50 protein-coding genes and 2 other annotated features are annotated in these 43,716 nt (G+C 30.1%); of the genes, 42 read left to right on the top strand and 8 right to left on the bottom strand.

From position 1 onward, the window contains the following. Positions 1-196 precede the first annotated feature (196 nt). The 3 genes from B5E92_RS08445 to B5E92_RS08435 form a co-directional block, all read right to left on the bottom strand. The gene (locus tag B5E92_RS08445) at positions 197-550 is read right to left on the bottom strand and encodes a diacylglycerol kinase family protein (RefSeq protein WP_087301249.1); all 354 of its coding nucleotides are present in this window, start codon (positions 548-550) and stop codon (positions 197-199) included. Positions 551-693: 143 nt separating this feature from the next. Further along, positions 694-1,215 (bottom strand): hypothetical protein, encoded by a 522-nt coding sequence (locus B5E92_RS08440; protein ID WP_087301246.1) that lies wholly within the window; start codon positions 1,213-1,215, stop codon positions 694-696. Positions 1,216-1,450: 235 nt separating this feature from the next. Further along, positions 1,451-2,455, bottom strand: a complete 1,005-nt coding sequence (locus tag B5E92_RS08435) for a YeiH family protein (protein WP_087301243.1) — start codon at positions 2,453-2,455, stop codon at positions 1,451-1,453. Between the two features lie 110 nt (positions 2,456-2,565). Between B5E92_RS08435 and B5E92_RS08430 the strand changes: the two genes are divergently transcribed. From B5E92_RS08430 to dnaJ, 35 genes are all read left to right on the top strand, one after another. Continuing rightward, positions 2,566-3,459 carry a LysR family transcriptional regulator gene (locus tag B5E92_RS08430; protein WP_087301240.1) on the top strand — a complete coding sequence of 298 codons (894 nt, stop codon included), beginning with the start codon at positions 2,566-2,568 and terminating at the stop codon, positions 3,457-3,459. A 19-nt stretch (positions 3,460-3,478) separates the two neighbouring features. Further along, positions 3,479-3,622, top strand: a complete 144-nt coding sequence (locus tag B5E92_RS15505) for a hypothetical protein (protein WP_158095209.1) — start codon at positions 3,479-3,481, stop codon at positions 3,620-3,622. Positions 3,623-3,645: 23 nt separating this feature from the next. Continuing rightward, entirely contained in the window at positions 3,646-4,569 is a 924-nt protein-coding gene (locus tag B5E92_RS08425; RefSeq protein ID WP_087301237.1) for a hypothetical protein, read from the top strand. Positions 4,570-4,661: 92 nt separating this feature from the next. Beyond that, on the top strand, positions 4,662-5,945 hold the full coding sequence (gene tig / locus B5E92_RS08420) for a trigger factor (protein ID WP_087301234.1): 1,284 nt from the start codon (positions 4,662-4,664) through the stop codon (positions 5,943-5,945). A 56-nt stretch (positions 5,946-6,001) separates the two neighbouring features. Then, positions 6,002-8,323 carry an endopeptidase La gene (gene lon / locus B5E92_RS08415; protein ID WP_087301231.1) on the top strand — a complete coding sequence of 774 codons (2,322 nt, stop codon included), beginning with the start codon at positions 6,002-6,004 and terminating at the stop codon, positions 8,321-8,323. A gap of 58 nt (positions 8,324-8,381) precedes the next feature. Next, positions 8,382-8,981: a ribosome biogenesis GTP-binding protein YihA/YsxC gene (gene yihA / locus B5E92_RS08410; RefSeq protein WP_087301228.1), complete on the top strand. Its 600-nt coding sequence runs from the start codon at positions 8,382-8,384 to the stop codon at positions 8,979-8,981. 88 nt (positions 8,982-9,069) lie between these two features. Next, positions 9,070-9,876 carry a LysM peptidoglycan-binding domain-containing protein gene (locus B5E92_RS08405; RefSeq protein ID WP_087301225.1) on the top strand — a complete coding sequence of 269 codons (807 nt, stop codon included), beginning with the start codon at positions 9,070-9,072 and terminating at the stop codon, positions 9,874-9,876. Then, positions 9,873-10,787, top strand: coding sequence for a hypothetical protein (locus B5E92_RS08400; RefSeq protein ID WP_087301222.1), 915 nt, complete (start codon positions 9,873-9,875; stop codon positions 10,785-10,787). Before B5E92_RS08405 ends, B5E92_RS08400 begins: the two co-directional genes overlap by 4 nt. A gap of 24 nt (positions 10,788-10,811) precedes the next feature. Further along, positions 10,812-11,017: a binding site (T-box leader), on the top strand. A 30-nt stretch (positions 11,018-11,047) separates the two neighbouring features. Next, positions 11,048-11,701 carry a hypothetical protein gene (locus tag B5E92_RS08395; RefSeq protein ID WP_087301219.1) on the top strand — a complete coding sequence of 218 codons (654 nt, stop codon included), beginning with the start codon at positions 11,048-11,050 and terminating at the stop codon, positions 11,699-11,701. Beyond that, positions 11,694-14,315 (top strand): valine--tRNA ligase, encoded by a 2,622-nt coding sequence (locus tag B5E92_RS08390; RefSeq protein ID WP_087301216.1) that lies wholly within the window; start codon positions 11,694-11,696, stop codon positions 14,313-14,315. The genes B5E92_RS08395 and B5E92_RS08390 overlap by 8 nt, the downstream gene beginning before the upstream one ends. A gap of 148 nt (positions 14,316-14,463) precedes the next feature. Then, positions 14,464-14,622: a hypothetical protein gene (locus tag B5E92_RS15655; RefSeq protein WP_204215305.1), complete on the top strand. Its 159-nt coding sequence runs from the start codon at positions 14,464-14,466 to the stop codon at positions 14,620-14,622. Continuing rightward, positions 14,623-14,760 (top strand): hypothetical protein, encoded by a 138-nt coding sequence (locus B5E92_RS15500; protein ID WP_158095208.1) that lies wholly within the window; start codon positions 14,623-14,625, stop codon positions 14,758-14,760. It abuts the gene before it with no gap. Between the two features lie 57 nt (positions 14,761-14,817). Continuing rightward, positions 14,818-15,204 carry an SPOR domain-containing protein gene (locus tag B5E92_RS08385; protein WP_087301213.1) on the top strand — a complete coding sequence of 129 codons (387 nt, stop codon included), beginning with the start codon at positions 14,818-14,820 and terminating at the stop codon, positions 15,202-15,204. Further along, positions 15,201-15,878: a DNA repair protein RadC gene (radC, locus tag B5E92_RS08380; RefSeq protein WP_087301210.1), complete on the top strand. Its 678-nt coding sequence runs from the start codon at positions 15,201-15,203 to the stop codon at positions 15,876-15,878. The genes B5E92_RS08385 and radC overlap by 4 nt, the downstream gene beginning before the upstream one ends. A gap of 57 nt (positions 15,879-15,935) precedes the next feature. Then, a complete protein-coding gene (gene mreC / locus B5E92_RS08375; protein WP_087301207.1) occupies positions 15,936-16,781 on the top strand; it encodes a rod shape-determining protein MreC in 846 nt (281 codons plus the stop codon). After that, positions 16,774-17,307: a rod shape-determining protein MreD gene (locus B5E92_RS08370; protein ID WP_087301204.1), complete on the top strand. Its 534-nt coding sequence runs from the start codon at positions 16,774-16,776 to the stop codon at positions 17,305-17,307. Before mreC ends, B5E92_RS08370 begins: the two co-directional genes overlap by 8 nt. Continuing rightward, on the top strand, positions 17,282-17,857 hold the full coding sequence (locus B5E92_RS08365) for a septum site-determining protein MinC (RefSeq protein ID WP_087301202.1): 576 nt from the start codon (positions 17,282-17,284) through the stop codon (positions 17,855-17,857). The genes B5E92_RS08370 and B5E92_RS08365 overlap by 26 nt, the downstream gene beginning before the upstream one ends. Further along, positions 17,850-18,629 (top strand): septum site-determining protein MinD, encoded by a 780-nt coding sequence (minD, locus tag B5E92_RS08360; protein ID WP_087301199.1) that lies wholly within the window; start codon positions 17,850-17,852, stop codon positions 18,627-18,629. Before B5E92_RS08365 ends, minD begins: the two co-directional genes overlap by 8 nt. A 48-nt stretch (positions 18,630-18,677) precedes the next feature. Then, on the top strand, positions 18,678-19,253 hold the full coding sequence (locus B5E92_RS08355; protein ID WP_087301196.1) for a M23 family metallopeptidase: 576 nt from the start codon (positions 18,678-18,680) through the stop codon (positions 19,251-19,253). Next, on the top strand, positions 19,228-19,971 hold the full coding sequence (locus B5E92_RS08350; RefSeq protein WP_087301193.1) for a site-2 protease family protein: 744 nt from the start codon (positions 19,228-19,230) through the stop codon (positions 19,969-19,971). Before B5E92_RS08355 ends, B5E92_RS08350 begins: the two co-directional genes overlap by 26 nt. A gap of 40 nt (positions 19,972-20,011) precedes the next feature. Next, positions 20,012-20,080, top strand: a sequence feature (ribosomal protein L21 leader region). Positions 20,081-20,103: 23 nt separating this feature from the next. Then, a complete protein-coding gene (gene rplU / locus B5E92_RS08345; protein WP_087301189.1) occupies positions 20,104-20,412 on the top strand; it encodes a 50S ribosomal protein L21 in 309 nt (102 codons plus the stop codon). After that, on the top strand, positions 20,412-20,735 hold the full coding sequence (locus B5E92_RS08340) for a ribosomal-processing cysteine protease Prp (protein WP_087301186.1): 324 nt from the start codon (positions 20,412-20,414) through the stop codon (positions 20,733-20,735). Before rplU ends, B5E92_RS08340 begins: the two co-directional genes overlap by 1 nt. A 3-nt stretch (positions 20,736-20,738) precedes the next feature. After that, a complete protein-coding gene (rpmA, locus tag B5E92_RS08335) occupies positions 20,739-21,023 on the top strand; it encodes a 50S ribosomal protein L27 (protein WP_087301182.1) in 285 nt (94 codons plus the stop codon). 85 nt (positions 21,024-21,108) lie between these two features. Further along, complete coding sequence (gene obgE, locus B5E92_RS08330; RefSeq protein ID WP_087301179.1) at positions 21,109-22,392, top strand: GTPase ObgE; 1,284 nt, start codon at positions 21,109-21,111, stop codon at positions 22,390-22,392. 123 nt (positions 22,393-22,515) lie between these two features. Then, positions 22,516-23,076 (top strand): Holliday junction branch migration protein RuvA, encoded by a 561-nt coding sequence (gene ruvA / locus B5E92_RS08325; protein ID WP_087301176.1) that lies wholly within the window; start codon positions 22,516-22,518, stop codon positions 23,074-23,076. Positions 23,077-23,087: 11 nt separating this feature from the next. After that, positions 23,088-24,080, top strand: a complete 993-nt coding sequence (gene ruvB, locus B5E92_RS08320; protein WP_087301173.1) for a Holliday junction branch migration DNA helicase RuvB — start codon at positions 23,088-23,090, stop codon at positions 24,078-24,080. Positions 24,081-24,190: 110 nt separating this feature from the next. Continuing rightward, on the top strand, positions 24,191-24,652 hold the full coding sequence (locus B5E92_RS08315; protein WP_087301170.1) for a ComEA family DNA-binding protein: 462 nt from the start codon (positions 24,191-24,193) through the stop codon (positions 24,650-24,652). Beyond that, entirely contained in the window at positions 24,643-26,637 is a 1,995-nt protein-coding gene (locus tag B5E92_RS08310; protein WP_087301166.1) for a DNA internalization-related competence protein ComEC/Rec2, read from the top strand. The genes B5E92_RS08315 and B5E92_RS08310 overlap by 10 nt, the downstream gene beginning before the upstream one ends. Positions 26,638-26,683: 46 nt before the next feature. Then, positions 26,684-27,631, top strand: coding sequence for a DNA polymerase III subunit delta (gene holA / locus B5E92_RS08305; protein WP_087301163.1), 948 nt, complete (start codon positions 26,684-26,686; stop codon positions 27,629-27,631). A gap of 8 nt (positions 27,632-27,639) precedes the next feature. After that, on the top strand, positions 27,640-28,854 hold the full coding sequence (locus B5E92_RS08300) for an L-serine ammonia-lyase, iron-sulfur-dependent, subunit alpha (protein WP_087301160.1): 1,215 nt from the start codon (positions 27,640-27,642) through the stop codon (positions 28,852-28,854). After that, a complete protein-coding gene (gene hemW / locus B5E92_RS08295) occupies positions 28,844-29,938 on the top strand; it encodes a radical SAM family heme chaperone HemW (RefSeq protein ID WP_087301157.1) in 1,095 nt (364 codons plus the stop codon). Before B5E92_RS08300 ends, hemW begins: the two co-directional genes overlap by 11 nt. A gap of 160 nt (positions 29,939-30,098) precedes the next feature. Continuing rightward, positions 30,099-31,151, top strand: coding sequence for a heat-inducible transcriptional repressor HrcA (gene hrcA / locus B5E92_RS08290; protein ID WP_087301154.1), 1,053 nt, complete (start codon positions 30,099-30,101; stop codon positions 31,149-31,151). Between the two features lie 11 nt (positions 31,152-31,162). Beyond that, positions 31,163-31,717: a nucleotide exchange factor GrpE gene (gene grpE, locus B5E92_RS08285; RefSeq protein WP_087301151.1), complete on the top strand. Its 555-nt coding sequence runs from the start codon at positions 31,163-31,165 to the stop codon at positions 31,715-31,717. A gap of 16 nt (positions 31,718-31,733) precedes the next feature. After that, positions 31,734-33,554 (top strand): molecular chaperone DnaK, encoded by a 1,821-nt coding sequence (dnaK, locus tag B5E92_RS08280; protein ID WP_087301148.1) that lies wholly within the window; start codon positions 31,734-31,736, stop codon positions 33,552-33,554. Positions 33,555-33,609: 55 nt separating this feature from the next. Next, positions 33,610-34,734 carry a molecular chaperone DnaJ gene (dnaJ, locus tag B5E92_RS08275; RefSeq protein ID WP_087301145.1) on the top strand — a complete coding sequence of 375 codons (1,125 nt, stop codon included), beginning with the start codon at positions 33,610-33,612 and terminating at the stop codon, positions 34,732-34,734. A 124-nt stretch (positions 34,735-34,858) separates the two neighbouring features. Here dnaJ and rpmB read toward each other — a convergent pair whose 3' ends face one another. Further along, positions 34,859-35,044 (bottom strand): 50S ribosomal protein L28, encoded by a 186-nt coding sequence (rpmB, locus tag B5E92_RS08270; protein ID WP_087301142.1) that lies wholly within the window; start codon positions 35,042-35,044, stop codon positions 34,859-34,861. Positions 35,045-35,281: 237 nt separating this feature from the next. Here rpmB and B5E92_RS08265 point away from each other — a divergent pair, with 237 nt between their 5' ends. Together B5E92_RS08265 and B5E92_RS08260 are read left to right on the top strand one after the other, a co-directional pair. Continuing rightward, positions 35,282-35,638, top strand: a complete 357-nt coding sequence (locus tag B5E92_RS08265; protein ID WP_087301139.1) for an Asp23/Gls24 family envelope stress response protein — start codon at positions 35,282-35,284, stop codon at positions 35,636-35,638. 12 nt (positions 35,639-35,650) lie between these two features. After that, complete coding sequence (locus tag B5E92_RS08260; RefSeq protein ID WP_087301137.1) at positions 35,651-37,312, top strand: DAK2 domain-containing protein; 1,662 nt, start codon at positions 35,651-35,653, stop codon at positions 37,310-37,312. Between the two features lie 120 nt (positions 37,313-37,432). On the opposite strand, the gene B5E92_RS08255 is transcribed toward B5E92_RS08260, so the two are convergent. From B5E92_RS08255 to B5E92_RS08240, 4 genes are read right to left on the bottom strand one after another with little or no spacing between them, the layout of a single operon-like run. Continuing rightward, positions 37,433-37,981 (bottom strand): site-specific integrase, encoded by a 549-nt coding sequence (locus B5E92_RS08255; protein ID WP_255376209.1) that lies wholly within the window; start codon positions 37,979-37,981, stop codon positions 37,433-37,435. Between the two features lie 22 nt (positions 37,982-38,003). Continuing rightward, a complete protein-coding gene (locus B5E92_RS08250; protein ID WP_087301131.1) occupies positions 38,004-38,642 on the bottom strand; it encodes a hypothetical protein in 639 nt (212 codons plus the stop codon). Continuing rightward, complete coding sequence (locus tag B5E92_RS08245; protein WP_087301129.1) at positions 38,639-38,995, bottom strand: helix-turn-helix domain-containing protein; 357 nt, start codon at positions 38,993-38,995, stop codon at positions 38,639-38,641. The genes B5E92_RS08250 and B5E92_RS08245 overlap by 4 nt, the downstream gene beginning before the upstream one ends. Continuing rightward, positions 38,985-39,359: a helix-turn-helix domain-containing protein gene (locus B5E92_RS08240; RefSeq protein ID WP_087301126.1), complete on the bottom strand. Its 375-nt coding sequence runs from the start codon at positions 39,357-39,359 to the stop codon at positions 38,985-38,987. The genes B5E92_RS08245 and B5E92_RS08240 overlap by 11 nt, the downstream gene beginning before the upstream one ends. A gap of 259 nt (positions 39,360-39,618) precedes the next feature. Here B5E92_RS08240 and B5E92_RS08235 point away from each other — a divergent pair, with 259 nt between their 5' ends. The 5 genes from B5E92_RS08235 (at position 39,619) to B5E92_RS08215 (ending at position 43,447) form a co-directional block, all read left to right on the top strand. Continuing rightward, positions 39,619-40,488 carry a ParB/RepB/Spo0J family partition protein gene (locus tag B5E92_RS08235; protein WP_087301123.1) on the top strand — a complete coding sequence of 290 codons (870 nt, stop codon included), beginning with the start codon at positions 39,619-39,621 and terminating at the stop codon, positions 40,486-40,488. 52 nt (positions 40,489-40,540) lie between these two features. Then, entirely contained in the window at positions 40,541-41,473 is a 933-nt protein-coding gene (locus tag B5E92_RS08230) for a hypothetical protein (RefSeq protein WP_087301121.1), read from the top strand. A 106-nt stretch (positions 41,474-41,579) separates the two neighbouring features. Continuing rightward, positions 41,580-42,446 carry a ParA family protein gene (locus B5E92_RS08225; RefSeq protein WP_087301118.1) on the top strand — a complete coding sequence of 289 codons (867 nt, stop codon included), beginning with the start codon at positions 41,580-41,582 and terminating at the stop codon, positions 42,444-42,446. A gap of 12 nt (positions 42,447-42,458) precedes the next feature. Beyond that, on the top strand, positions 42,459-43,142 hold the full coding sequence (locus B5E92_RS08220; RefSeq protein ID WP_087301116.1) for a ParB/RepB/Spo0J family partition protein: 684 nt from the start codon (positions 42,459-42,461) through the stop codon (positions 43,140-43,142). A gap of 14 nt (positions 43,143-43,156) precedes the next feature. Further along, positions 43,157-43,447, top strand: coding sequence for a single-stranded DNA-binding protein (locus B5E92_RS08215; protein ID WP_087301113.1), 291 nt, complete (start codon positions 43,157-43,159; stop codon positions 43,445-43,447). Positions 43,448-43,716: the final 269 nt, after the last annotated feature.

The following is a 43,716-nucleotide window of genomic DNA, read 5'->3' as shown; positions in this document are numbered from 1 at the left end:
TTATTCATATTTATTTAATATCACAGGTCCATCTTATCGAATCAAAGATAAATTAAATCCTAAAAAAACTGAGAACACTTAATTGCAACAAATTGGTCAAATTATCTTGACTTTTATATTTAGTGTGTCCGCTTGACAGGGACCAGATCAAACATTAAGAGTTTATTGTCTTATTGAAATCTAAAAAATATTATTTTTAAAATAACTTAGGAACAAAGATAATAAGTCCAATAACCACTGAAGCGATAGCGCTGATCAATACAGAACCAGCGGCAACATCTTTTGCGTATTTAGCGAGTTCATGATAGTTAGGAGAACAAAGGTCAACAACTGCTTCGATAGCGGTATTTACTAGTTCTAAAGAAATAACTAGAGCAAACAGTAAGATACAAATTAACCATTCTGTTGTTGATAGATGAAAAATAAAGCCACAGATAATAACTAAAATCATAACTGAAATATGAATTTTAATGTTTCTTTCTTTTTTGATACAGCTAATGATGCCAGAAATGGCATAGTTTAAACTTTTGTAAAATGGATCTTTATGCATAAAATTAGCTCCTTAATCATTTTTATTTTTAATAAAGATATTCAATATCGTGTTAGATTGATTAAAAGGTTAATAATATTATATAATATTGTTTTATTGCTTTCAATGAGCCGTATTGGTATAAAAAATATCTAAATGAGTATTTAGGCATTTTTGATAACTTTTTTATTATTAAATAATTTATTATAGATTAATCTAGTTATTGGTCCGGCTGCAAACAGATTCCATAGCAAAGCCATTGGGAAATTTTTTATTACAGTGCCCACCCAAATGGCTGGTAATAGGTATAATGAATTTTCAGCCAGGACAATATTAAAAATGATTGAAGCAACTAAAGACATAGTAGGACACATTATTAAAACTGTACAACATGAAGTAATTATACTTATAAAAAAAGGATTATCGCTTTCGGGTCTTACAATTTTTTTGGCTAAATATAAACCAATTGGATTTCCCCATAAATTAGAAATTATAAATACAATTATCATCATAAAACTGCTCTCTTTTAAAGCGTTTAAAAACACAGCGTTTGTCATATTACTAAAACTACCTGGTATTAAATTATAACCGGCATTAATGGCGTTGTTATATACCTCCATTCCATAAGTCATCGTAATTGACATTAAAATCCCAAAGATAAGCTTTTGTCCTTTTGTTTTTGGCATTACATAATCTCCTTTCGACAATAAAATTAGAAAAAGGCGTTAATCTTTGAATTTAATTTCATAGACTACGCCTTTTCGACTTATTTCTATTTAAAAGATTATTGCCAATTTCTAGCTAGATTTTATCAAAATCAATTTTTGTTGTCAAAATAAAAATAGCAGATAACTTTATTTCTTGATATAAAAAAAGATTTAACTAACTTGGTTAATAGCTAAATCTTTTCTTGATTAATAATTATAAAATTCCTAATAATGCTTGCATTGAAAGACAAACAGCGGTAATAGAAACCCAACAGCAAAATCCCATGAAAATTGGTTTAGCACCACTTTTGATTAGTTTAACGATATTAGTATTTAATCCAATGGCGGCCATTGCCATGATAATAAAGAATTTACTTAATTCTTTTAATGGAGCAGTAACTGTTCCTGGTAGATTAAATACAGTTGTAATGACTGATGCTAATACGAAAAATAAGATAAAAAACGGGAATATTTTTTTGATATCAAATGTGCTTTCACTTTTATCAGCGTCACGAGTTCTTTTTATTGCTAATACTAAAGTAATTGGGATAATTGCTAATGTTCTTGTAAGTTTTACGATTGTCGCTTGATCTAATGTATTGCTGCCATGAATACCATCCCAAGCAGCAGCAGTAGCTGTTACTGATGAAGTATCATTAACAGCACTTCCAGCGAAAATTCCAAATCCTTCGTTAGATAAACCTAATATCCCACCTAATGTTGGGAAAATTAAAGCTGCTAAAATGTTAAATAAGAAAATAACTGAAATTGACTGAGCAATTTCTTCATCATCGGCTTCGATGACTGGTGCAGTTGCTGCAATCGCTGAACCACCACAAATAGAAGAACCAACACCAATCAATGTTGAGATCTTTGATGGCATTTTTAAGACTTTACATAAAACGTATGCTACAACAAGAGAAGTTGTAATTGTTGATAAAATTATTGGCAGTGAAGAGCTACCAGTTTTGACTATATCACCTAAATTCATTCCAAACCCTAATAAAATTACTGCATATTGCAGTATTTTTTTAGATGTGAAAGTAATACCGCTTTGAACTTTACTTTTATCTTTAATGGCAAATGTAATGATCATTCCCATTAAAATTGCAAATACTGGTCCACCAACTAACGGGAATTGTTTTCCTAAAAAGTAAGCGGGTAAGGCTATTGTTAGACATAAAAGTACCCCTAACGTGTTGTTTTTTATTTTTGACATAATGTTCCTCCCTTTGACAGCGTTATTATAGCTAAAAAATATAATAAAATAAAATTATAATTATTTATTTAACGATAAAAATATGTTATAGTTAATATCGGGTGATTGGAATGCTTGATTTTCGTATTGATACTTTTTTAGCTGTCTGTAAATTTATGAATTTTACTAAAGCTAGTCAATATTTAAATATTACACAGCCTGCTGTTTCTGGACACATCCGATATTTAGAAGAATATTATCAAGTTAAACTGTTTGTTTATTCGGGTAAAAAAATGTATCTAACTAAAGAGGGCAAGATTTTACTTGAAGTTGCTACAACATTAAAACATGATGATATTTTTTTAAAAAACAAGTTAAAAAATCGTTCTAATAAACAAGAATTGATTTTTGGATCAACTTTATCAGTTGGTGAATATATCATGCCTAAAATTATCAATAGCTTGTTACAAGAAAATTGTAATCTGGCTATTAAAATGCAAGTAGCTAATACTAGTGAACTTTTAAAAGGTATTAATGAAGGAAATTTAGATTTTGCAATAGTTGAAGGTTATTTTAATAAAAATGAATATGATTATCGGACTTTTTGCCATGAAAATTATATTTGTGTTGGTCCGAGTAATTTAAAGATTGATTCAGTAGTGGATATAAATGAGTTGTTTAAATACAATCTAATTATTCGAGAAACCGGTTCAGGATCACGTGAAATTATTGAGCGCTGGCTAAAAGAGAGAAATATGAATTTACGAGATTTTGAAAATATAATTGAAATTGGTAATATTAATATGATCAAACATCTTGTTGCTAATTTACAAGGAGTTACTTTTATTTATCAAATGGCGGTAATCGATGAATTTAAGCAAGGCAAATTAAAAGAAATAAAAATTAATGATATGCAAATTAGTCATGAGATTAATTTTATTTGGCGTAAAAATAGTGTTTTTAGTGAATACTACCAGCAATTATTTGCACTATTTCAATTGCAAAATACTAAAGTATTGCTATAATAGATGAATAAAAGGAGTGATGAACATGCCTTTAACTGATGATGATTTTTTAAAGGATAGTAAACTAGAGCTTTATAATGAAGTGATTGAAAGTTTACAAGAGCAAGAAGAAAAAGTAGAAGAGATTGACTATCAGTTAGATTTATCAGAAGATGATGAATAAATTTTACATGACAAGGAGAAAAAATGATCGAAGAATATATTGCTAATAATCAGTTTCAAGATGCCTTAGATTTGTTAAATGATATGAGCGATGAAACAACACGTTATCAGCGTTTGGTTTGCCTATATGGTTTAGGTGAATATCAACAGGCTAAAGCAGAGGGAATGTTAGCTAAAGCTAAAGCAACAAATACTTATTATGATGTTGTTAGCATCTATGTTGCAACATTAAAAGAACTAGAAGAGTATGAAGATGCTATTAATATTATGATCGAAGAATTATCTATGCCTTACATTCCTTTTGAATATGAAACTGTATTTAATGCTGCTTATGATGAATTGTTGTTAGCTAAGCACGAGGCTAATGAAGGAATGGAACGATATAATCGTGCTTTTAGTATTGAAGATATGGAGAATATCTTATCTCGAGATCAAATTAATGAAGATTTACTTTATATGGCAATTGAACAGATGGAAGGAATGAATATTCGTCGTTTAATGCCGGTAATTCGTAATTTTTTAAAAAATGAACAGAAACCAGCATTTGCTAAAAGTTTATTGATAGAATTAATGATTGATCAAGAAATTGATGAAGATCTAGAATTAGTAAAAAATGGTATCAACTATGATAATAATCCTAGTTTTGCCCCATTGGTATTAAACCAGGAGGTTGGTGAAGGAATTTTAAAATTACTATCAGAAGCGATAGAAGATGAAAATCCTTCATTGTTTGCTTTATGTGAACAGTTTTTAAGTTATTATTTATATTTAGTTTATCCTAAATATATTGATGACTATGATTATCGACCAATAGCGGGGGCTATTCATTATCATTTAGCTTCAATGCAATATATCGATATCGAAATGGAAGATATTGAATTTTTATATAATTGTGACAAAGAGGATGTCTTAGAAAAGCTAAATGAAATTAAAGAAATAGAGTATTAATGAAAAAAATTGAGTGATTAATTGTTCAAATAAGTTGAATTAATGATATTGTTAGTATATAATACGTGATGAAACTAAAGAAGGAGAATAGTATGAAAATCAGTAATAAAAAATTAGAAAAAGCAATTGTTGAATTAACAGTAGCGTTTGAAAGTGATGAATGGAAATCAACTCAAGATAAAGCGCTTAATAAATTAGCTAAAAGTGTAAAAATTGACGGATTTAGACCAGGAAAAGCTCCTGTTGCGTTGATTAAATCAAGAATATCAAAAGCTAGTATTTTACAAGAAGCTTCTGATATGATTTTACAAGATAAATTTGTTCAAATTTTAACTGATGCTCAAGTTGAACCAGTGGCTCAACCAACTTTATCTGTTAATAAAATTAGTGAAGATGAATTAGAAGTAGTTATCAATGTACCTGTTAAACCTGAAGTAGAATTAGGAGAATATAAAGGTTTAGAAGTTAAAAAAGGTCGTGTAGCTGTAACTAAAAAAGAAATTGAAGAACAATTATCTAACTATCAAAGTCAATTTGCAGAATTGTCAGTTAAAGAAGATGGAAAAGTTGCTAAAGGTGATACTGCAGTAATTGATTATGAAGGATTTATTGATGGTGAAGCTTTTGATGGTGGAAAAGGTGAAAACTATCCATTAGAAATCGGAAGCGGTTCTTTCATTCCAGGATTTGAAGATCAATTAATTGGAATGACAACTGATAATGAACAAGAAATTAAAGTAACTTTCCCAGAAGATTATGGAGCACCTAATTTAGCTGGTAAAGAAGCTACATTTAAAGTAACTGTTCATGAAATCAAAGAAAAACATTTACCAGAAATCGATGATGAATTAGCAAAAGATGTTAACATCGATGGTGTAGAAACTTTAGAACAATTAAAAGCACATATTAAATCACAAATTAAAGCTCGTAAAGAAAATGAATCTGAAAACAAATTCATGGATGACATTTATAAAGCTTTAATTGCTTCATCTAAAGTTGAAGATAGTGATGCTTTATTAAAACAAGAACAAGATATGATGTTACAAGAAATTGAACAAAATTTACAAAGACAAGGTTTAAACTTCGAAGTTTATGAACAATTCACTGGAAAATCTAAAGAAGATGTTTTAGAAGATATTAAACCTCAAGCAGAAGAAAGAGTTAAATTAAATTTAATTTTAGAAGCAATTATTAAAGAAGAAGAATTAGCTGTAACTGATGAAGAACGTGAAGCTGAATTACAAAAAATTGCTGATATGTATCAAAGAGAATTAGATGATGTTAAGAAAATTTTCGAAGGAAATATGAGCCATGTTGAAAATGATATCTTAACTCGTAAAGCTATTGATTTAGTAAAAGACAATTTAAAGAAATAAAAAGACGCTCATAACATGCGTCTTTTTAGTAAAATTAGAAAATAGGAGGGAAAAAAATGGAAGAACAAACTGTATTAACATTGCCAGTAGTTTGTACTCGGGGTATGGTTGTATTCCCAGAAAACCATCTAACATTAGATGTTGGACGCCCAGTAAGTTTAAAAGCACTTCAATTAAGTACTAATGAGCATGACAACAATATCATTTTTGTTTCGCAAATTAATCCTTTAGAGGATAATCCTTCTTTTGATGATGTGTACCATATTGGTACTCTTTGTAAAATTGAACGTAAAGTAAGACGTGATAGCTCTGGAACAATTAAATTAACTGTTCGCGGTGCTAAAAGAGTTGAGCTTACAAATTTTGAATTACATCAAGGTAGCCTTTATTCAACTGTAAAAATCATTGAAGATGAATTTGGTGATCGTAATGAAGAGGTTGCCTTAGTGCGTAAAGCAACTTCATATTTTGAACAAGCTAAACGCTCTATGCCAAATATGCCTTTAGATTCAATTAATCGATTAACAAGTGGTGTTTCTGCAAGTGTTTTAGCAGATACAATTGCGCAATATTTACCAATTGATTTGAAGCAAAAACAAAAAATCTTAGAAACATTTAATATTAATGAAAGATTATTACAAGTTATTAGTTCAATTGAATCAGAAAAAGTTATTGGTGAAATTGAAGAAACAATTAATCGTAAAGTACGTGAAAGTATTGATGAAAACCAACGTGAATACTATTTACGTGAAAAATTAAGAGCGATTAAAGAAGAATTAGGGGACAGTGTTCCTAAAGAAGACGACGCTGAAACAATTCGTGAAGAATTAAATAACAATCCTTATCCTCAACATGTTAAGGATAAAATCGAAGAAGAGTTACGTCGTTTTGAAACAATGCCTGCAGCTTCATCAGAAGCTAACGTTGTTAGAACATATATTGACTGGATGATGAAAACTCCTTGGTATCAAGAAACTAAAGATGTTGAAGATATCCAGGCAATTGAAGATGTTTTAAATGAAGATCATTATGGTCTAGAAAAAGTTAAAGAAAGAATTGTTGAATACTTAGCAGTTAAACAAATGACTAAGTCTTTAAAAGCACCAATTATTTGTTTAGCTGGTCCACCAGGTGTTGGTAAAACTTCAATTGCTAAAAGTATTGCTCGTGCCTTAGATCGTAAATTTATTAAAGCTTCATTAGGTGGAGTTCGTGATGAAGCTGAAGTACGTGGTCATCGTCGAACTTATTTAGGATCAATGCCAGGTAGAATCATTCAAGGAATGAAAAAAGCCGGTGTTGTTAATCCAGTATTTTTATTAGATGAAATTGACAAAATGTCAAGTGACTACAAAGGTGATCCTACTAGTGCAATGCTAGAAGTATTAGATCCTGAACAAAACAGTTTATTTTCTGATAACTATTTAGAAGAACCATATGATTTATCAAAAGTATTGTTCATTGCTACAGCAAATGATTTAGGTAATATTCCTGGTCCATTACGTGATCGTTTGGAAATTATTGAATTATCATCATACACTGAACAAGAAAAACAAATGATTGCAAAAAATCACTTAGTTAAAAAACAATTAAAAGCACATGGTTTAAATGAATCACAATTAGTTTTTGAAGATGATGCATTAATGTATATTATTCGTCACTATACTCGTGAAGCTGGTGTGCGTGATTTAGAAAGATTAATTGCAAAAATTTGTCGTAAAGCAGTATTAACAGTTTTAAAAGAGAAAAAAGAAACTTTAGTAGTAACTGTTGATAATTTAGAAGAATTATTAGGAAAAGCACCATTTGAACATACTAAAAAATTAGATCATAGCCAAGTAGGAGTTGTTACTGGTTTAGCTTATACTCAATTTGGTGGTGATATTTTACCAATCGAAGTTAATCATTTCCAAGGTTCTGGTAAGTTTATTATTACAGGACAACTTGGTGATGTCATGAAAGAATCAGCATCAATTGCTTTAGACTATATGAAAGCTAATAAAGAAAAATATGGTCTTGAGAATATTGCTTTTGATAAAGAAGATATTCATATTCATGTTCCTGAAGGAGCAGTTAAAAAAGATGGACCAAGTGCTGGGGTAACTTTAACAACAGCTATTTATTCAGCATTTAAAGATAAACCGGTTCGTAACGATGTTGCTATGACAGGTGAAATTACTTTACGTGGTAATGTCTTACCAATTGGTGGTTTAAAAGAAAAATCAATTTCAGCACATCGTTCAGGAATTAAAACAATTATCATTCCTAAAGATAATGCTAAGGATATTGATGATATTCCAAAATCAGTACAAGATGATCTAGAAATTATTTTAGCTGATCATATTGATACAGTTTTGGATCATGCACTTGTAAAATAAGGGTTAAAAAATTAACCCTTTTTTTCTTGACTATGTTACAATAAAAGAGGTGATAAAAATGGTAAAAATTAAAAAAGCACAATATGTTTTATCGGCAGCCTGGAAAAGTCAATGGCCTCAAGAAAGCTATCCAGAAATGTGTTTAGCGGGACGTAGTAATGTTGGTAAAAGCAGTTTTATTAATACGATGTTGAATCGTAATGGATTAGCTAAGGTTTCTAGTACCCCTGGTAAAACTAGAACTTTGAATTTTTATAATGTAAATGATGCATTATATTTTGTAGACGTTCCTGGATATGGTTATGCTAAAGTTAATGATAATATGACTAAACAGTTTGGTAAAACAATGGATGAGTATATTAGTGATCGTAATACTTTGAAAGGTTTTATTTTATTAGTTGATTATCGTCATAAACCAACTAAAGACGATGTTATGATGTATGAGTTTGTTAAACATCATAATGTGCCAGTGATGGTTGTTGCTACCAAAGAAGATAAGTTAAAGCGTAATGATTTAAAGAAAAATGAAAAGATTATTAAAGAAACATTAGGATTACATCCTGAAGATAAATTTGTTCGTTTTTCTAGTTTAAAGAAAAAAGGTATCGAAGAAGCCTGGCAATTTATTTATCAGCTATGTGATATTGATTTTGAATAGACCTATATAGGTCTTTTTTATTTGTTTTGATAAATATCTTATTTCATATTTTAGTGTTTTTTGCATATAGTTTCTATGGGAGGTAAATATGCAAAAGATATTTTTTGAAAAGCTGATTGATTTGAATCATCAACTAAATGAATTAGTATCATTATCGGTTGATGAATCTATTAATTATAAGATTGAAAGCGTTGGTGTTAGAGCAATTGGTAGTTTGATTGTTAATGGGGAGTATAATGAAAGTCAAAAGTTTAATGAAAATATTGATTTAGATATTTTGGCTACTTTTGATAAGATTGTTGATCAAAGAGATTTTAATATTAAAGTAGAAGATTTTGATTATCAGATTGTTGATGGAAACATAAAGATTAAAATTGAAGTTGGTATTCATGGAGTTATTGATGGCGAAGATCGGTTTGTCAAAGATGAAAATATTCCAGAAGTTAACGATGATCCAATCAAAGAAATTGAAAGTTTGATACGTGATAGTGATTTTGAATCTCAGGAAAAAGAAGTTGTTGAGGAAGCTGCAGGTAATCAAGAGCCGGAATTAGAGTTAACTAAAGAAGTCTATGAACCGGCAGTTATGCCAAATAAAGAGGATACTGTAAGTAATAATGCTAGTAAAACTACTGAAATTACGCCAAAAGAAAAGATGGTTGTTAATGAAATAAATGAGCAATTACAAGAAAAAGTATATCCAAGTAAATCACGGCCGATTTTTCAAGATAGTGAAGAAAGTGCTGGTACTTATTATTTATATATTGTAAAAGATAATGATAGTTATAGCAGCGTAGCAAAAAGATATGATATTGATGAAAAAATTATTCGTGATTATAACCAGGATAAGGTCTTAGAAGCTGGCAATGTTTTAATTATTCCATATGTTCCATGAACGAAATAATAAAAAATTCTTATTCGTTACATGTTATCGGTTATATTAAAGTAACAAAAAAAGTATTTAAGGTAAAATGTCAGGAAGGTTTTTTTAGCTTAAAATTTGTTGATGATACTAGTTTAACAGTAGTAATTGATCATATTGAAAGTTTGCATTTAAAGTGTTTTGTACCAATTATTCGTAATTGTAATAAACAGATTTTAACTAATTATCAGGATAAAAAGTTTTATATGTGTCCATGGTTGAATGATGATAATGTAATTATAAAAGAGTTGAAATTAAAGTTTTATTATGAGTGTTTGTCTTATTTGCATGCAACAACATTTTTTAATTATAGTGTTGCTAAGAACTATTTTAAATGTCAGATTGAAGAGATTAATGGTATAATTCATGAAAGAATGGTTTATTATAATGAAATCATGAATAATTTTGAAGTATTAGCTTATCGTAGTCCTACTGGCTGGATGTTTGTTTTGAATTATCATCGAATTGAATGGTGTTTGAATAAAGCTAAGGAATTATTACAAGAATATGAAAATTATGTTTGTAATTTAGATACAATAAGATTATGTTTGACATATAATAATTTTAGTTATAGTCATATTTTAATGAAAGAAAATTGTTTAATTTCAATTGATCAAATAAAGATTAATTTATGTATCTATGATATTTATAATATGTATCAAAAAATACCGGAATTAATTTTTGATTTTGATGTAATATTAGATAGTTATTTTTGTAAGATCAAATTATTAAAAGAAGAACGATTGTTGTTGCAATGTTTGTTGCATGTAATTCCAATTATTGAATTAGGAAATGATGAGGTAAATAATATTATTTTAATGTCACGGTTATTATATTATCTAGATTCAATTTCTTCTTTAAATAAAAAGCTTTCAATTGACTAGAACAAATGAATTTGTTAGAATGTATCTATAGCGATGATTAGGAGGAGTAAATCCGGAAGCTTTATAGAGAATCTCAGTCAGGTGGAAATGAGACAAGATAATGGATTGAAGGTAGCCTAGGAGCATGTTTATTGAACTTAAGTAGATAGACACGTATAACTGCGTTAAAGTTTCGAGGCATATTAGTATATATGCAAAGTAAGGTGGTACCACGAGCATTCGTCCTTATGACGATGCTTTTTTATTTTAAGGAGGAAATTATGGAGTATTCAATTATTTGGCTGTTATTTTTTATTGGTTGTGCATTTATCTTTTTTTCTTATGGGAAAAAAATGCGTAAATATCAAAAAATACGTAAAGAACAACAACTTCAATTTGAAAATAACCGAGAAAAATATCGTCACTTTACAAGTGAATTATTTGATGAAACACCTGATGAAGAAATGACACATGCAGTATTGTTTCATATTATGGGTAAAGAAGATAAAATCTATGAAGGTGATGAAATCGGTAGTTTAATCGATATTTTAACACATAGTGAATTGCTTATTTATACAATTTATCAAGTTGAACTATCGCTTGAAGGTGGTCGCGGATCATTACATACATTTTTTATCAAAGAACCATATTGTACATATCGTCCATATGTTAAAGAAGCATTCGAAGCAGTTGATTGCCATGAAATTGCTGAATTAATGGTAGCGGCTGATAAATTAGCAACAGCAATTGAAAATGATGAAGAAATTGATATTGATGATGGTAGTGATTATGGAAATTATAATTTCTCTGATTTTACAAACGCACTAGCATCAGCATTAAAAACATCTGGAATTTTATTAAAAGCTGCTAAATTTATTCGTGAACACAAAGATGAATTTATTGATGCAGAAGATAAGGAGGAAAATGATGAGTAAACAACTTGAACCTAAATATAATCATCATAAAGTAGAAGCTGGAAAATATCGTCACTGGCTTGATAAAAAATATTTTGAAGCTGGTGATGTTAATAAAAAACCTTATTCAATAGTTATTCCACCACCAAATGTAACTGGGAAATTACACTTAGGACATGCTTGGGATACAACTTTACAAGATATGATTATTCGCTATAAAAGAATGCAAGGCTATGATGCTTTATGGCTTCCAGGAATGGATCATGCTGGAATTGCCACTCAAGCTAAAGTAGAAGCTAGAATGCGTGAAGATGGTATTTCTCGTTATGATTTAGGACGTCAAGGTTTCTTAGATAAAGCCTGGTCTTGGAAAGAAGAATATGCTTCAATCATTCGTAGTCAATGGGAAAAACTTGGTTTATCTTTGGATTATTCAAAAGAACGTTTTACTTTAGATGAAGGATTAAGCGAAGCAGTAAAAGAAGTCTTCGTTAAATTATACAACGAGGGATTAATTTATCAAGGTGAACGAATTATTAACTGGGATCCAGTTCAAAGAACAGCATTAAGTAATATTGAAGTTATTCATAAAGAAATTGAAGGACATATGTATTACTTTAAATATCAAATTGTTGATAGTGATGAACAATTAGTAATTGCTACTACTCGTCCAGAAACAATGTTTGCCGATCAAGCAATCTTTGTTCATCCAGATGATGAACGTTACACTCATTTAGTAGGTAAAAAAGCTATCAACCCAGCTAATGGTGAAGCTTTACCTATTATGGCTGATAGTTATATTGACATGTCTTTTGGTACAGCGGTTATGAAATGTACACCAGCTCATGATCCAAATGACTTTGCCCTTGCTAAAAAATATAATCTAGCAATGCCAATTTGTATGAATGATGATGGAACAATGAATGAGCTAGCTCATAAATATCAAGGAATGGACCGCTTTGAATGTCGTAAAGCTTTAGTAGCTGATTTTGAAAAAGCTGGTGTTGTTGATCATATTGAAAAACATTTACATCAAGTAGGACATTCTGAAAGAAGTAATGCTATTGTTGAACCATATTTATCAAAACAATGGTTTGTTAAAATGAAACCATTAGCTAAAGCAGCTTTAGAAAATCAATTAAAAGATTCTAAAGTAAAATTTGTTCCTGAACGTTTTGAAAAAACATTTACACAATGGATGGAAAATATTGAAGACTGGTGTATTTCACGTCAGTTATGGTGGGGGCATCGGGTACCAGCCTGGTATCATAAAGAAACTGGCGAAGTATATGTAGGTAAAACTGCTCCAGAAGACATTGAAAACTGGAAACAAGATGAAGATGTTTTGGATACTTGGTTTTCAAGTGCACTATGGCCTTTTTCAACTTTAGGATGGCCAAATGAAGATAGCGAGTTATTTAAACGTTATTTCCCAACTAACACTTTAGTTACTGGTTATGATATTATTTTCTTCTGGGTAAGTAGAATGATTTTCCAATCATTACACTTTACAAAACAACGCCCATTTGAACATGTTTTGATCCATGGTTTAATTCGTGATGAACAAGGTCGTAAGATGTCTAAGTCTTTAGGTAATGGTGTTGATCCAATGGATGTAATTGAAGAATACGGTGCTGACACATTACGTTTCTTCTTAACAACTAATTCTGCTCCAGGTATGGATTTACGTTATAGTCCTGAAAAACTGGAAGCGGCTTGGAATTTCATAAATAAAATATGGAATAGTGCTCGTTTTGTTTTAATGAATATTGATGATGATATGAAATACGAGGACTTATCATTTGATAATTTAAACTTATGTGATAAATGGATCTTGAATCGTTTAAATGAAGTTATCAAAGAAGTTGATACTAACATGGATAAATTTGAATTTGTTAATGTTGGTAATGAGTTATATAAATTTGTATGGGATGATTTCTGTTCATGGTATATTGAATTAACTAAAGTACATTTAAATAGTGAAAATGAAACTGAAAAACAAGCTAGCTTAAATACTTTAGTTTATGTATTAAATGCTATTGTTAAAATGTTACATCCATTTATGCCATTTGTAACTGAAGAAATCTTCCAAACTATGCCTCATTTAGAAGAATCTATTTGTATTGCTTCTTGGCCAGAAGTAAATGAAGATTTTAGTGATGCAACTATTAACGATCAGTTTGCATATTTAATTGATATTGTTAAAGGCATTCGTGAAATCAGAAGCCAATATACAATTAAAAATGCTCGTGAAATCGCATATATTATTGAAACAAAAGATAGCCAAATTGAACAATTGATGGATCAATGTTTACCATATATTAAAAAATTATGTAATGCAATCTGTTCTGGTTATAATCTTGAAGCTAATGGTGAAGTTGCTAATATTACAATCAAAGGTGGAAATAGTTTATTAGTTGAATTAGGTGATTATATTGATAAAGAAGCTGAAAAAGAAAAATTACTTGTTCAATTAAAGAAACTTGAAGGTGAAATTAAACGCTGCCAAGGAATGTTAGCTAATGAAAAATTTGTTTCAAAAGCACCAAAAGAAAAAGTTGAGTTAGAACGAAATAAATTAGTTGATTATCAATCAAAATATGATGCAGTAAAAAAACAATTAGAACAAATGTAGATTAAAAGCGGTAGTTACTATTTTAGTAACTATCGCTTTTTTACATAATTCATTTTTTTAAAGAAAAAATGAAGGGTATAGGAGTATATATTAATAAAGGTTTAGTGGAAGGTGTGGCCTTTAAATTAGAAACAGGAGGAAAGGACTAATGAATGAATTACAACAAGATTTACAAATGGAAGTAAATGGCGGTGGCGTTGCCGGAATTATTTTCTTTGTCGTGATTGGAACAGCAGTTTATAAGATGTATAAATCAAGTGCCGGAAGAATTTCGATTCCTAGAATCATTTCAATTGAGTGGCGCTAAATGAAAGAATTAACAACTAAACAACAACGTCAAATTAGTGGTGGTTCGTCACTTGTATATGTTGTTACATCGATAATTATTGCTGCTGGTACAGGTTTATTTAGAGTTATGAGAAGTCACTTTTTTGCACGACGCTAATTTAATTTAAAGTATATTTACTTTTTGCCAGCATATATTTAACTTGGAGGGGTGAAGATGAAGATTATTCGAGTTACAGCTGTGCTGGCAATTTTATTATCATTATGCTTTGCGGGGATATATTTAAAATTTTTTTCAACAATAAATAGTCATATTGATGCTTACATAGTTCAAGTTGGAATTTATAAGCAGGAAGAAAATGCTAATGAAATGGTTGCTAAATTGACCCAGTTGCAAAAACCAAATTACAAGTATCAAAAAGATAATAATTATATAATAATTACAGGCGTATTTTTAACTGAGGAGGAAGCAAAAAATATGGGTAATGATATTAGTGCTAATGGTATTACTTGTGTTATTAAACAAGAAAAATTTACATCTGATTTTAAAGAAAAAATAGAGCAACAGGATTACGAAGCAATTATTAAAGAATTAGGTTCATGAAACTTAGCAATTATCCTTTAGAAGAAAGGCCTCGTGAAAAAGCATTTTATCATGGTATTGAAACTTTATCGAATGTTGAATTATTAGCATTAGTTTTAAGAACAGGTAATAAACAAGAATCAGTTATTGAATTAGCCCAGCGGCTTATTAATGAAATAGGCGGATTTGCTTATTTAAAAGATGTTAATTATAATTTGCTTACACAAATTAAAGGTATTAAACAAGCAAAAGCAATTGAGGTTTTAGCGATCGTAGAACTTGCAAAACGACTACAAAAACAACCCGCTAATTTTGCAGTTATTAAAGAACCATTAGATGGCTATGAGTATGTAAAAAATAAACTGATGTTTGAACAACAGGAAAAAGTATTAGTTTTATGTTTGAATTCACGTTTAGAAGTAATTAAGGAAAAGACCGTTTTTATTGGTTCTAATAATATTTCAATTATTAGTAGTCGGGAATTGTTTAAAGAAGCTTTAATATGTGGAAGTAGTCGAATTGTAATTATCCACAATCATCCATCTGGCAATCCAGAACCATCAGTTGAAGATATTGAAGCTACTAAAAAAATTTTTAGTATTGCAAAAAAATTAGATATTGAAGTAGTGGATCATTTAATTATTGGTCGAAATAAATTTTATAGTTTTCAAATAAATAAAGTTATAGAAGTTTAAAGTTAATTGATTATTTCTAATTAATGCCTTATAATGTTATAAATGTGAGGTGATATTTTGAATAATCGTAAAAAACAAAAAAACAAACGAATCATTTTTATTATTACAGTATCAATAATTGTGTTTTCTACTATTTCGTTGGTTATTTCAAGATCTCAAGGTGCTTTTGAGCGAATGATAAGTGATTCGATTGCTGCAGTTGAATATTATGTAATAAAAAAACCGATTGAGTTTGTAACAGATATATTTAATGAGTATAATGAGTTGAAAAATGTTTATGAAGAAAATAGAATTTTAAAAGCTAGATTATCAGCTTATGCAAGTGTTGAAGTTAATACTGATGTTTTATCTAATGAAATCGAAGAATTAAAAGAAATGTTGAATATTGAACATTTACCGACAGAATACAATATTAAAACAACTTCTATTATTCGAGAAAGTAATAGCTGGAATAATGAAATTACTATTGATTTAGGTAGTATGGCTGATGTTGAAGAAGATATGGTTGTAATTTCTTCTAAAGGGATGATTGGAAAAGTAATTTCAGTTACTGAAGTAACTGCTAGAGTTCAATTATTAACAGCTGAAAATCCTAATTCATCTTTACCGGTACAGATTATGAATGGTCAAGAAAATGTTTATGGTTTGTTGAATGGTTATGATGTAGAAAATGAGTGTTTTAATGTAACTTTATTTAGTGATGTTGATAAATTTGAAGATAATGCTCAAGTAATTACATCTGGTCTTGGTGGTAAAGCACCTAAAGGAATTTATATTGGAACAGTTACTGGTTCGAGTGTATCTGAAGATGGAACTTCAACAACAGTTCAAGTTAAACCAGCTGCTGATTTTAATGATCTATCGTATGTTGCAGTAGTATTTAGGAGCGATAGTAATGAATAAACAGTTATATCGTTATTATTTAGTAATGGCAATCAGTTTTGTAATAGATAGTGTTATTAGTTATTATTTACCTTTTAATTTTGATAAATTAGGGATAACGATTATTCCATGTATTGGAATTATGATTTTTACTTTATTAAATAATACTATTTCTGATGAACATCGCTATATTTTTGCAACGGTTACCGGATTATATTATGCAGTTGTTTATGCTAATAGTTTATTAATATATGTTTTACTTTATTGTTTATATGCATTTTTTGGTAAAAAATATACTAAATTAGCTGCTTATACTTTATTAGAAATGTTTATCGCTGTAATTGTGACAATAATCGTCCAGGAGTGCGTGATATACTGGTTGATGTGGATAACTAATGTGACGCAATTATCAGTAGTGACATTCATTACCAATCGTTTATTGCCAACAGTAGGAGTTAATTTATTATTGATTGCGCCAGTTTATTTTATCCATAAGAAATTAGGATTCGAGGGTAAAGTCAATGCATATCAAAGTAAAAGGAGTTAATAATCATCTAGTTTTTGTTTTTGATGATAGTCAGGAATTTAATACTTTATTAAATGAATTAGAAAGTCTTTTGGAGTCACCACTTTTAAAAAGTGATGGCTATTATCCAAAGGCTTTTTTTGATTTTAAAAGTCGAATTTTAACGGTTCATGAGTTATTGAGGTTACTGACATTATTATTTGAAAAACAGGTTTTATTATTTGATGGAATTAATATGGCTAAAGTAGAAAAGAAAAATAAGATACGGGTTCTTAACAAGACAGTTCATGCCGGTGAAGTACTAGAATTAGACCAGGATACTTTAATTATTGGTCAAATTAATCCCGGAGCCATTGTTCGTTTTAAAGGAAAATTGTATGTTATGGGCCGTGTTAGTGGATTAGTAGAGGGCTTGAATGCTAAATCAAAGATTAGTGGCCAGTATTTTAAAGATGCACACATTAGAATAAATGGAGTATCCCGACATAATTATACAAGTTATGAATTAACGATGCTTTATTATAAAGATAGTCAAATATTCTTAGATAAGGGGGATATGATTTATGTCTAGAGTTATTGTGGTTACTTCAGGTAAAGGTGGTGTTGGTAAAAGCAGTATTAGTGTTAATCTGGCTAGTGCATTAGCTTTTTCAAAATTTAAAGTCTGTTTGATTGATGGTGATTTTGGTTTGAAAAATCTTGATGTGATGATGGGTTTAGAAAATCGTGTTGTATATGATTTAAATGATGTTGTTGAAGGTCGCTGTACTATTGAACAGGTTTTAGTTAAAGATAAAAGAATTGATGGTTTAAGTTTGTTACCATCTTGTAAATCATTATCATTTGAAGATTTAGATACTAAAATAATGAATGCTTTGATTGAAAGATTAAATAAGGATTATGATTTTATAATTGTTGATAGTCCAGCTGGGGTTGAAAAAGGTTTTGAGTATTCGGCTTCATTAGCTAGTGAGGCAATTGTTGTTGTTAATCTTGATGTATCTTCATTGCGTGATGCTGATCGGGTAGTTGGTTTATTGATGAAAAAAGGTATTAATACAATCAATATGATTATCAATAAAGTCAATTTAGATGATATTGAAAGTGCTCGTTCACTAACTATTGATGATGCTAAAGAGATTTTATCATTACCGCTACTTGGAATTGTCTATGAAAGTCATGATATGATTGAGGCTAATAATCGTGGGGTACCAATCTTTTTAAATAGTCAGCATTTATTACATATTTGTTTTACTAATATTTCTAAGCGACTATTAGGTCAACAGGTACCATATGCAAAATATAAAAAGAAAAGTTTATTACGTCGCTTTTTTTATTCATAATAGTGAATTTTAAGCTGTTTTATTTCATATACTTTATTAGGTGATGTAATGGACGATTTAGATGAAGTGCGAAAACGAATACAAAAAAGGCGTGGCGTCAAGAAACCATTAAATGATGATAATTTTAAATGTTTTTATAATTTTATGGTTAAATTTATGGTTGTAATTGTTGTTGCTTTAGTATCGTTATCATATGTTAAATTAAACCCTAATAGCAGCATAAAAGAAATGGTTTTAAATGATGCTAATTATAAAGCAGTTACTAGCTGGATTTCGGATACTTTATTTTCTTTTTTGCCAGATGAAGATGTTTCTGTTTCAAGTGCAGTAACTTATCAAAATATTAGTGGTGATTATTTTAAAAATAATAGTAATGAGGTATTAAGTATAACTGATGGACGAGTAATAGAAACCGGGATCGATGATGGTTCTGGCAGTTATGTAACTGTTTTAGGAAAAGATGAAGTTGAAATAACTTATGGAAATATTGATAATGTGATGGTTGCTTTATATGATGAAGTTGCCCAAGGAATGATATTAGGCAGTTATCAAGAACAGTTGATTTTAAAATTTGAATATTTAGGTGAGGAAATAACTTATGAAGAGTATCAAAGGATGGAATGATTGGTATCTCCATCCTTTTACTTTGATATATTTATTAGCTGCCTGTTTAAATAATAATTTAAGACAATATTTAAGTGCGTTAATAATCGTATGTATTCATGAATATGGTCATTATTATTTTGCTAAGAAATTTAATTTTAAAATAGAAAAAGTTGAAATTATGCCTTTTGGGGCTTTTTTAAGTTTAGAAGATTATGGAATGCATCATATTGTAGAAGAACTAGTAATGTTATTAGGGGGACTAGTTACTCATTTTGTTTTATATATATTTATTAGCTGTTTTTTTACTAGTGATTATTTACTGGCGGTAAATCGATTAGTGTTGATTTTTAATTTGTTGCCTATTTATCCTTTAGATGGTTCAAAAATTTTATTATTGCTTTTATCATTAGTTGTTGATTATTATCAGGCTATTAAGATTCAAATTAAAGTATCGATTATGTCTTTATCGTTATTAATTGTTTTGTATCATCAACTCGGGTATTTAATTATTTATGGTTATTTAATATATGTTAATTATCAATATATTAAAGAATTTCGTTATATGGTCATTCGTTTATATTTAAACCGGCTTGAAAGTAATCCGTATAAAAAAATTAAACTAAATTATAAATATCGTTTTTATCGACCATATAATAATTATTATTTAATTGATGATCATTATTATAATGAAAAACAGGTTTTATATGAATTGATAAAAAACCTAAAAAACAGTTGACTTAACGAGGTTAAAATTATATAATTCACTTGTTGTAGACCTCTAGCTACAACCGCACATAAGAGGTATTAAAGCATAGCTGCCTTGGTTGGCGAGTCTTAGATATTAAAAATATTATAGGAGGTGCGAAATATGTACGCAATTATTGAAACAGGTGGAAAACAATTAAAAGTTGAAGCTGGTGATACTATTTTTGTAGAAAAATTAGATGTTGAAGCTGGAGAAAAATTTGTTTTTGATAAAGTTTTAGCAATCGGTGATAAAACAATCAAATTAGGAGCTCCTTATGTTGAAGGTGCAACTGTAGAAGCAACTGTTGAAAAACAAGGTAAAGAAAAGAAAGTTGTTGTTTACAAATATAAACCTAAAAAACATTATCACAAAAAACAAGGTCATAGACAACCTTATACAAAATTAGTAATCAATACAATTAATGGTTAATGATTAAAGTAACAGTAAAAAAGAAAGATAATTATATCGTTGATCTTAAAATAAGTGGTCATGCTAATAGTGATGAATATGGTAAAGATTTAGTATGTGCCGGTGTTTCTACAGCTAGTATTGGTACATTAAATATGCTAGTGAAAAAAGATTTTTTAAATCGTAATTTAGGAACAATTGAGGTTGATGAAGGTTATATAAATGTAGTTGTTAATCAAGTGGATGATATTTGCCAAGTGGTGCTAGAGACACTTGTTGTAATATTGGAAACAATGGTTGAAAGCTATAGTCAGTATATTAAAATATCTATTATGGAGGTGTAAGATATGATGTTCAAATTAGATTTACAATTATTCGCTTCTAAAAAAGGGGTTGGGTCAACAAAGAATGGTCGTGACTCTAAATCTAAAAGATTAGGAGCTAAATTATCTGATGGGCAATTCTGTACAGCCGGATCTATTATTTATAGACAAAGAGGAACTAAAATTCATCCTGGTACAAACGTAGGAAAAGGTGGAGATGACACTTTATTTGCTACTGTTGATGGAATCGTAAAATTCGAAAGACTAGGACGTAACCGTAAACAAGTTTCAGTTTATCCTGCTGCATAATTAAAATCCCTGAAAAGGGATTTTTTGTTGTATAATTATTAAATAATTTGTAGCATAATATAATTAAAGGAAAAGAGGTGGCTAGATGCAGTTTATTGATAAAGCAAAAATTAGAGTTGAAGCTGGAAAAGGCGGTGATGGAACAGTTGCCTTTCGTCGTGAAGCCCATGTCCCTAAAGGAGGGCCAGCTGGTGGCGATGGTGGAAAAGGTGGCAGTGTTGTTTTTGTCGCTACTACTTCACTTTCAACATTATTGGATTTAAAATATAATCGTTTATATAAAGCACCTGCCGGGCAAAATGGAATGCCTAAAAAAATGCATGGTAAAGACGCGATTGATACAATTATTAAAGTACCGGTAGGAACAGTAATTATTAACGAGGCTACTGGTAAGATAATGGCTGATTTAACAGAAGATAAGCAAAGAGTTGTAATTGCTAAAGGTGGCCGCGGTGGTCGTGGAAATGCTCGTTTTGCAACTTCAAGAAATCCAGCACCACAAATTTGTGAACGTGGTGAACCTGGTGAAAATTTTGATTTAATTTGCGAATTAAAATTATTAGCCGATGTTGGATTAGTAGGTTTTCCATCAGTAGGGAAATCAACATTATTATCAGTAGTTACTAGAGCTCGTCCTGAAATTGCTGATTATCATTTTACAACTATCGTACCTAATCTAGGAGTTGTTCAAGTTAAAGATGGTCGTAGTTTTGTTATGGCTGATTTACCTGGTTTAATTAAAGGAGCAGCACAAGGAAAAGGATTAGGACATCAGTTTTTACGTCATATTGAGCGTTGTCGTGTTATTGTTCATATAATTGATATGGGTGCTGTTGATGGTCGTGATCCATATGAAGACTATGTAACAATTAATAAAGAATTGGGTGAGTACCAATATCGTTTATTAGAACGACCTCAAATTATTGTTGCCAATAAAATGGATGAAGAAGGTGCTGAAGAAAATTTAGCGCGTTTTAAAGAAAAAGTTGGCGAAGATGTTAAAGTGTTCCCAATCAGTGCTATTATTCATGAAGGTGTTGATCAAGTATTATATGCGGTTGCTGATGCTCTAGCAAATGCACCAGTCTACACTCTTGAAGATGAAGAAGAAAATACTGTTGTTTATACAATGAATGAAGAAGAAACTAAACCATTTGAATTACATAATTTAGGTAATGGTAATTGGTCAATTACTGGTAAGAAAATTGAACGAATGGTGGCAATGACTTCACTAGTTAGTGATGATTCATTAAAACGTTTCTTAATTAAAATGCGTAATATGGGAATTGATGAAGCTTTACGTCAAGCCGGAGCTCAAGATGGCGATAATGTAAAAATTGGAGATTTTGAGTTTGAATATTACGAATAACCAGCTAGTAATTCTAGTTGGTTTTTTTTAATGACGGTGTTATAATTGGTCGTGTGATTTTGATACAAATTTGAGATAAAAAATAAGCTTTGTTATAGTATAATATTTATAAAGGAGTTAGCGATGTATAGCTATATAGTTGGGAAAATTGTTGAAATAAATGTTGATCATATTGTAGTAGAAAATAATGGGATTGGTTATTTAATATATGTAAGTAATCCTTATGAATTTACCAAAGAGGAAGTTAAAATATATTTATATCAGCATGTCAAAGAAGATGGCATCTTTTTATATGGGTTTAAAACCAGTGAAGAAAAAGAAATGTTTTTAAAATTGATTTTAGTTAAAGGAATCGGTTGTAAAACGGCAATGGGAATTTTAGCTACTGGTGATGTTAATAGTATTATTAATGCTATTGAAACTAGCAATGTATCATATTTAAAAAAGATTCCAGGTATTGGTCCTAAAGCAGCGCAACAAATTATTTTAGATTTACAAGGGAAATTTAAAAATAGAGTATTGGAAACTTTGGTTAATAACGAAGATATTGAAGAAGCTAAAGAAGTGTTGATGGCTTTAGGTTATCGTAAAAGTGAAGTTGATCGAGTGTTAAAAATCATTAAAAATGAAAAATTAGATACTAATGGTTATGTAAAAAGAGCTTTAAGTTTATTAGTTAAATAAGGAGGATGGAAATGTCACGAAATGAGGTTCTTGATGTTAATATAGTTGAAGATGAAGAAAGTACTTTACGTCCTTCTTCGTTTGATGAATATGTTGGTCAAACAGATTTAAAAGAAAATTTAAAAGTTTTTGTTGGTGCTGCTAAGTTAAGGAATGAATCATTGGATCATGTTTTACTATATGGGCCTCCAGGATTAGGAAAAACGACGATGTCAATGATTATCGCTAATGAAATGGAAAAGAATATTAAAATTACAACTGGACCTAGTATTGAAAAAACCGGTGATTTAGTAGCTATTTTAACAGCTTTAGAGCCTGGTGATGTTTTATTTATTGATGAAATTCATCGTTTAAATAAAGTAGTTGAAGAAATTCTTTATCCAGCAATGGAAGATTTTTGTGTTGATGTAGTAATTGGTAAAGAGGCTTCAACTCGTTCTGTTCGTATTGATTTGCCACCATTTACTCTAGTAGGAGCAACAACTAGAGCTGGTGACTTATCAGCACCATTGCGTGATCGTTTTGGAATTATTTCTAAATTGGAATATTATGACGAAAAAGATTTAAAAACTATCATTGATCGAACTAGTCGTATCTATCATATGCCAATGGATGATGATGCTAAATCGGCTTTAGCGATGCGTTCACGAGGAACACCGAGAATTGCTAATCGACTATTTCGACGGGTAAGGGACTTTGCTCAGTTTAATGGTGAAGATATCATAACTAAGGAAAGAACAATCGATGCTTTAGATCGTTTAAAAGTCGATACTTTAGGGTTGGATGAAGTGGATCATAAATATTTATTAGGTATTATTCAGCGTTTTAAAGGAGGACCAGTTGGATTAGAATCATTAGCAGCTTCAATTGGTGAAGAACCCCAAACTCTTGAAGATGTTTATGAACCATATTTATTGCAGATTGGTTTGATTAAAAGAACACCCCGCGGTAGAATTGCTACTGCTGAGGCCTACCATCATTTAAATATTCCTTTTGATAAGTAGACTGCTTTGCAGTCTTTTTTATTATCCTTTAAAACAAAAATTATTAGGTAAGCTAAAAAGATTTGTAGTTAGATTATAATAATTGTCTTGTAATAAAGGAGGCGATATGGATGAAAAAACATGAGATAATTGGCTTATTGATTGTATTATTAATATCTACTGTATATTCATTTGTCTTACCTGAAGAAAATGTTGCAAAAATTGTTTTAGAGCCTGAAATTACAATTATTGTTGAAGGGTGTTATAATGAAACATTAATTTTTAATCAAACACCGACAATAGGGGATGTATTGGAAAAATTAAAGATTGAAAATGTATACGGATTTGACCAGACAGTTGTGTTAGAAAGTCAATCCGTTTTTTATATTCCTGATGCTAGTTTAGAATTAATATCGTTAAATAATGCAACAATAGATGAGTTGATGACAATTAAAGGAATTGGACCAAAAACTGCTCAAAAGATTATTGATTATCGAAATCAAACACCCTTTAAAACAATTGAAGATATTCAAAATGTATCAGGAATAGGTGAAAAGACCTATTTGCGTATTCGAGAATTATTATGTTTATAAAATATAGTATTTCTTATTATGCCCTATTTTGTTTGCTAGTAATAATAACAATTTTAGTGCATCCAGTTTTTATAATTTTTGTATTAGGATATAGTGTATTTATTGTTTATCGTCTAAACTGGGTTAATTTAATTTTAATGATAGTTTTTACAATCGCTTTTGTAATGATCATGCATTATCCACAAAGTTGTAGTGATCCTTATTTACAAGGTACTATAATTAGTCAAGATGATAGTAGTGTTGTAATCCAAACTGCTGCTACTAAAGTAAAAGTATATGGTAATTTTACTGGTTTTGCTGTAGGCGATGAACTAGAAATTAAAGTATCATATTTTGATATTAGAGAACCAACAAATGATAATGCCTTTAATTATAAACATTATTTATATAGTCGAGGGATTACTAATAATGCCGTTTTAACAAATATTATTTCTAGTCAAAAGCATGAAACGTTGTTACAAAAATTACAAAGTCGTTTTGCAGGTGAGGATTTAGTTAATAGTTATGCTTCGATGTTTATTATTGGAGTTAAAGATGAATTGATCAATGATTATTATCAGCAATTAACTAATTTATCAGTTGTTCATTTATTTGCTTTATCAGGATTACATATCCATATGTTAAAAGGAATAATAAAAAAGCCATTAGGCTTTTTATTACCAGAGAGATTTTTAGAATATTTTTGTTTAGTAATAATTGGTTTTTATATTTATATTATTCCTTTTAATGTTTCTTTTTTACGAGCGTATTTAGTAATGGTTTTAAATACGCTTTTTAAAAAATATTTAAATCGTTTAGATAGTTTAGGGATAGTTGCATTAATAATGATTTATATGAATCCATATATTATTTTTAACTTATCATTTATCTTTTCTTATTTTATGTATTTATTAATTATATTTATTAATCGCCACAAATATCTTAACTTATTACTATATATAGGTAGCATTCCAATTATTCTGACAATTCAATATCGTATTAATTTATTATCGTTTATCTTGGGGGTTATCTTAACCCCATTAGTTAGTTTATTATATCAATTATTATGGCTATATACATTGTTTGGCAGCTTTTTTAAGCCGGTTACATCTTTAGTTATAACAATGTTGAATAATATAATTGTTTTTTGCGAAGATTTTTCAATTTTTATTAATTTTATGAAACCATCGTTATTTTTCTTGTTAGCTTTTTATTTTATTTATTTTAAATTATTATTTAAAGTAAATATTAAACAAAAAATTTATCATGAAATAATGTTACTACTAAGTTTAATGATTGCATTTTACTTTAAACCATATTATCAAATTTATGGGCAAGTAGTTATGATCGATGTTGGTCAAGGAGATTGTTTTTTAATCCAACAGCCATTTAAACTTGGCAATATTTTAATTGATACTGGTGGTTTGAAAAATACTGATTTGGCTGAAGTTACCCTAGTACCATATTTGCGTTCTATTGGCGTGTTTGAATTAGACTATGTTTTTATTTCTCATGATGATTTTGATCATAGTGGTGCTTATGATTCATTAAGTGAAAAGATTAAAATTAAAGAAACAATTACAACATATCAAGAAAAGATGACTATTGGTAATGTTGAAATAGAAATGTTAAAAACACCATTAAGTGATGATAGCAATGATTCATCTTTGGTATTCGTTGCAACGATTAACAAATTAAAATATTTGTTTACTGGAGATATTTCAACTACGGTAGAAAAGCAGTTAGTTGAAACATATCCGGATTTAAAAGTGGATGTTTTAAAAGTATCTCATCATGGCAGTAATACAGCTACAAGTGCCTTGTTTTTAGAAAAAATAAAGCCTAGAATTGCTTTGATTAGCTGTGGCAAAGGGAATTTATATGGTCATCCCCATGATGATGTTATTCAAAGGTTGCATGATTATGGTGTTAAGGTTTATCGTAGTGATCAAATGGGAATGGTAAAGATTGTATATTATGGTAATGATAATTATATTTTTCAATGACTTTATTATCTAAATGGGCTATAATTGGATTACTGGAGGGATTTAGATGATTTGTTTAATATATGGTGAAGAACGTTTTTTAATGGAACAAAAACTGGCATCTTTAAAAAAGGAATATAATTGTAATGATGAAAACATGAATATTTCTGTTTTTCGTGGTGATGAAGATCGAATGAAAGATGTTTATGAAGATTTGATTACCCCTCCTTTTTTTACTGATAATAAGATGGTTATTTTAAAAAATCCAGTCTTTTTAACAACCAAAAAGGTTAAAAAGGATGATGAACAGTTAAAATATTTTGAAAAATGTTTAACGGATAATCAGGAAACTATTTTTGTAATTTATTATAATGGTGATGATTTTGATAAAAGAAAGAAAGTTGTTAAACAGCTTTTAGGTAGTGTTGAAGTTTTTAAGTATGATAAAGTTAATCACTATCGAATATCTGATAGTACTCGTAAAGCAATAAAACGTCGTGATGCAACGATTGATGATGATGCTTTAGAACTGTTATTAAAACGGGTTGATGATAGTTTAGAAAAAGTGGCCAATGAAGTTGAAAAATTATGTTTGTATAGTAAACATATAACCTATGATATTGTTGATACATTAGTAAGTAAACCGTTGGATGAAAATGTTTTCGATTTAACAAGTGCTATTTTACAAAAAGATCGTCAAAAAATGTTCATGATTTATCATGATTTGATGATTTTAAATGAAGAGCCTATAAAACTAATTGTCTTGATAGCTAATCAAATGCGATTGATTTATCAAGTGAAATTATTGGTTCGAAAAGGGTATAATGATAAAGAAATTGGAAAGATATTAAGTATTAATCATTATCGATTGAAATATCTACGACAAGAAGGACAAGACTATGATCTTAATGAATTATTAGAATGTATTGATCAATTATCAAAACTTGATGTTGAAATTAAAACAGGGAAAATCGATAAAAAAGTTGGACTAGAATTATTTATGATTAGAATTTAGGAGGATATATGGAGTCGTTACGTGAATTATTTAAAATAGGGGTGGGCCCTTCTTCTTCGCATACAATGGGGCCACAAAGAGCAGCATTAAAAATTAAGGAAACATATCCTGATGCCGATCATTTTGAAGTGTATTTACATGGTTCATTAGCTTTAACAGGAAAGGGACATCTTACTGATTATATTATCGAAGAAACTTTAGGTAAAGATAAAGTTAAAATTCATTTTGTAAGTGAGGCCTTACCTAAACATCCAAATGGAATGATTTTTGTAATTTATCAAGATGGTAAAGAAATCGATCGGATTACGGTATATTCAGTTGGTGGTGGTACTTTAATGTATGATAATGCTAAAATTGCGCCACCTAAACAAGTTTATCCACATCATAATTTAAAAGAAATTCTTGATTATTGTGAAAAACAGGGAATTAATCTTTATCATTACACTCTTGAGTTTGAAGATGAAGATTTTAAAGCATATTTATATGAAGTAATTGATGCGATGTTTAAATGTGTTGAATCAGGCTTAGCAGCAACAGGAATTATTCCAGGACGATTAAAATTAAAAAGAGTAGCTAAATCAATGTATCAACAAGCTATTAATACGCGACGTTCAGGTGAACGAGATCGGTTACTTGTTAGTAGCTATGCTTATGCTGTTAGTGAAGAAAATGCTTGTGGTCATCAAATAGTAACAGCACCAACTTGTGGTGCTAGCGGGGTATTACCAGCTGTATTGTATTATTGTTATAAACAGTTAGGATTACCAAAAAAAGAAATTATCAAAGCTTTAGCGGTAGCAGGAATATTTGGGAATGTTATTAAAACAAATGCAACGATTTCTGGGGCTGATGGTGGCTGCCAGGCTGAAATTGGTAGTGCTTGTGCTATGGCAGCAGCTGCTTATGGCTGGATCTTAGAACTTAATAATAGTTTGATTCAATATGCAGGAGAAATGGGCTTAGAACATAACTTAGGTTTGACATGTGATCCTATTGGTGGTTATGTCCAAATTCCATGTATTGAACGAAATGGTTTTGGCGCTTTAAGAGCTATGGATGCGGCAATGTACGCTAAGCAATTAGGATATTTAAGAAAAAATAAAGTTTCTTTTGATGCAGTAGTAAGAGTAATGAAAGAAACAGGAAAAGATTTAAATAGTGCTTATAAAGAAACTTCTTTAGGTGGTTTAGCTAAAGAATTTGGTTTTGAAGATGAAGACTAATTCTTTATATATCCATATTCCTTTTTGTCAGGATATTTGTGCATACTGCGATTTTTGTAAAGTATTTTATCAAGAAAAAATAGTAGATGAGTATCTTAAGGTTTTAAAAGAAGAATTGGATGGTCTTGTAGTTAAGGAACCGCTAAAGACCATTTATATTGGTGGAGGGACACCTAGTTCTTTAAATTACCAGCAGTTATCTTTTTTAATGGCGATGATCAAACCTTATCTAAGTGATTCTTTACAGGAGGTTTGTATTGAAGTTAATCCTGAAAGTATAGATGATAAGAAAATGAAAATTTTAAAAGATGGCGGGATCACTCGCTTGAGTATCGGTGTTGAATCATTTAATGAGAAAATATTAAAGGCAATTAATCGTCATCATAATAAACAGCAAGTTTATAATGTAATAAAGATGGCTCATGAGTTCAACATTGATAATGTTTCCATTGATTTAATGTATGGACTACCAAAACAGACTTATCAGGATATAAAAGCAGATTTACTGGAAGTTTCTAAATTAAATATTCAGCATATTTCTTATTATGCATTAATTTTAGAAGATCATACTGTTTTAAAAAATCAGGATTATCATTTATTGGATGAAGAAACAGAGTTACAAATCAATCGCATGATTGATAATGAACTTGCAGCGCTTGGTTTTTATAAATATGAAATTAGTAATTTTGCAAGACCAGGTTATCAATCAATTCATAACTTAGCTTATTGGCATTATGATAATTATTATGGGATTGGAATAGGTGCTAGTGGTAAGGTTGATGATTGTTTATATGAACATAATCGGAATTTAAATGCTTATTTAAAAAGGAAAAATATTATTGATAAAACTACTTATTCTAAAGAAGATACAATGTTTAATCATTTGATGATGTCACTTAGATTAACAGCTGGATTGGATCTAAATGAATTTAAAAGAAGATATGGTGTTACTGTTATGGATGTTTATCCTGATGCGCTTTTAAAGCATTTGAAGTTAAAAACGTTGGTTATTGAAAATGACCATTTAAAATGTAATGAGGAATCGATATATTTATTAAATAATATTTTGATCGATTTTTTATAAAAGAGGCAGCTTGATAGCTTGTATTCATTAATATTTTTGATGAATATAGGATATTTAGCTGTTTTTTTATTTTTTAGCACAAAGATGTTGACAGTGCTAAAAAAAGATGTATAATGTATTTAGCACAAAGGAAAGATGAGTGCTAAGGGTGGTGAAACTAATGCTAACAGCAAGGCAATTATTAATATTTAAATGTATTGTTGATGAGTTTATTGAAACTGCAGAACCAGTAGGCTCAAAGACATTGATGAATAAATACCAATTGCCATATTCAAGTGCAACCATTCGAAATGAGATGAGTAATCTTGAAGAATACGGGTATATTGAAAAAACTCATACTTCTTCAGGACGAGTTCCTTCGATTGAAGGTTATCGTTTTTATGTTGATAATCTAGCAAAGCATGATTTAGATGAAGGTGTAAAAAACCAGGTGGCTCAGATTTTTAGTGATCGTCATCGCAGCTTGAATGAAATTATTCAAGATAGCTGTGAGATGTTAAGTGATTTAACTCATTTAACATCAGTGGTTTTAGGACCTGATTCTAGCTTTGATACATTACAGCAAATAAGTGTTGTGCCATTAAATGAAAATCGAGTAACTGCGATTATTATTACTAATCAAGGACATGTTGAAAATAAAATTTTCGATATTAACCGTGAGCATAAGATGGAAGACTTATTAAGCTGTGTTGGCGTTATGAATGATTTGTTGATTGGAACTCCAATCGATCAGATTGCATTTCGTTTAGAAAGAGATGTAAAACCGATTTTGTCAGTTAAAATCAAGGAACATGAAGAATTATTCAATGCTTTTCTTGAAGCGTTTGTTCGTTTTGCTTCTAGCAACGTTTACTTTTCAGGAAAAGAGAATATGTTGTACCAGCCAGAGTATAACGATGTTAATAAGTTGAGAAGAATCGTTAGTGCATTTGAAAACTCTCAAGTATGGAATTTCTTACAGCCTTTATCCAATGAAGAAGGGGTTACGGTAAGAATTGGTTCTGATTCACCAATAAATGAAATTGAAGATGTTTCTGTTATTTCTGCTTCATTTAAGACCGGAGAAAGAACCAAGGGATCTATTTCAGTAATTGGGCCGACAAGGATGCCATATGAAAAAGTAGTTTCCTTAGTAGAGTATATTTCAAAGAATATTGAAGAAGCTTTCTTTGAAGAATTTGATGAGACAGATGATGATTCAAACGATGAATAGAGGTGAATATAATGAGCGATAAAGAAAATAATGTAGTAGACGAAACAGCAGAAGAAACTACTGAAGAAGTAGTTGAAGAAACAGAAAATATTGATGAAGATAAAGAAAAATCGGCTGAACAGCAAATTAATGATTTGATGGAAGAAGTAAATGCTTGGAAAACAGATTATTATAAAGTATTTGCAGATATGGAAAATCTTAAAAAGAGATTGCAAAATGAACATGCAAATGCCATGAAATTTATGATGCAATCATTTATTGAACAGTTATTACCGGTTGTTGATAATTTTGAAAGATCATTAGCAATCGTTAATCCAAGTGATGAAATCAAGAACTTTTTAAAGGGTTATGAAATGATCTATTCTCAATTGATGGAAGTTTTAAAAGCTCAAGGAGTTACAGTGATCAAAGCTGAAGGTGAAGAATTTGATCCTAATTTCCATCAAGCTGTAATGACAGTTAAAGATGAGAATTTTAAACCAAATATGGTTGTTGAAGAATTACAAAAAGGATATATGTTAAAAGATCGCGTTATTCGTGCATCTTTAGTAAAAGTTAGTGAGTAATAGGAGGAATGTTATTATGAGTAAGATTATTGGTATTGACTTAGGTACTACAAATTCATGTGTCAGTGTTATGGAAAATGGTGAAGCAAAAGTTATTGCTAATCCAGAAGGAAATCGTACAACTCCATCTGTTGTATCATTTAAAAATGGTGAAATTATTGTTGGTGAAGCTGCAAAACGTCAAGCAGTTACTAACCCAGATACAGTTATGTCAATTAAAAGACATATGGGAACTAGCCATAAAGAACATGTAAATGGTAAAGATTATACACCACAAGAAATTTCAGCAATGATTTTACAAAACTTAAAAGCTACTGCTGAAGCATATTTAGGTGAAACAGTTACTAAAGCTGTAATTACTGTTCCAGCATATTTCAACGATGCGCAACGTCAAGCAACTAAAGATGCTGGTAAAATCGCAGGATTAGAAGTAGAACGTATTATTAACGAACCAACTGCTGCTGCTTTAGCATTCGGTCTTGATAAATTAGATAAAGAACAAAAAGTATTAGTATATGATTTAGGTGGTGGTACTTTCGACGTATCAATCCTAGATTTAGCTGATGGTACTTTTGAAGTATTAGCAACTGCTGGTGACAACCGTTTAGGTGGAGATGATTTTGACCAAAAAATCATGAACTGGGTAGTTGAAGAATTCAAAAAAGAACAAGGAATTGATTTATCTGCTGATAATATGGCAATGCAAAGAATTAAAGAAGCTGCTGAAAAAGCTAAAAAAGACTTATCAGGAACTATGCAAACACAAATTTCATTACCATTCATTTCAGCTGGAGCTAGTGGACCATTACATTTGGAATTAACATTAACAAGAGCTAAATTTGATGAATTAACTCGTGATTTAGTTGAAAGAACTGAAGGACCAGTTCGTCAAGCATTATCAGATGCTGGTATGCAACCAACTGAAATTCATCAAGTATTATTAGTTGGTGGTTCAACTCGTATTCCTGCAGTTCAAGAATCAGTAAAAAGATTATTAGGAAAAGAACCTAATAAATCAGTAAACCCTGATGAAGTTGTATCTATGGGTGCAGCAATTCAAGGTGGTGTTATCGCTGGTGATGTTAAAGACGTATTATTATTAGACGTTACTCCATTATCATTAGGTATCGAAACTATGGGTGGTGTAATGACAGTATTAATCGAAAGAAATACAACTATTCCAACTACTAAATCACAAATTTTCTCAACAGCTGCTGATAATCAACCTGCTGTAGATATCAACGTATTACAAGGTGAAAGATCAATGGCTAGAGATAATAAACAATTAGGTTTATTTAAATTAGATGGAATTGAACCAGCACCTCGTGGTGTACCACAAATCGAAGTTACTTTCAGCATTGACGTTAACGGTATCGTAAATGTTAAAGCTAAAGATTTAAAAACTCAAAAAGAACAATCAATCGTTATCCAAAACTCTAGTGGATTAAGTGATGAAGAAATCGATCGTATGGTTAAAGAAGCTGAAGCTAATAAAGCTGAAGATGAGAAAAAACGTAAAGAAATCGAAACTAGAAATAAAGCTGAACAAATGATCAATGAAATTGATAAAGCTTTAGCTGAACAAGGTGATAAGATTGATGCTACACAAAAAGAATCAGCTCAAAAATTAAGAGATGAATTAAAGACTGCATTAGATAACAATGATATGGCTACATTAGAAGCTAAAATGTCTGAATTAGAACAAATGGCACAACAAATGGCTTCATATGCATATCAACAACAAAACAATAATGCTGGTGCAAATACTAACACATCTGGTACAACAAATAACCAAGATGACAATGTTGTTGATGCAGATTTTGAAGAAAAGAATTAATTTAAAGCCAAGGCTTTGCCGCCTTGGTTTTAACTAGTATAAAGAGGGTGAATATATGGCTGAAAAAAGAGATTATTATGAAGTCTTAGGAATAAGTAGACAAGCTTCAGCTGATGAAATCAAGCGAGCTTATCGTAAAAAAGCAAAACAATATCATCCCGATGTCAATAAAGAGCCCGGTGCTGAAGAAAAATTCAAAGAAGTTCAAGAAGCATATGAAGTATTATCTGATCCAAATAAAAAAGCAACATATGATCGTTTTGGTCATGCTGCTTTTGAACAAGGTGCTGGAAATGGCGGTGCTGGTGGATTTGGCGGATTTGGATTTGAAGATGTCGATTTAGGTGATATTTTTGGTTCGTTTTTTGGCGGTGGTGCAAGAAGCCGTCAACGAAACAATGGACCACGACGTGGTGAAGACCGCTTAATGCGTTTAAATATTGATTTTATGGAAGCAGTAAAAGGTGTTAAAAAAGATATTAAAATAACTTATGATGCACCTTGTAGCCACTGTAATGGAAGTGGCGCAAAAAATCCAAATGATGTTCAAACATGTTCTCGCTGTGGTGGTCGCGGAACTATCCAGCAACAACAAAGATCTCCTTTTGGAACATTTGTAACAGAAACAACTTGTCCTGATTGTAATGGTACTGGTAAGGTTGTTAAAGAAAAATGTCCTCATTGTCATGGACGTGGTTATGAGACTAAAACAGTTACTGTTCAATTGGATATTCCTGCAGGTATTAATTCTAACCAGCAATTACGTGTCGCTGGCAAAGGTGGCCGTGGTGTAAACGGTGGTCCTAACGGTGATTTATTTGTTGAAATTCAAGTAGGAAGTCATCCACATTTTAAACGTGATGGTCGTAACATTCATATTACTGTTCCGGTTTCTAATGTTGATGCAACTTTAGGGTGTGAAGTTGATGTTCCAACTGTTCAAGGGGATGTAACAGTTAAAATCCCAGCTGGAACACAATCTGGAACTATTTTAAGATTAAAAGGTAAGGGTGTAAAAGATCTTCATAGTAGTAATTATGGGGATGAAATGGTACGAATTGAAGTTAAGATTCCTACTAAGTTATCTTCAGAAGAAAAAGAATTATATCAAAAGCTTTCAAAATTATCTAAGAAAAAAGAATCAATTTTTGATGCATTTAAACGTCAATTTAAAAAATAAATTAAATTTTAATATATAAAAAAGAAAGATATGCTTTAATAAAAAAACATACCTTTCTTTTTTTAGTTATTACTTTTTGTATTTTGGATAAAATAAAAATAGTACTTGCGTACTATTTATATTACTAAGCTGATTTTCTTAAAGTTCTTAATTCTCTAGCAGAAATTCTTACTTTTGTAGGTTTACCATCTACTAAAATAGTGGCTTTTTGTAAATTAACATTCCATTTTCTTCTACTTGCATTTAATGCATGTGAACGTGTATTTCCAGACATTGGTCCTTTACCACTGATTTGACATTTTCTTGACATGGGTTCTCCTCCTTATCTTTAGTAGTGTTTTTTACGTACTGCAATATATTATCATCTTTGCTCGTAAAAAGCAATTACTTTTTATAAAAAAGTATTAATTTCTCGATAAAAAATAAATCTTGAAAAATTTTAATAGTTTGCTAGAATAAAATCTAGCTCTAAGAATTGTCAAGAGTTATTATTTAAGATATAATTGTTAGAGATAGTATTTTTAAACGAATACAAGGAGGCATATAGATGATTGAAAAAAATAATAATATGGGAACTGTCAACATTTCTTTAGATGTTGTAGCTACTATTGCCGGTGGTGCCGCAATCGAATGCTATGGAGTAGTAGGAATGGCTAGCCAAAAAAGACTTAAAGATGGTTACTATGATCTTTTAAGAAAAGAAAACTATTCGAAAGGTATTGTTGCCCATAATGGAGAAAGTGGTCTAATTTTAGATCTTTATGTTATATTGGGATATGGAATCAAAATTACAGAAGTATTGCATGAGGTGCAAAAAAAGGTAAAATATGTAGTTGAGTCTACTTTAGATGTAAATGTAGAAGCAGTTAATGTCTACGTTCAAGGTATACGAGAAGTAGAGTAGAGGAGATAGAAGATGAAAGAAGTAACAGGTGAATTATTTAAAGAGATGGTTTTATGTGGTGCCAATACATTGCATAATAATTATCCAGAAATCGATGCATTAAATGTCTTTCCAGTTCCTGATGGTGATACTGGTACTAATATGTCATTAACTTTTTCTGCTGGGGCAAAAGAAGTAGATAATTTTGATTCTAATAATATTGGAGATATTTCTAAAAAGTTGTCAAAAGGGTTATTAATGGGTGCCCGTGGAAATTCTGGGGTAATTTTATCACAGATTTTTAGAGGTATTTCAATGACTTTACAAGGTCATGAAAGTGCCGATGCTATGTTATGGGCTGAAGCATTGCAAAACGGCGCTAAAGTAGCGTATAAAGCGGTTATGAGACCTGTAGAGGGAACAATACTAACAGTTATTAGAGAAGCTAGTGAAGCAACAATGAAATATGCTAAGCCAGGCATGGAAATTGAAGATGTTTTCTCTTATTTTGTAAAAGAAGCTGAATTAGCTTTAGAAAGAACACCAGAGTTATTACCAGTCTTAAAAGAAGTTGGAGTAGTAGATAGTGGTGGTGCTGGATTATTACTTGTATTTACAGGATTTATGGCTGCTCTAGCTGGTGAAAGAGTTGATTATGTTGAGATTAAATCATCATCAGATACAGCTATGAGTGCTGTTGCTAGTGTTGAAAGTGGCGAAGATGGTTATGGTTATTGTACAGAATTTATTATTAGACTAGAACCTTCATTAGTAACTAAATTTAAAGAAGATCAACTAAAAAAAGAATTAGAACTTTTACCAGGTAATAGTATCGTAGTTGTTCAAGATGAAGAAATTGTTAAAGTCCATGTTCATACTATGAAACCAGGAAATGCTTTAAATATTGCTCAACGTTTTGGAGAATTCGTAAAAATCAAAATTGAAAATATGCAAGAGCAAAATGATGCAATTCAAGGTAGTGCAGGATCAATTGTAGGTGTTGATGATAGCAAAGCTAATGATAAAGGACCTGCTAAAGAAACTGCAGTTATTTCAGTATGTGCAGGTGATGGTTTACGTGATTCTTTCTTAGAGTTACATTGTGATTATGTTGTTAGTGGTGGCCAAACTATGAATCCTTCTGCTGAAGACATGGTTCAAGCAGTTAGAAAAGTTAATGCTAAAAATGTAATTATTTTACCTAATAATTCAAATATTGTAATGACTGCTCAACAAACAGCAACAATTTTAGAGGATGAAGTAAATGTAATAGTAATTCCAACTAAAACTATTCCACAAGGATTATCAGCATGTATTATGTACAATCCAGAAGCTACTCTTGATGAAAATGTTGCTGATATGACAGAAGCTGTTGGCAATGTTAAAACAGGACAAGTAACATTTGCAATTAAAGATACTGTAATTGATGGTGTTGAAATTAAAGCAAATGATTATATGGCTTTGGTTGAAAAGAATATAATAGATTGTAAAGATAATAAATTAAAAGCATTAAAAGTTGTATTAGAAAATATGATTGATAATGATTCTGAAATTATTACACTAATTTGTGGTGAAGATGTAAATGACGAAGATGTTGAAGAAATCGAAAGCTTCGTTGAAGATAATTTTGATGTTGAATTAGAAGTAATCGATGGAAAACAGCCAGTATATTCGTTTATTGTAGGTGTTGAATAAATTCAATTCTCAAAAAGTGCCGATATAATCAGCACTTTTTTAATTGATATTCAAATTTTACGCTTATTTTACGCTTATTTACGCACAAATTTGGAAATATTAAGTAAAAAAGCCTGTTTTTTATTGGTCATCTTCAAGATTGAATTCGATTAGTTGAGCTATCTGATGTTCCTTGGATTTTAAGACATCAGCATATATATTAGCTGTTGTTTGAATATCATTATGGCCTAGATGAGAAGAGACTACTTTTATATCTACATCGTTCATAAGTAACAATGTTGCATTAGCATGTCTTAAGAAGTGAACTGTTATATATTCATAATCAGTTCCTTTTTTTACTGCGTTTAATCTTTTATTGATATTATTTCTATGTATATAATCTCCTAATGGAGTAGAGAAAACTATATTAGGATTAATATATTGTTCTTTTAAAAATTGTTTTCTTTCATTTTGTTCTTGTTGGACCATTTTAAGAATGTTAAAAACGGTGTTAGACATTCCTAGTATTCGATAGCTGTTATTTGTTTTTGGTGGTCCAATAATTGGATCCTTTCCGACAAAATTAATAGTTTTGTTGATATTAATTTCTTTATTTTTAAAATCAATATCATTCCAAGTTAAAGCTAAAGTTTCTCCAATACGCATTCCTGTATAAATTTGAAATTGGATAACTGCATTATGAACTGAAAAATCATTTGTTTTTTTTTATGATATCTTTAATTTGATTAATTTCTAATGGCCTTTTCTTGATTGATTTATTAATGCTAGGCTTTATTGCATGATTACATGGATTTTCTTTAATCCATCCTTGAGAAATAGAAAATTCAAATAATCTATTTAATGCTGAAAAAACTGTTTGAACATAGGAATCTTTATAATACTGTTTTGGACGTAAAGGTTTCCCGGTTTTTCTATCTCTAACAATGGCAACATCATTTAAAAAGATAGTTATGCGACTGGTAGAAATATCACCAATACGGTAGTTCCCTAATTCAGGTAAAATCTTATTTTGGACTAAACTATCAAGTGAGTATATGGTTGATTCTCTTAATTTATTTGGAGCATAGTATTTCTTATACCACGACCATACTTCAGATAGTTTTTTATCAATACCAGTACTTTGTTTCATTTGAAATTGATTTTGAAATTCTAATTCCATTTCTTTTGCAATCTGTCTAGCTTTGCGTATTCCCATACCTTTAGGTTGTTTAAATGATTTATATTTACGATTTTGAACATATTGACCTCGTCGATCAATTTTATAACCTTCAAATACAGTTATATAAAATGAAATAGTACCATCTTTATTCTTTTTTTCACGAATACTCATTTTGAATTTCCTTTCTTAATAGTATTTAAATATTTTTTTAAATCAACCAGTGCTATATTATGTTGTTTTAATGATTTTAGTATTTGAATAGATTTTTTATCAAGTAATAATATTGATTCTACATATTCATCATGATTGATATAAAAATCTTGTTTTAATAAAAAATCTAACGAGACATTATATAGTTTAGGAAGCGTGTAAAGAACTTTATTACTTGGAGTACGTGTACCTTTTTCGTAATGGCTTAAAGCTTGTTTTGTCATAAATCCACTCGCTTTAGCTGCTTCTACTTGGGTATATCCAGCATATAATCTAGCATATTTAAATCTGTTATTTATGTGTTTACGTTTCATATAAATAATCCTTATAGTGCCTTTGTATAAAGAAATTTATACGTTTTATTTTGTTATAATCTATAATACTATTTAATAGTGACAGTAATTCATCATCGATACCTAAAACTTTATCCATATAATCATTATGATTTTTATAATCATCTAAACAGAGCAGGTAATCAGTAGATACTTTTAGTACTTCATGCATTCGTATTATTGTATCAACATTAGGTAATCGTTTTGATTTTTCATATGACATTATAGTTGCTTTACCACCTTTGAATCCAAGTAGTGATGACAATTGTGGTTGAGTAAGTTTCATTGTTCTTCGACATTCTTTAAAGCGATTGGGTAAGTTTTTATCTTTGTAATATGTAACCATTTTTTCTCCTTTCTTAGATGTATCAAAGTATAGCAGTCTGTTGACATAATCATTATAAGAATGAAAAAAATTATTACAAAGGTACGATTTTTCAGCACAGTTTGTTTTTCTTTATATAGTTCATGTATGTTTTATGAAAGTATATTTTCGTGAATTATTATGATTAAAAGTTTAATAACTTTTTTAAAATTAAATATAAAATTTTGCGGATATCTTATGAATTTAAGGTATCCGCTTTTTTATTAGGCAGGTGAACTATATGGAGTATATATATAAGGTGGTGAATCTACAACAGTTAGATGAATTTCCAAATCATCCATATCAGGTAAGAATAGATGAAGATTTAAGAAATCTTCAAAAAAGCATCATGGAAAGAGGAGTTGATGAACCATTGATTGTTAGAAAGATTAATGACAGGTATCAAATCATATCTGGACATCGAAGAATGAAGGCCTGCCAATTGGCTGAGATTAACGATGTACCCGTCAGGATAGTTGATCTTAATGATGACGAAGCTGTAATCATGATGATTGACAGCAATTTGCATAGAAGAAAATTATTGAAAAGTGAGTTAGCATTTGCCTATCGAATGAAATATGAAGCTTTAAAACATCAAGGAAAAGTAATTGATGAAGCTTCGTATCCAGTAGATACGAAGTATAATACTGATTCAGCTCAAAGAATTGCAAATGAAAAAGGTACTAGTAGAGCACAAATATTTCGCTATATACGTTTGACTTATTTAAATAAAGAACTACTTAATCTGGTTGATGAAGAAAGAATTGCTTTTCGACCAGCAGTAGAACTTTCATTTTTAAATGGTAAACAACAGGAAATGCTTTTAAAAGTTATAGAAGAACTTGATGCAACACCTAGTTTATCTCAGGCTAAATTCTTTAAAGAACTGGCACAAGATGATGAGCTGGATGAAGAAACCATCTATGATGAATTATTGCAGGAAAAGCCAAATCAAAAGGAAAAATTAAAATTGGAAGCCAGTAAATTAAGCCAGTATTTTCCTAGAGGTGTGACACCTCTGGAAATGCAGGAAGCTATCTTTTATTTGTTGGAAGAACACAGTGATGAACTGGAACAGTATATGGCCACTTCATATGAACTGAAGATATAAAAAACAAGTAAGAAAAGCTTAGTTGTCTATTTACCAGCGGGAGAGAGGAAAAATGATAAGTAATAATGTTTATTTAAGATTCGATACTTTTGATGATGAAAAAAGTGTATTGAATTTTATTAAGGAAGAAAACAATTTTAAAGCTAATTCTAAAACATGGAAGAAAGATATCTACAAGTTATTGAGATACAAAAAGAAGCATTTAAGGAATTTTGGTAAAGATAATCAGTATCGTAATATTTTTGGCTATTATCTGAAGATCATGATTCCCGATACTTTTGATAAAAGAGTTGATGAGTTTGTGAGAAAAACTATGTTAGAAATTGATAAACGATTTTTAAAAGACTTGTATGTTTATAAAATAATTACAGAAGGTAAAGGAATGTATGTTGAGATTATCTGTTTTACAAGATATGTGTATAAAAGAGCAAAGAGATGTCTAAAGAAATATCAGCGTGATTATTACTATGATCAAAAGACAAAAAAATTATGCAAGAAGAATCATCCTGATGCTGTATTAAAAGCTAAAAAGGGTGATCTTATGCTGGATAGCAATGGTCATGAAATATATGAAGCTGTTGAGGTCAAAACAGTTGAAGATAGAATCTTTGTTTATAAAACAATTCAGCAATTAACACGAAGATTAAAGAATGCTGTGGCAACTGTCATTAAAGATGATCAGTATCATGAGCTGATTGTTAATATTGTTTCAAGAATTACCATTGTTAAAGATGATAGTTTGGCGGTTAAAAAATATAAACAACAAAGAAATATAGTTATCAGGAAAATCAATGAAATTATTCGATCTTTTGTTGAGCATATGAAATTGGGAAATCTTTTAACCATTTCGAAAATAGAAGAAGTCAATGAAGAATGGTGCAAAAAAGTTGATGAGATGGTTCATGAAAAAAGCTGTTGTTTTGATGATATGAAAGATTATCTTTATAAATGGTGGCAACAGAATATTATTGAAGTCATGTTCTAGTCGGTAAATTTACCGGGTAGAAAATTTGTACATTTGTTTATAAAGTGAAAAAGAAACAAAATAAAAACAGAAAGGTTCCAGTAAAGCTGGATTAAGGGAAAAGAAAATGAAAATTATAAGTGTAATCAATCAAAAAGGTGGCGTTGGAAAAACGCAGACAAGTATTAATTTAGCAGTAAGCTTAAGCAGAAAGGGATATCGTGTACTGCTTATAGATGGAGATGCACAGGGCAATGCAACAAGCTATTTTGACAAAAAAGTAAATGATATCAATCTATCAAAATTTATAGAAAAAGAGTTTGATAATCAAGAACCATTAAAATGGCTTGAGGAGGCATTAGGTGATGCATTCTATGAATATGATATCAATGATGTTCTTTTAGGACAGTGTCAGATCAAAGAAGCAATATATACTACTGATTATGAAAATCTGTCTATTATACCATCTACAGAAACAAGACTGATCAATACAGATCAGCTTATAAAAGCTGCCAATAAAATGCAGCATAATCGTCTAAAGAAAGCGTTAAGGGATGTAAGAAAAGAATTTGATTATGTTGTCATTGATAATGCGCCAACATTTAATACAATCACTCTAAATACTTTATTTACTAGTGATGAAGTCATCATTCCTTTAAAAATTGGAAGATTTGAACTTGCAGGTTTTATCAAAACAATGAATGAACTGGAAAATCTAATGAATGACTTTGAATGCTTTTATCAGATCTATGTGCTTTTTAATATGATTCCTAGAGGTAAGAGACCTCTTTATAGTGCTTTCATTGAAAAAATCAGAAAAATATTTAGTTCAACAGATAAATTATATGAAATTAAAGTTTTAAATACCACAATAGGCTATCAGGATGCTGTTGCTTCTAAGTCAGCTATGTCCTGTCAGCTGTTAGTTGATACCAAGAGTAAGATTGCTGATGACTACAAAAGATTTGCAGAAGAAATATTAGAAAAAGAATAGTAGGTGATACATATGAGTTTAACAGATTTACAGAATATGCAACCTAAGATGAATCATCTGCTCGGTCTTAGAAAAATTGATATTGAAGATATAAAAGAAAATGATCATAACATTTTTGAACAAAGAGATATCGATGAACTGAAAGAAAATATCAAAAAAGATGGACTATTAAAACCGTTGGAGGTTTATCAGAATGGTGATCATTATATTTTGATAGGTGGACATCGTCGTTATAACGCTTTGTTGCAGCTGTATATGGATGATTTAATCGAACCAGAGATTAACTGTATTGTCTATCCCAAACCGGATTGTGAAAATAATGAATTGATTCAGATCATTGCTTCAAATGCTCAAAGAAACATGAGCAAAGCAGAACTGGTTGAAATAACAAGAATACTGTTAAAAGTTTTAGAGAGTGAGCCGGACAGAAAACCAAAGGGCATGGAAACCAGAGTCTGGATAGGCGGATATTTAGGGGTATGTGGTAAGACAGCGCAGGAATATATCAATTTAGCAAGAGGAAAAAAGAAAGCTTCAAAAAAAGAAAGAGATACATCTTTTGAATACGTTGAAACGTTACTTAGAGAGAAGTATTCAACTAAAGTAAAGGTGACTAAAAATAGATTGACACTTATTTACAATGGAGTGGATGATCTTAATAGAATACTTGAAATCATGAATTGTATAGAAAAATAAAATGGAGGACTTATATGTTTAAAGTAATTTTATGTGGAAAAATCTGTAGTGAATTGACTATCAAAGAAGTTGGAGACAGAAAGGTATGTAATTTTACATTGGCATGTAAAAATGCATTTGATAAATATGAATCACATGTACGATGTTCAATATGGGGTTCGTTTGTTGATGAACTGGTAAAGAAAGATTACACAGATAAAACAGTACTGATCGAAGGAGAAGGAACGAATAAGCTGTTGGAAAACAATGATGGAAATCGTCATTATATTTTTAATGTCAAATGTTCAAGAATTGAAGTTGTATGATAAAATGAGGTTTTCGCCCTGAAAAGACAAATAAACAATAGACGATAGTCGGCGAAACCTCTCTCCTTTTTAGTTTATGAAAGGCAGGTAACTAAAGTGAATATTAAAGAAAGAAGAAAAGAAACAAAGGCATATGATCTGGTTACATTGGTGTTAATGTCAATATAAAATTTACCAAAAGTGTTAGTTTAATTTTCACCAGTTCTGGTTGTTATGATCATCATCCTCAATCATGGATATCTTATCCTTTGTTCGATATGACCTTCCTG

It is taken from the genome of Erysipelatoclostridium sp. An15 (assembly GCF_002160675.1).
GTDB lineage: Bacteria > Bacillota_I > Bacilli_A > Erysipelotrichales > Coprobacillaceae > Thomasclavelia > Thomasclavelia merdavium.
Note: the sequence above shows the minus strand (reverse complement) of the source record. Positions and strands in the feature narration are given on the sequence as shown.

Excerpts from the sequence above, each read along its gene's own strand:
- B5E92_RS08445 (WP_087301249.1), bottom strand. The coding sequence starts at position 550 with ATGCATAAAGATCCATTTTACAAAAGTTTAAACTATGCCATTTCTGGC.
- B5E92_RS08440 (WP_087301246.1), bottom strand. The coding sequence starts at position 1,215 with ATGCCAAAAACAAAAGGACAAAAGCTTATCTTTGGGATTTTAATGTCA.
- B5E92_RS08435 (WP_087301243.1), bottom strand. The coding sequence starts at position 2,455 with ATGTCAAAAATAAAAAACAACACGTTAGGGGTACTTTTATGTCTAACA.
- B5E92_RS08430 (WP_087301240.1), top strand. The coding sequence starts at position 2,566 with ATGCTTGATTTTCGTATTGATACTTTTTTAGCTGTCTGTAAATTTATG.
- B5E92_RS15505 (WP_158095209.1), top strand. The coding sequence starts at position 3,479 with ATGAACATGCCTTTAACTGATGATGATTTTTTAAAGGATAGTAAACTA.
- B5E92_RS08425 (WP_087301237.1), top strand. The coding sequence starts at position 3,646 with ATGATCGAAGAATATATTGCTAATAATCAGTTTCAAGATGCCTTAGAT.
- tig (WP_087301234.1), top strand. The coding sequence starts at position 4,662 with ATGAAAATCAGTAATAAAAAATTAGAAAAAGCAATTGTTGAATTAACA.
- lon (WP_087301231.1), top strand. The coding sequence starts at position 6,002 with ATGGAAGAACAAACTGTATTAACATTGCCAGTAGTTTGTACTCGGGGT.
- yihA (WP_087301228.1), top strand. The coding sequence starts at position 8,382 with ATGGTAAAAATTAAAAAAGCACAATATGTTTTATCGGCAGCCTGGAAA.
- B5E92_RS08405 (WP_087301225.1), top strand. The coding sequence starts at position 9,070 with ATGCAAAAGATATTTTTTGAAAAGCTGATTGATTTGAATCATCAACTA.
- B5E92_RS08400 (WP_087301222.1), top strand. The coding sequence starts at position 9,873 with ATGAACGAAATAATAAAAAATTCTTATTCGTTACATGTTATCGGTTAT.
- B5E92_RS08395 (WP_087301219.1), top strand. The coding sequence starts at position 11,048 with ATGGAGTATTCAATTATTTGGCTGTTATTTTTTATTGGTTGTGCATTT.
- B5E92_RS08390 (WP_087301216.1), top strand. The coding sequence starts at position 11,694 with ATGAGTAAACAACTTGAACCTAAATATAATCATCATAAAGTAGAAGCT.
- B5E92_RS15655 (WP_204215305.1), top strand. The coding sequence starts at position 14,464 with ATGAATGAATTACAACAAGATTTACAAATGGAAGTAAATGGCGGTGGC.
- B5E92_RS15500 (WP_158095208.1), top strand. The coding sequence starts at position 14,623 with ATGAAAGAATTAACAACTAAACAACAACGTCAAATTAGTGGTGGTTCG.
- B5E92_RS08385 (WP_087301213.1), top strand. The coding sequence starts at position 14,818 with ATGAAGATTATTCGAGTTACAGCTGTGCTGGCAATTTTATTATCATTA.
- radC (WP_087301210.1), top strand. The coding sequence starts at position 15,201 with ATGAAACTTAGCAATTATCCTTTAGAAGAAAGGCCTCGTGAAAAAGCA.
- B5E92_RS08370 (WP_087301204.1), top strand. The coding sequence starts at position 16,774 with ATGAATAAACAGTTATATCGTTATTATTTAGTAATGGCAATCAGTTTT.
- B5E92_RS08365 (WP_087301202.1), top strand. The coding sequence starts at position 17,282 with ATGCATATCAAAGTAAAAGGAGTTAATAATCATCTAGTTTTTGTTTTT.
- minD (WP_087301199.1), top strand. The coding sequence starts at position 17,850 with ATGTCTAGAGTTATTGTGGTTACTTCAGGTAAAGGTGGTGTTGGTAAA.
- B5E92_RS08355 (WP_087301196.1), top strand. The coding sequence starts at position 18,678 with ATGGACGATTTAGATGAAGTGCGAAAACGAATACAAAAAAGGCGTGGC.
- B5E92_RS08350 (WP_087301193.1), top strand. The coding sequence starts at position 19,228 with ATGAAGAGTATCAAAGGATGGAATGATTGGTATCTCCATCCTTTTACT.
- rplU (WP_087301189.1), top strand. The coding sequence starts at position 20,104 with ATGTACGCAATTATTGAAACAGGTGGAAAACAATTAAAAGTTGAAGCT.
- B5E92_RS08340 (WP_087301186.1), top strand. The coding sequence starts at position 20,412 with ATGATTAAAGTAACAGTAAAAAAGAAAGATAATTATATCGTTGATCTT.
- rpmA (WP_087301182.1), top strand. The coding sequence starts at position 20,739 with ATGATGTTCAAATTAGATTTACAATTATTCGCTTCTAAAAAAGGGGTT.
- obgE (WP_087301179.1), top strand. The coding sequence starts at position 21,109 with ATGCAGTTTATTGATAAAGCAAAAATTAGAGTTGAAGCTGGAAAAGGC.
- ruvA (WP_087301176.1), top strand. The coding sequence starts at position 22,516 with ATGTATAGCTATATAGTTGGGAAAATTGTTGAAATAAATGTTGATCAT.
- ruvB (WP_087301173.1), top strand. The coding sequence starts at position 23,088 with ATGTCACGAAATGAGGTTCTTGATGTTAATATAGTTGAAGATGAAGAA.
- B5E92_RS08315 (WP_087301170.1), top strand. The coding sequence starts at position 24,191 with ATGAAAAAACATGAGATAATTGGCTTATTGATTGTATTATTAATATCT.
- B5E92_RS08310 (WP_087301166.1), top strand. The coding sequence starts at position 24,643 with ATGTTTATAAAATATAGTATTTCTTATTATGCCCTATTTTGTTTGCTA.
- holA (WP_087301163.1), top strand. The coding sequence starts at position 26,684 with ATGATTTGTTTAATATATGGTGAAGAACGTTTTTTAATGGAACAAAAA.
- B5E92_RS08300 (WP_087301160.1), top strand. The coding sequence starts at position 27,640 with ATGGAGTCGTTACGTGAATTATTTAAAATAGGGGTGGGCCCTTCTTCT.
- hemW (WP_087301157.1), top strand. The coding sequence starts at position 28,844 with ATGAAGACTAATTCTTTATATATCCATATTCCTTTTTGTCAGGATATT.
- hrcA (WP_087301154.1), top strand. The coding sequence starts at position 30,099 with ATGCTAACAGCAAGGCAATTATTAATATTTAAATGTATTGTTGATGAG.
- grpE (WP_087301151.1), top strand. The coding sequence starts at position 31,163 with ATGAGCGATAAAGAAAATAATGTAGTAGACGAAACAGCAGAAGAAACT.
- dnaK (WP_087301148.1), top strand. The coding sequence starts at position 31,734 with ATGAGTAAGATTATTGGTATTGACTTAGGTACTACAAATTCATGTGTC.
- dnaJ (WP_087301145.1), top strand. The coding sequence starts at position 33,610 with ATGGCTGAAAAAAGAGATTATTATGAAGTCTTAGGAATAAGTAGACAA.
- rpmB (WP_087301142.1), bottom strand. The coding sequence starts at position 35,044 with ATGTCAAGAAAATGTCAAATCAGTGGTAAAGGACCAATGTCTGGAAAT.
- B5E92_RS08265 (WP_087301139.1), top strand. The coding sequence starts at position 35,282 with ATGATTGAAAAAAATAATAATATGGGAACTGTCAACATTTCTTTAGAT.
- B5E92_RS08260 (WP_087301137.1), top strand. The coding sequence starts at position 35,651 with ATGAAAGAAGTAACAGGTGAATTATTTAAAGAGATGGTTTTATGTGGT.
- B5E92_RS08250 (WP_087301131.1), bottom strand. The coding sequence starts at position 38,642 with ATGAGTATTCGTGAAAAAAAGAATAAAGATGGTACTATTTCATTTTAT.
- B5E92_RS08245 (WP_087301129.1), bottom strand. The coding sequence starts at position 38,995 with ATGAAACGTAAACACATAAATAACAGATTTAAATATGCTAGATTATAT.
- B5E92_RS08240 (WP_087301126.1), bottom strand. The coding sequence starts at position 39,359 with ATGGTTACATATTACAAAGATAAAAACTTACCCAATCGCTTTAAAGAA.
- B5E92_RS08235 (WP_087301123.1), top strand. The coding sequence starts at position 39,619 with ATGGAGTATATATATAAGGTGGTGAATCTACAACAGTTAGATGAATTT.
- B5E92_RS08230 (WP_087301121.1), top strand. The coding sequence starts at position 40,541 with ATGATAAGTAATAATGTTTATTTAAGATTCGATACTTTTGATGATGAA.
- B5E92_RS08225 (WP_087301118.1), top strand. The coding sequence starts at position 41,580 with ATGAAAATTATAAGTGTAATCAATCAAAAAGGTGGCGTTGGAAAAACG.
- B5E92_RS08220 (WP_087301116.1), top strand. The coding sequence starts at position 42,459 with ATGAGTTTAACAGATTTACAGAATATGCAACCTAAGATGAATCATCTG.
- B5E92_RS08215 (WP_087301113.1), top strand. The coding sequence starts at position 43,157 with ATGTTTAAAGTAATTTTATGTGGAAAAATCTGTAGTGAATTGACTATC.